General features: G+C 46.3%; 56 protein-coding genes and 1 pseudogene (1 of these 57 only partly in view). 30 read left to right on the forward strand and 27 right to left on the reverse strand.

All coding sequences use genetic code 11. The features are described from left to right. Positions 1–106: 106 nt before the first annotated feature. Positions 107–1,588, reverse strand: a complete 1,482-nt coding sequence (locus tag AACR11_RS00170) for an FAD-binding domain-containing protein (protein WP_029788332.1) — start codon at positions 1,586–1,588, stop codon at positions 107–109. A gap of 109 nt (positions 1,589–1,697) precedes the next feature. Between AACR11_RS00170 and AACR11_RS00175 the strand changes: the two genes are divergently transcribed. Continuing rightward, positions 1,698–2,003 (forward strand): DUF6482 family protein, encoded by a 306-nt coding sequence (locus AACR11_RS00175; RefSeq protein WP_029788331.1) that lies wholly within the window; start codon positions 1,698–1,700, stop codon positions 2,001–2,003. Between the two features lie 57 nt (positions 2,004–2,060). Here AACR11_RS00175 and trhO read toward each other — a convergent pair whose 3' ends face one another. Then, on the reverse strand, positions 2,061–3,041 hold the full coding sequence (trhO, locus tag AACR11_RS00180) for an oxygen-dependent tRNA uridine(34) hydroxylase TrhO (RefSeq protein ID WP_029788330.1): 981 nt from the start codon (positions 3,039–3,041) through the stop codon (positions 2,061–2,063). A 465-nt stretch (positions 3,042–3,506) separates the two neighbouring features. On the opposite strand from trhO, the gene AACR11_RS00185 reads away from it, so the two are divergent. The 4 genes from AACR11_RS00185 (at position 3,507) to AACR11_RS00200 (ending at position 7,738) form a co-directional block, all read left to right on the forward strand. Beyond that, the gene (locus AACR11_RS00185) at positions 3,507–5,765 is read left to right on the forward strand and encodes a ribonucleoside-diphosphate reductase subunit alpha (protein ID WP_029788329.1); all 2,259 of its coding nucleotides are present in this window, start codon (positions 3,507–3,509) and stop codon (positions 5,763–5,765) included. Positions 5,766–5,817: 52 nt separating this feature from the next. Next, entirely contained in the window at positions 5,818–6,750 is a 933-nt protein-coding gene (locus tag AACR11_RS00190) for a ribonucleotide-diphosphate reductase subunit beta (protein WP_005447479.1), read from the forward strand. Between the two features lie 25 nt (positions 6,751–6,775). Further along, a complete protein-coding gene (locus AACR11_RS00195; RefSeq protein WP_029788328.1) occupies positions 6,776–7,018 on the forward strand; it encodes a glutaredoxin family protein in 243 nt (80 codons plus the stop codon). Positions 7,019–7,249: 231 nt separating this feature from the next. After that, positions 7,250–7,738 carry a GNAT family N-acetyltransferase gene (locus AACR11_RS00200; RefSeq protein WP_029788327.1) on the forward strand — a complete coding sequence of 163 codons (489 nt, stop codon included), beginning with the start codon at positions 7,250–7,252 and terminating at the stop codon, positions 7,736–7,738. 100 nt (positions 7,739–7,838) lie between these two features. Here AACR11_RS00200 and AACR11_RS00205 read toward each other — a convergent pair whose 3' ends face one another. Next, positions 7,839–9,134, reverse strand: a complete 1,296-nt coding sequence (locus tag AACR11_RS00205; protein ID WP_079325448.1) for an alpha/beta fold hydrolase — start codon at positions 9,132–9,134, stop codon at positions 7,839–7,841. Between the two features lie 253 nt (positions 9,135–9,387). Here AACR11_RS00205 and AACR11_RS00210 point away from each other — a divergent pair, with 253 nt between their 5' ends. Continuing rightward, positions 9,388–10,554 (forward strand): D-alanyl-D-alanine carboxypeptidase family protein, encoded by a 1,167-nt coding sequence (locus AACR11_RS00210; protein ID WP_017818415.1) that lies wholly within the window; start codon positions 9,388–9,390, stop codon positions 10,552–10,554. A gap of 122 nt (positions 10,555–10,676) precedes the next feature. Here AACR11_RS00210 and AACR11_RS00215 read toward each other — a convergent pair whose 3' ends face one another. Next, positions 10,677–13,334, reverse strand: coding sequence for an alpha-amylase family glycosyl hydrolase (locus AACR11_RS00215; protein ID WP_029788325.1), 2,658 nt, complete (start codon positions 13,332–13,334; stop codon positions 10,677–10,679). 129 nt (positions 13,335–13,463) lie between these two features. Continuing rightward, on the reverse strand, positions 13,464–14,900 hold the full coding sequence (locus AACR11_RS00220) for a helix-turn-helix domain-containing protein (protein ID WP_029788324.1): 1,437 nt from the start codon (positions 14,898–14,900) through the stop codon (positions 13,464–13,466). A 195-nt stretch (positions 14,901–15,095) separates the two neighbouring features. Here AACR11_RS00220 and AACR11_RS00225 point away from each other — a divergent pair, with 195 nt between their 5' ends. Both AACR11_RS00225 and AACR11_RS00230 read left to right on the forward strand, forming a co-directional pair. Next, a complete protein-coding gene (locus AACR11_RS00225; RefSeq protein ID WP_029788323.1) occupies positions 15,096–15,749 on the forward strand; it encodes an oxygen-insensitive NAD(P)H-dependent nitroreductase NfsB in 654 nt (217 codons plus the stop codon). A gap of 5 nt (positions 15,750–15,754) precedes the next feature. Next, complete coding sequence (locus AACR11_RS00230; RefSeq protein ID WP_005436210.1) at positions 15,755–16,045, forward strand: putative quinol monooxygenase; 291 nt, start codon at positions 15,755–15,757, stop codon at positions 16,043–16,045. Here AACR11_RS00230 and AACR11_RS00235 read toward each other — a convergent pair. After that, positions 16,042–16,971 carry a LysR family transcriptional regulator gene (locus AACR11_RS00235; protein WP_029788322.1) on the reverse strand — a complete coding sequence of 310 codons (930 nt, stop codon included), beginning with the start codon at positions 16,969–16,971 and terminating at the stop codon, positions 16,042–16,044. The genes AACR11_RS00230 and AACR11_RS00235 overlap by 4 nt on opposite strands. A gap of 132 nt (positions 16,972–17,103) precedes the next feature. Between AACR11_RS00235 and AACR11_RS00240 the strand changes: the two genes are divergently transcribed. Next, a complete protein-coding gene (locus tag AACR11_RS00240) occupies positions 17,104–17,322 on the forward strand; it encodes a VF530 family protein (protein WP_005436214.1) in 219 nt (72 codons plus the stop codon). A 1,575-nt stretch (positions 17,323–18,897) separates the two neighbouring features. On the opposite strand, the gene AACR11_RS00245 is transcribed toward AACR11_RS00240, so the two are convergent. Then, the gene (locus AACR11_RS00245; protein ID WP_017818419.1) at positions 18,898–19,350 is read right to left on the reverse strand and encodes an acyl-CoA thioesterase; all 453 of its coding nucleotides are present in this window, start codon (positions 19,348–19,350) and stop codon (positions 18,898–18,900) included. A gap of 209 nt (positions 19,351–19,559) precedes the next feature. Here AACR11_RS00245 and AACR11_RS00250 point away from each other — a divergent pair, with 209 nt between their 5' ends. The 3 genes from AACR11_RS00250 to AACR11_RS00260 all read left to right on the forward strand — a co-directional run bounded on the left by AACR11_RS00250 (position 19,560) and on the right by AACR11_RS00260 (position 21,849). Continuing rightward, positions 19,560–20,324 (forward strand): ferredoxin--NADP reductase, encoded by a 765-nt coding sequence (locus AACR11_RS00250; protein ID WP_009697988.1) that lies wholly within the window; start codon positions 19,560–19,562, stop codon positions 20,322–20,324. 118 nt (positions 20,325–20,442) lie between these two features. Continuing rightward, complete coding sequence (locus AACR11_RS00255; RefSeq protein ID WP_009697987.1) at positions 20,443–20,886, forward strand: RDD family protein; 444 nt, start codon at positions 20,443–20,445, stop codon at positions 20,884–20,886. Positions 20,887–21,012: 126 nt separating this feature from the next. After that, the gene (locus AACR11_RS00260; RefSeq protein ID WP_005453224.1) at positions 21,013–21,849 is read left to right on the forward strand and encodes an outer membrane beta-barrel protein; all 837 of its coding nucleotides are present in this window, start codon (positions 21,013–21,015) and stop codon (positions 21,847–21,849) included. A gap of 63 nt (positions 21,850–21,912) precedes the next feature. On the opposite strand, the gene AACR11_RS00265 is transcribed toward AACR11_RS00260, so the two are convergent. From AACR11_RS00265 to AACR11_RS00300, 8 genes and pseudogenes are all read right to left on the reverse strand, one after another. Next, complete coding sequence (locus tag AACR11_RS00265) at positions 21,913–22,584, reverse strand: DUF2057 domain-containing protein (protein WP_005453222.1); 672 nt, start codon at positions 22,582–22,584, stop codon at positions 21,913–21,915. 193 nt (positions 22,585–22,777) lie between these two features. After that, a pseudogene (locus AACR11_RS00270) lies at positions 22,778–23,919 on the reverse strand (AI-2E family transporter). Beyond that, on the reverse strand, positions 23,912–24,598 hold the full coding sequence (locus AACR11_RS00275; RefSeq protein WP_005453218.1) for a potassium channel family protein: 687 nt from the start codon (positions 24,596–24,598) through the stop codon (positions 23,912–23,914). Before AACR11_RS00275 ends, AACR11_RS00270 begins: the two are co-directional and overlap by 8 nt. A gap of 19 nt (positions 24,599–24,617) precedes the next feature. Then, positions 24,618–25,505, reverse strand: coding sequence for an HlyD family secretion protein (locus AACR11_RS00280; RefSeq protein ID WP_029788321.1), 888 nt, complete (start codon positions 25,503–25,505; stop codon positions 24,618–24,620). 12 nt (positions 25,506–25,517) lie between these two features. After that, complete coding sequence (locus AACR11_RS00285) at positions 25,518–25,721, reverse strand: DUF1656 domain-containing protein (RefSeq protein WP_005453214.1); 204 nt, start codon at positions 25,719–25,721, stop codon at positions 25,518–25,520. Next, the gene (locus tag AACR11_RS00290; RefSeq protein WP_029788319.1) at positions 25,721–27,406 is read right to left on the reverse strand and encodes a TolC family protein; all 1,686 of its coding nucleotides are present in this window, start codon (positions 27,404–27,406) and stop codon (positions 25,721–25,723) included. The genes AACR11_RS00285 and AACR11_RS00290 overlap by 1 nt, the downstream gene beginning before the upstream one ends. A 10-nt stretch (positions 27,407–27,416) precedes the next feature. Then, positions 27,417–29,591, reverse strand: coding sequence for an FUSC family protein (locus tag AACR11_RS00295; protein WP_029788318.1), 2,175 nt, complete (start codon positions 29,589–29,591; stop codon positions 27,417–27,419). 392 nt (positions 29,592–29,983) lie between these two features. After that, positions 29,984–30,853, reverse strand: coding sequence for a DMT family transporter (locus tag AACR11_RS00300; RefSeq protein ID WP_029788317.1), 870 nt, complete (start codon positions 30,851–30,853; stop codon positions 29,984–29,986). Between the two features lie 202 nt (positions 30,854–31,055). On the opposite strand from AACR11_RS00300, the gene AACR11_RS00305 reads away from it, so the two are divergent. Together AACR11_RS00305 and AACR11_RS00310 are read left to right on the forward strand one after the other, a co-directional pair. Next, positions 31,056–31,934 carry a 6-carboxytetrahydropterin synthase gene (locus AACR11_RS00305; RefSeq protein WP_005453207.1) on the forward strand — a complete coding sequence of 293 codons (879 nt, stop codon included), beginning with the start codon at positions 31,056–31,058 and terminating at the stop codon, positions 31,932–31,934. A 61-nt stretch (positions 31,935–31,995) separates the two neighbouring features. Then, positions 31,996–32,871 (forward strand): aspartoacylase, encoded by an 876-nt coding sequence (locus tag AACR11_RS00310; RefSeq protein ID WP_029788316.1) that lies wholly within the window; start codon positions 31,996–31,998, stop codon positions 32,869–32,871. Between the two features lie 8 nt (positions 32,872–32,879). Here AACR11_RS00310 and AACR11_RS00315 read toward each other — a convergent pair whose 3' ends face one another. Further along, the gene (locus AACR11_RS00315; protein ID WP_009699284.1) at positions 32,880–33,797 is read right to left on the reverse strand and encodes a LysR family transcriptional regulator; all 918 of its coding nucleotides are present in this window, start codon (positions 33,795–33,797) and stop codon (positions 32,880–32,882) included. A 147-nt stretch (positions 33,798–33,944) separates the two neighbouring features. Here AACR11_RS00315 and AACR11_RS00320 point away from each other — a divergent pair, with 147 nt between their 5' ends. Beyond that, the gene (locus AACR11_RS00320) at positions 33,945–34,835 is read left to right on the forward strand and encodes an alpha/beta hydrolase (protein ID WP_005453194.1); all 891 of its coding nucleotides are present in this window, start codon (positions 33,945–33,947) and stop codon (positions 34,833–34,835) included. Between the two features lie 44 nt (positions 34,836–34,879). Here AACR11_RS00320 and yidZ read toward each other — a convergent pair whose 3' ends face one another. After that, on the reverse strand, positions 34,880–35,851 hold the full coding sequence (gene yidZ, locus AACR11_RS00325; protein WP_029788313.1) for an HTH-type transcriptional regulator YidZ: 972 nt from the start codon (positions 35,849–35,851) through the stop codon (positions 34,880–34,882). Continuing rightward, the gene (locus AACR11_RS00330) at positions 35,826–37,016 is read right to left on the reverse strand and encodes an MFS transporter (RefSeq protein WP_029788312.1); all 1,191 of its coding nucleotides are present in this window, start codon (positions 37,014–37,016) and stop codon (positions 35,826–35,828) included. Before AACR11_RS00330 ends, yidZ begins: the two co-directional genes overlap by 26 nt. A 132-nt stretch (positions 37,017–37,148) precedes the next feature. Here AACR11_RS00330 and AACR11_RS00335 point away from each other — a divergent pair, with 132 nt between their 5' ends. Together AACR11_RS00335 and AACR11_RS00340 are read left to right on the forward strand one after the other, a co-directional pair. Then, a complete protein-coding gene (locus tag AACR11_RS00335; RefSeq protein ID WP_026000275.1) occupies positions 37,149–37,619 on the forward strand; it encodes a GNAT family N-acetyltransferase in 471 nt (156 codons plus the stop codon). Between the two features lie 91 nt (positions 37,620–37,710). Continuing rightward, the gene (locus AACR11_RS00340; protein ID WP_020195349.1) at positions 37,711–38,169 is read left to right on the forward strand and encodes a GNAT family N-acetyltransferase; all 459 of its coding nucleotides are present in this window, start codon (positions 37,711–37,713) and stop codon (positions 38,167–38,169) included. A gap of 34 nt (positions 38,170–38,203) precedes the next feature. Here the strand turns inward: AACR11_RS00340 and AACR11_RS00345 are convergent, their stop codons facing one another. Then, a complete protein-coding gene (locus AACR11_RS00345; RefSeq protein WP_079325450.1) occupies positions 38,204–38,716 on the reverse strand; it encodes a DUF2799 domain-containing protein in 513 nt (170 codons plus the stop codon). A gap of 260 nt (positions 38,717–38,976) precedes the next feature. On the opposite strand from AACR11_RS00345, the gene AACR11_RS00350 reads away from it, so the two are divergent. The 5 genes from AACR11_RS00350 (at position 38,977) to AACR11_RS00370 (ending at position 43,091) form a co-directional block, all read left to right on the forward strand. Further along, the gene (locus AACR11_RS00350; RefSeq protein WP_029788309.1) at positions 38,977–39,687 is read left to right on the forward strand and encodes a response regulator; all 711 of its coding nucleotides are present in this window, start codon (positions 38,977–38,979) and stop codon (positions 39,685–39,687) included. Then, entirely contained in the window at positions 39,687–41,129 is a 1,443-nt protein-coding gene (gene creC, locus AACR11_RS00355; protein WP_029788308.1) for a two-component system sensor histidine kinase CreC, read from the forward strand. The genes AACR11_RS00350 and creC overlap by 1 nt, the downstream gene beginning before the upstream one ends. Before the next feature lie 75 nt (positions 41,130–41,204). After that, positions 41,205–42,545, forward strand: a complete 1,341-nt coding sequence (creD, locus tag AACR11_RS00360; protein WP_079325452.1) for a cell envelope integrity protein CreD — start codon at positions 41,205–41,207, stop codon at positions 42,543–42,545. Then, positions 42,532–42,960, forward strand: coding sequence for a ribosomal maturation YjgA family protein (locus tag AACR11_RS00365; RefSeq protein WP_079325454.1), 429 nt, complete (start codon positions 42,532–42,534; stop codon positions 42,958–42,960). Before creD ends, AACR11_RS00365 begins: the two co-directional genes overlap by 14 nt. After that, the gene (locus AACR11_RS00370; RefSeq protein WP_266099129.1) at positions 42,957–43,091 is read left to right on the forward strand and encodes a hypothetical protein; all 135 of its coding nucleotides are present in this window, start codon (positions 42,957–42,959) and stop codon (positions 43,089–43,091) included. The genes AACR11_RS00365 and AACR11_RS00370 overlap by 4 nt, the downstream gene beginning before the upstream one ends. Before the next feature lie 108 nt (positions 43,092–43,199). On the opposite strand, the gene AACR11_RS00375 is transcribed toward AACR11_RS00370, so the two are convergent. Then, entirely contained in the window at positions 43,200–43,874 is a 675-nt protein-coding gene (locus AACR11_RS00375; RefSeq protein ID WP_027726626.1) for a fructose-6-phosphate aldolase, read from the reverse strand. 256 nt (positions 43,875–44,130) lie between these two features. Here AACR11_RS00375 and AACR11_RS00380 point away from each other — a divergent pair, with 256 nt between their 5' ends. Both AACR11_RS00380 and AACR11_RS00385 read left to right on the forward strand, forming a co-directional pair. Further along, complete coding sequence (locus AACR11_RS00380; protein WP_029788304.1) at positions 44,131–45,072, forward strand: glycyl-radical enzyme activating protein; 942 nt, start codon at positions 44,131–44,133, stop codon at positions 45,070–45,072. 2 nt (positions 45,073–45,074) lie between these two features. Continuing rightward, positions 45,075–47,498 carry a formate C-acetyltransferase/glycerol dehydratase family glycyl radical enzyme gene (locus AACR11_RS00385; RefSeq protein WP_029788303.1) on the forward strand — a complete coding sequence of 808 codons (2,424 nt, stop codon included), beginning with the start codon at positions 45,075–45,077 and terminating at the stop codon, positions 47,496–47,498. Positions 47,499–47,643: 145 nt separating this feature from the next. On the opposite strand, the gene AACR11_RS00390 is transcribed toward AACR11_RS00385, so the two are convergent. After that, positions 47,644–48,549, reverse strand: coding sequence for a helix-turn-helix transcriptional regulator (locus tag AACR11_RS00390; RefSeq protein WP_029788301.1), 906 nt, complete (start codon positions 48,547–48,549; stop codon positions 47,644–47,646). A gap of 191 nt (positions 48,550–48,740) precedes the next feature. Here AACR11_RS00390 and AACR11_RS00395 point away from each other — a divergent pair, with 191 nt between their 5' ends. The 6 genes from AACR11_RS00395 to AACR11_RS00420 all read left to right on the forward strand — a co-directional run bounded on the left by AACR11_RS00395 (position 48,741) and on the right by AACR11_RS00420 (position 52,443). Continuing rightward, positions 48,741–49,715, forward strand: a complete 975-nt coding sequence (locus AACR11_RS00395) for an alpha/beta hydrolase (protein ID WP_029788300.1) — start codon at positions 48,741–48,743, stop codon at positions 49,713–49,715. Positions 49,716–49,726: 11 nt separating this feature from the next. After that, positions 49,727–50,275, forward strand: a complete 549-nt coding sequence (locus AACR11_RS00400) for a nuclear transport factor 2 family protein (protein ID WP_029788299.1) — start codon at positions 49,727–49,729, stop codon at positions 50,273–50,275. Positions 50,276–50,416: 141 nt separating this feature from the next. Then, a complete protein-coding gene (locus AACR11_RS00405; protein WP_029788298.1) occupies positions 50,417–50,746 on the forward strand; it encodes a hypothetical protein in 330 nt (109 codons plus the stop codon). A gap of 30 nt (positions 50,747–50,776) precedes the next feature. Then, a complete protein-coding gene (locus AACR11_RS00410) occupies positions 50,777–51,241 on the forward strand; it encodes an NUDIX domain-containing protein (protein WP_029788297.1) in 465 nt (154 codons plus the stop codon). 144 nt (positions 51,242–51,385) lie between these two features. Next, the gene (locus tag AACR11_RS00415; RefSeq protein ID WP_009697960.1) at positions 51,386–51,853 is read left to right on the forward strand and encodes an Sbal_3080 family lipoprotein; all 468 of its coding nucleotides are present in this window, start codon (positions 51,386–51,388) and stop codon (positions 51,851–51,853) included. Between the two features lie 95 nt (positions 51,854–51,948). Then, on the forward strand, positions 51,949–52,443 hold the full coding sequence (locus AACR11_RS00420; RefSeq protein WP_009697959.1) for a GNAT family N-acetyltransferase: 495 nt from the start codon (positions 51,949–51,951) through the stop codon (positions 52,441–52,443). Between the two features lie 75 nt (positions 52,444–52,518). Here the strand turns inward: AACR11_RS00420 and cydX are convergent, their stop codons facing one another. From cydX to AACR11_RS00450, 6 genes are all read right to left on the reverse strand, one after another. After that, on the reverse strand, positions 52,519–52,626 hold the full coding sequence (cydX, locus tag AACR11_RS00425; protein ID WP_005453120.1) for a cytochrome bd-I oxidase subunit CydX: 108 nt from the start codon (positions 52,624–52,626) through the stop codon (positions 52,519–52,521). A 10-nt stretch (positions 52,627–52,636) separates the two neighbouring features. After that, entirely contained in the window at positions 52,637–53,773 is a 1,137-nt protein-coding gene (gene cydB, locus AACR11_RS00430) for a cytochrome d ubiquinol oxidase subunit II (RefSeq protein WP_029788296.1), read from the reverse strand. A gap of 9 nt (positions 53,774–53,782) precedes the next feature. Next, entirely contained in the window at positions 53,783–55,378 is a 1,596-nt protein-coding gene (locus tag AACR11_RS00435; protein WP_029788295.1) for a cytochrome ubiquinol oxidase subunit I, read from the reverse strand. An 89-nt stretch (positions 55,379–55,467) separates the two neighbouring features. Continuing rightward, complete coding sequence (locus AACR11_RS00440) at positions 55,468–56,067, reverse strand: HvfX family Cu-binding RiPP maturation protein (protein WP_009697956.1); 600 nt, start codon at positions 56,065–56,067, stop codon at positions 55,468–55,470. Then, positions 56,064–56,795, reverse strand: coding sequence for an HvfC/BufC family peptide modification chaperone (locus AACR11_RS00445; RefSeq protein WP_029788294.1), 732 nt, complete (start codon positions 56,793–56,795; stop codon positions 56,064–56,066). The genes AACR11_RS00440 and AACR11_RS00445 overlap by 4 nt, the downstream gene beginning before the upstream one ends. Then, on the reverse strand, positions 56,788–57,426 hold the 3' portion of the coding sequence (locus tag AACR11_RS00450; RefSeq protein ID WP_029788293.1) for a DUF692 domain-containing protein. Its footprint extends 228 nt past the window's final position; 639 of the gene's 867 nt are visible here — the last part of the coding sequence; its start codon lies off the right edge, out of view; it ends in the stop codon at positions 56,788–56,790. Before AACR11_RS00450 ends, AACR11_RS00445 begins: the two co-directional genes overlap by 8 nt.

Here is a 57,426-nt window from a genome sequence, read left to right on the forward strand (position 1 = left end):
CATTTCTAATGGGGAGAAAAGAGGACATTTCTATCGGGGATTGACATTGGGTACCGCTCTCTCCCTGATAAAGTCCCTGTTTGTACGCACGCCCTTTTCTTGGCGATCAACTGGCTTTCTTTTTATTAGAAGAACGGACGTGCTGAGCTAAAATGCGTGTACCTTCCATTTTTACGTCGGTACGTTTTCGCCAAGCCCACAATCGTTCTCTGGCTGCTTTCGCACTCGCTTCTACATCGACTATTGGGGCGAGGTATTTTGAGTCCGGTTCTAACTGGTACATCACGACTTCCATTGCGGTCATTTTCCAAGGCTCAAACAACAGTGGGGTGGGTACCTTAGCGAGCTCCGGAATCCATTTATGAATGAATTCACCATCGGCATCGTGTTCTTGTGCTTGTTTCGTCGGATTGTAGATACGAATGGTATTGGTGCCAGTCACTCCAGCCTGCATTTGAAATTGTGGATAATGGATACCCGGTTCAAAGTCGAGAAATAGCTGCGCTAGGTGAGTTACGCCATCGCGCCAATCCATGTTCATGTGATGCGTTAAAAAGCTTACTAGCATCGCGCGCATTCGAAAGTTGATGTATCCCGTGTGATGAAGGCAGCGCATACAGGCATCGACGAGAGGTATGCCAGTGGTTCCCTCCTTCCAAGCATCTAGTCGGATTGGGTCGATGTTGCTCGCTTGGCGAAGCAAAGGGTCATAGGCTTGGTTCACACAGCGAAATTCCATCTCACATTCAGATTCAAATTTCTGCATAAAATGACAATGCCAATGAAGCCTTGAAGACAACGCAATTAGGCTGCGACGAAACCCCGTCACTTGCCAATGTTGCAAGAGGTATTGATACACTTCTCGAAGCGAAATATTACCCCATGCAAGATAAGGAGAGAGGCGAGTACAGGCTGTTCGAGATGCCGTCGGGTTGGAAATACTGCGGTAATAATCTCGTCCTCGGCGTTGAAAAAAGTCTTCCAATGTTTGCCAAGCGAGTGAGCTCCCGCCAGTTTGCATGCCTTTTACTTTTTCTAACCAAGAAGGGGGAGGAGTAAAGGTGAAACCTAGCGCGTCAATGTCGAGGGTAATAAGAGAAGCGCTTTCAAGTTCAATCTTTTCTATGGGAGCTCGCATAACGGTATCCCAGTGTTTGTCCCAGCCGAATCGGTCTTTTGCGCCTCGCACAACTGCGCCATGTTCAAACTCATGCCATGGAATGCCTTGTGCTTGAAGCCATGCTGATACTTGTTTATCTCGCTCAAACGTACAATTCAATCCAATTTCTTGATGAGAGAAAACGGCATTGATGTTGAATTGGTTTTGAATCGCACTCAAACAATCCCGAGCATTGCCAAACATTACTGAGACCTTTTGATCATGTTGAGCAAGCTGTACGTCCATGTCTTGGAGTGATTGCCAAACAAAGCGCCAATGACGTTCGGAGTAATGTGGGTCATCCAACAGCATGGGCTCAAAAATATAGAGCAGCACTGTTGGATTCTCAGAAGATAGAGCATGCTGCAAAGGGAGGTGATCGGTTAGGCGTAAGTCGCGTTTTAGCCATACTAAGTTGATTGTTTGCATCGGAGCCCTCACTGGTTTTCCGACTTCTACGCATGAGAGAGGCAAATTTCTCACTCGGTGATCGATTTTATTACGGTTGACGTAGAGGCACGGAGCAAGGAGGTGCTTTATGTCTATGCCACTCAGTAAACTGGAAAAATTCTTCTATATCGACAAGCTTGTCATCCACTCTCTCGATCTCGCTTTGTATCAAGTCTCGGTTCTAGTCGACGGAGAGGAGCACTTTGTTACTGACGATAAAGGGAAGTTTTTAAGGGCGCATTCGATATTGGAGTTGCAAAAGCAATGTCGTAACTTGAAAGCGAAAAAACAGGTACTTCGCCAGCAAAGTGCCTACGATGAAATGGTTGGCCAGCCAAGTAGGAGTGGTACTAACGAGCTGGAAGTGTTGCTGAAAGACAACGACCTCTATTGAAATTAGATTAAAAGGGGAGAAAGTGCGAGCTAGGTTTGTTAGCTCGCACCTTACTAATTACGCTTGTTTACGTTGTGCGTCTTTCTTTGCCAGTTTTTCTGCACGTCGTTGCTGACGTTGTTTGGCACTCTCACCACCGACGTGCTGCTCGCCACGAACCGCAGCTAACGACACTTGCTTTTCACGTTCGCGGAAGCGTGCTACCTGTTCTTCGCTGTGTTTACCAAAACATTTTGGGCAGCTGACACCTTGCTCAAACTGCTCTGATTGTTTGTCTTCTTCTGTGATTGGCAATCGGCAAGCGTTACACAAGTCGTAGTCAGCTTTTTCTAGCTGGTGGTTCACCGCAACGCGACCGTCGAATACGTAACAATCGCCTTCCCACAAGCTTTCTTCTTCTGGTACTTCTTCAAGGTATTTCAGAATACCGCCTTCTAGGTGGTACACCTCATCAAAGCCCTGTTCTTTCATGTAAGCGGTCGACTTCTCACAGCGAATACCACCCGTACAGAACATCGCGACTTTTTTGTGTTTCTCTGGGTCCATGTTTTGTTTTACATAGTCAGGAAATTCGCGGAACGTGTCAGTATTTGGGTTAACTGCACCTTTAAATGTTCCGATCTCGATTTCATAGTCATTACGAGTATCAACCACAAATACTTCTGGATCAGCAATCAGATCGTTCCAATCTTGCGGCTTTACGTAGGTGCCAACGACATGGCGAGGATCGATGCCTTCAACGCCCAATGTCACGATCTCTTTCTTTAGCTTTACTTTGGTGCGGTTAAACGGCTGAGTATCTGAGTACGACTCTTTGTAAACAATACCAGTAAGGCGAGGCTCCGCATTTAGCCATGCAAGCAGTGTATCAATACCTTCGCGTTTCGCTGCTACCGTACCGTTAATACCTTCACTCGCCAGTAGCAACGTTCCATGTACACCGTGGGCTTCCATTAGGGCAAGCAATGGCTCGCGTAACTCTTGGTAGTTTTTCAGTTCCACAAACTTATACAGTGCGCAGACAACATACTGACTCATGATTATTCCTTACTTTAAAGGGTCGATGGTTCGACGGATCGATATCTAACAATTTTAGCGGCTCGGAGTATACCTGAGTAATTTAGTCGGAAATACGGACAAACTATGCGGATATTTTTAGTCATGTTGCCCCGGCGATTTTTTCGATAAATCTCAGCGCGTAGCATTGGAAATTAAAGGGTATGAAAATTTGAACTAGATCACATTTGTTGTTCTTTTCTAGAAATGAACTAAGTTAATGAAAATTAAAGCTTTGTGGAAAACTACATCACTTTATCAGGTTAGCGGTGCTTGTCTCTAATTGCAGTTCCTGTCGAGCTTGGTGTCGGTGTCAATATGTTTCCTTACCCTCTCCATCTTCAGTTCTAACTTTTAAAAAACTTTCTTGTAATGATAACTATTATCATCTAGATCTATTGCGTACATATGGTGCTCAACATTTAAACTACACACAAGATATAGATTATGGACGTTATAAAACGAGATGGACGGAAAGAAAAAGCCAGTCTAGATAAGGTGACTCGAAGAGCCGAAGCGCTGGCTGATGGACTAAAAGTTGAACCTATTGCGGTGGCACAACGCGTGGTAAGCGGTTTGTACGACGGCATTAGGGTGACGGAAATCGATGTATTCCTCGCTGAAACGGCAGCAAGCCTTGCGACGGAACACCCTGATTATGCCAAGCTTGCGGCTCGCGTGATGGTGAGTTCTCTGCAAAAAGAAACCAGCGGATACGCAACTGCAACAAGTGAGCTCTCTGAAATCGGTATTCTTTCCGATGCTTACGTCGACTTTGTTGCCAAGAATCAGTTTGCGCTCGAAGAGATGATTGACTACAAACGCGACTACCAGTTTGATTACTTCGGCTACAAAACTCTCGAGCGTTCTTACTTATTGAAAGTAAAAGGTGTGGTGGTTGAACGACCACAAGATATGTTCATGCGTGTGGCAGTCGCTGTCGCGGGTGACGATCTTGAAGAAATTAGAGAGCTATACGATTTGCTCAGTCTTGGCTACTACACCCACGCTACACCAACGCTGTTTAATGCTGGCTGTAAGATGCAGCAACTGTCTTCGTGTTTCCTATTAGCGATGCAAGAAGATTCCATCAACGGCATTTACGACACCCTCAAAGATTGTGCGCTGATTTCTAAATCGGCGGGTGGCATTGGGTTACACATCCACAATATTCGAGCGACGGGTGCGCCAATTATTGGTACTAACGGTGTGTCGAATGGCATCGTGCCAATGCTGAAAGTCTTCAATGAAACGGCTCGCTATGTGGACCAAGGAGGTGGTAAGCGCAAGGGCTCATTTGCGGTTTATCTGGAACCTTGGCATGCGGATATCGAATCCTTCCTCGATTTACGTAAAAACCACGGCAAAGAAGAGTTCCGCGCACGTGACTTATTCCTCGCTTTATGGGTGCCAGACTTGTTCATGGAACGTGTTGAAAACGACGCGGAATGGACTCTATTTAGCCCTCACAATACCATGGGTTTGTCTGATTTATACGGTGCTGAATTTACTCAGAAGTACCAAGAATACGAGCGTATGGGCTTGGGCGTGAAGACCATCAAAGCCCGCCAATTGATGACGCAAATCATTGAGTCGCAAGCCGAGACGGGTACGCCGTACATGCTCTACAAAGATGCGTGTAATGAAAAGTCGAATCAGAAAAACCTCGGCACCATTAAGTCGAGTAACTTGTGCGCAGAGATCATGGAAGTCTCGACGCCAGATGAAACGGCGGCTTGTAACTTGGCGTCTATGGCACTGCCTAAGTTCGTTACAGACACGGGGTTTGATTTCGACAAACTTCACCAAGTCACCAAAGTCGCGATTAAGAACCTCGACCGCGTTATCGATGTGAACTATCACCCAACCGATAAGATTGAAAAATCGAACCACGCGCATCGTCCTGTTGGTTTGGGTATTCAAGGTTTGGCGGATGTGTTCTTCAAAATGCACCTTCCATTCGATAGCGAAGAAGCCTTGCAGCTAAACCGTGACATCGCGGAAACCATGTATCACGCCTCCCTTGAAGCGTCTTGTGAAATCGCGGCGCAAAAAGGGGCGTACTCCAGTTATGACGGCTCACCAATCAGTCATGGTCAGTTCCAATTTGACCTGTGGGATGAACAACCAAGCAGCCGCTGGGATTGGTCACAACTCAAGCGCCAAATCGCAGAGCATGGTGTGCGCAACTCGTTACTGATTGCTCAAATGCCAACTGCGTCGACTGCGCAAATTTTAGGTAACAACGAAGCGTTTGAAGCGCAAACCAGCAATATCTATAAACGCCAAACATTGTCGGGTGAGTTCATCATCATCAACAAACACCTGGTCAGCGATCTGGAACAGCGTGGTCTTTGGACGAGCAAAATCCGTGACGCCATTATTCTCAATAACGGTTCAGTACAAGGCATCGATGCCATTCCAGACGATCTTCAATCCGTGTATCGCACCGTGTGGGAAATCTCTCAGAAGGTGATCATTGATATGTCGGCAGCTCGCGCCCCGTTTGTTTGCCAATCGCAGAGCCTCAACTTATGGCTTGCATCACCAACGTTCGCCCAAATCAATGCGATGCACTTCTACGCGTGGAAACGTGGTCTGAAAACCGGCATGTACTACCTGCGCTCTAAGCCATCAACGAATGCGGTGAAAGTCACCGTTGGTCAGCAAAGTGAAGATGAAGATTGCCTAAACTGCGGCGCATAAACCTATCTCGTCAATTGAAAAGATTCACATCAACCGAAAGTAAGGAAACGGTATGATTGTTAAAAATAAATTTAGCTTGTTCCCCATTCAATACGAAGAGATTTGGCAAGCGTACAAAACGCACGAAGCGGCTTTCTGGACGACAGAAGAACTCGATTTTGCTCAAGATCTTGCTGATCTTGCCAAGCTGACCGAAGGCGAAAAGCACTTCATTCGACATGTGTTGGCGTTCTTTGCTCAGAGCGAAGGGATGATCAACGAGAACTTATTGACTCGATTCTATGGCGAAATTGAAATCGCAGAAGCGCGCTGCTTCCTTGCTTTGCAGGCATTTAATGAGGTTATTCACGCAGAGACTTACGCACTGCAACTCGAAACTTACATTCCCGATGTTGAAGAGCGTGAGCGCTTGTTCAATGCGATTGAAAACGTCCCGACCGTGAAGCGTAAGGCGGAGTGGGTAATGAAGTGGATCTCCTCCGATAAACCATTGGCAATGCGTTTGATCGCCTTTGGCTTGGTGGAAGGCTTGTTCTTCGCTGGCAGCTTCTGTGCCATTTACTACTTCCGTAAACGTGGTTTGCTGGCTGGTTTGGCAGCAAGCAATGACTTGATTGCTCGTGACGAAGGGTTGCACTTTAGCTTCTCTGCGTTGCTATTCAAAACCTTAGGTCAAGGCAAGGTGACACAACAAGAGTTTGAGGAGATTTGCCGAGAAGCCGTTTCAATTGAGAAAGAGTTTGTAACGGAAGCCCTACCGGTGGACTTGATTGGTATGAATGCCGAACTGATGTGCCAATACATTGAGCACACTGCCGATGTCATCGCTGGTTTGTTTGGTTTTAACCCAATCTTTGGTGCTGAAAACCCATTTGATTACATGCGTTTGCTGGACATGGAAGGAAAAACCAACTTCTTCGAAAAACGCGTTACTGAGTACAAACGACCTCAAGATCGCCAGTTGAGTTTTGATGCGGATTTCTAACGACAAGGAATAGCAGAGAAGAGTGATGAAAATAGAAATGTACAGCAAGGAGCAGTGCTCTCAATGTGAAACCGCAGCAATGTGGTTGCAAAATCAGGGCTTTAACGTGGCAACGCTCAAGTTGGATGTGGAGTTTGATCGGGAAACCTTGTTCGAGTTATTCCCAACCGCAAGAAGCTACCCACAGTTTATGCTTGATGGCGAACCGATTGGTGATTTCAGTCGCTTAAAATCCGCACTCGCTTTTGAGCAAAGCGCTACTTTCTAAATTAGGTCTCTAATCCCCTTTTATTGAGAAAAGGGGATTTTTATTTCCACTTAAATTTTGTGGATGTTCAAATTATCAGTAAAAACTCGTAAAACTGTTGAAAACGTACTCGACATAAATGGTCAAAATTTGTACTGTTGATTCGCTTCACATTCCTAAAACTTCTTATCCGATAATCAGTTGAAGCAAAGATCTGTGCTTGATACAGGTCGGTTGGCAAAGGAATTCAACATGCAACAGTTTCATATCAGAAGACTAAGAGAAGAAGACGTCCCACTGTTGAAAACGCTCTTGGTCGAACTCGACACCTCTCATTATAATGCTGAGCCAGATTTCTACCGTTCTCCGGAAGAAATGGCGCAGTTAAGGGAAGATCGCAACATCTTCGATAAATATTTTGATGGCAGCATCACGGCTTTTATCGCGTGTTCTAACCGACAGGTGGTTGGTTTTATCTCTGGCACCGTGCGAGAGGTCAACTCGATTCTCTCTCCAGAAAGACGCGTCGCTTATATCAATGAATTGGTGGTGTCTGAAAGCCATCGTAACTTAGGTATTGGCTTGTCTTTGATGGATAAAATCGAGAGTGATTTGTGCAGCCAAGACATTGAAGAGCTCGGTTTAACCGTGGCGTCATTTAATCACGAAGGCGAAGATTTCTACCATAAGATGGGTTACCGTGTGATCACCAAAATGATGACCAAGCGAGTCAAAGACTAGTGCTAGTTTAAACGTGAATCGAATCAAAAACGCCTCTCTATCTCGTGATAAAGAGGCGTTTTTCTATCTAGGTTTTTAGCGAACCCTGAGCGTTAGCTGCTTATTTTAACGTTGCTGCTGTTTGTTTACCCATCGCAATTAATTTGTCGAGAATGCGTTCACCATCTGCGCGAAGACCGTTGTGTTCGTATTCGTTGGTGATCCACGCTTTTGAGTTTGGTATTGCAGCGAGTGTTTCGCGGCTAATGTCCATTTCTACAAACATATCGTCGGCATAGACGGCACAGCTTACAGGCACCTTATTGTTTGCCAGTTGCTGCGCATCGTATAGCGGCGTCCAATCGACTTTCTCTGCCAGTAAATTCGCCGCTTCTTTCAGTGGCTTTAAGTTCACGTATTGATCGAACATCCAAGGAAAGACCATTTCTCCAGTAAAGTAGAACGGCTTACCTTGTTCGTAATTGAACGCATCATGCTCTTGGCGCACTCGGTGAGCGCTCCATTGAGAAGCAAATCCTTGGCAGTAAATTGATTCGTGCAGAATCGCGTAAATGGGATTGGTCTGGAAGTTTTGCTGCGCCAACATGTCGTTGAGGAATTCATAACGAAGCTGAGGTTTACCGTTCACTTCAATCAAGGCACTTTCTAGCCAGTAGTAAGTTGGCAAGAAGGTATCACTGACACCAAAGTTAATCCCAATTTGTTGGAACTGTTCAACAGTAAAGCGCTGACCATTTGGCAGGAACTCTTCGTGCTCCAATAAGTGATCAGCAATGCTTTGGCACAGTTGCTGCGCTTGTGGGAATTGCTGGAAGAAGGCTTGGTTCTTCTCCATGGTGCGCTTAAAGGTTGCTTGATACACATCATCCGCATGACGAGAAACCGAAGGCACACCACCCGTAATGTAGCTTTGCAGCAAACTGTTCGGGAACAGCGATAGATAAGTTAGTGAGCAGAAACCACCAAAGCTCTGACCCAAAATCGCCCACTTCTCAACACCAAATTGTTCACGGATAAATTCCGCATCGCGAACAATGTTGTCTGCGCGGAAGTGGCTTAAGTAGTCTGCCTGTTGCGTCGGTGTAAGGTGCGCAAGCGTCTGGTGATTAATCACGCTGCTGTTGCCAGTGCCGCGTTGGTCGAGCAGCAGTACACGATACTCACTCAGCGCGCGCTTGATCCAACCGTTGTTTCCGTTTGGACGAGGAGAAGGGAAGCCCGGACCGCCCTGAAAATACACTAACCACGGTTTGACTGAGTCTTCATCGCCGACTAAACAAACGGAGCGAGCGAAGACGTTGATCGTGCCTTTACTTAGATCTTGGTAATCCAGTGGCACGGTGAACGAGTGGGGTGTGTAATGCAGTCCTGCGTCGATAAATGATTGAGCGTTCATTGTTATGGTCTGTCCTTGTTTATAGTCGCTTTACGATATCGAATTCCTTATTAGAAACAATAGATTTGTTGTAAGAACTCGATTTTTGAAGCCTGAAAGGCAAGTAATGGCACTCAAAACAGAAACTCTTCGATCTTTCCGTGTTGGTATGCACTGAGTGAACTATGATCTGATAGGTGCAGTTTAGACATCACTGTCTTACCGTTTTTATGAAACGAGACATTTGGCGGTCATTGACCATGGAGGATGCTTGATGAACACGTCACTTACCCGAATAACGCTCACTTGTTTACTACTACAGACCATCAGTGCCCCTGCATTGGCAGTTGTAACGCCGAATCCGCCTCAGTTGCAGGCAAAAGGCTATGTGTTAATGGACTTTCAGTCCGGTGCCATTATTGCGGAGCAAAACGCACGTGCCGGATTAGCCCCTGCCAGTTTAACTAAGCTGATGACTGCTTACGTCGTAGGGCAAGAAATCAAATCCGGGCGGCTCCAATGGGATGATAAAGTGACGGTGAGTGAGAACGCGTGGTCAGCCAAATTCCCAGACTCCTCAAAAATGTTTATCCAACCCAAAGATGAAATCACCGTTGCCAACCTAATGCGTGGTGTGATCGTTCAATCTGGTAATGATGCTTGTGTGGCGCTCGCCGAACATGTTGCAGGTAGTGAAGGGGCGTTTGTCGCCTTGATGAACGGTTGGGCAGATAAGCTCAGCTTGAACGATACCTACTTCGTTAACTCGCATGGTCTGGATAGCGAGGGCATTCAAACTTCTCCTAATGATATGGCGACTCTGATGCAATCGATCATCAATGACGTGCCTGAAGTCTATGCGCTTTATAGTGAGAAGGTATTTAAGTGGAACAAGATCACCCAATACAACCGCAATAAACTGCTGTGGGATAAATCGATGGATGTCGATGGCGGCAAAACGGGCTACACCAGCAATGCTGGGTACAGTTTGGTCAGTTCTGCTAAGCAAGGAAAGATGCGACTTATCTCGGTAGTGATGGGGACACCAAGCAAACAGTCACGCATTAGCCAGTCTAAGAACCTGCTTAGTTATGGCTTCCGCTTCTATGACACGAAACAAGTAGCAAAACAGGGGGAAGTTCAGGCGAGTGCAAAAGTTTGGAAGGGCGATGTCAGTGAGATTGATTTGGGCTTCGCTCAAGACGCGTACCTGACGCTCCCTCGCTCTCTAACCGCTGGTTTAGACAAGAGCGTGGTCGTGAATGAGCCGCTGATTGCACCGATCGCAAAAGGGGATGTGGTTGGTAAAGTCGTGTGGAAGAGTGACGATAAAACTGTGGCGAGCTATCCGTTGGTAAGTAACCAAGCGGTGGAAGAGGGCTCGTGGATTGGGAAGTTATGGGACAGTTTAGTGCTGTGGGTGAAGTCGCTATTTAACTAGCTCAAGGGCAAGTTTCGCAATAGTGATTTCAGAATTTCAGAAAAAGAAAAGCAGCTCGAAGGTGAGCTGCTTTTTTCTTTTTATAGCTGAGACGACTTTCGCATTTATTGCGGTTTCAGTGATTATTCAGACAAGGTGATGATTGGTAAGTCATCCCAAATCTTGCTCTCATCCGAAGCGCCGCCAGAGAAGTTCCAAGGACCTTTATCTTGTTCCAGTGGACGGTAAGTGGCAGACAATCCATCCAAGTCCCAAGTTGTCACATAGAATCGAATGCCATCCAGTGAATCAGGTCGACCTAGTGCGTCACTCGCGAAGTCCATCGAAATGGTGTTGTTGGCTTTGTCTACCGTGACCATTGGTGCTGGTGTTACGGCTTCGCCCCATGTTGTCTCGTTTGCGCCTTGAGTGTTGTAAATCGAGCTTTGCCAGCCGAAGACCACAGCATTGCGACTCCATGTTCCGCTTGGCATAGAAGCGTTGATCTTAGGCAGTTCCGTCAGGTTGGTTGCCGCTTCTTCCGGTAAATCAATGAAGATGGTGAAGCCAACGTGGTCAAAGCCATTTGGCGGCAACCAAGTATCGGTGATCTTGTCCATGGTTAAGGTCAAGCGCACGTTGCTGCCGACGGTAAATACCTCTGCTTTGTTGATTGCGAGTTGGCTGTTGTCTTTGTCGAACGTTGGATCCGTTGGTAGCGAGTAGTTACCGTTAGGACCGCCCATACCATCTTGTGCATCACCAGCGTCATCAATAGTGTCGTCTGGCGTGTTCGACCAGCTTAAGTCCGACACAAAGTTCACATCTTCAGTACCTGCTTTTTTCTCCGTGGAGTAAATCGCGAAGCGGTGTTGCTGTTCGCCAATCGCAAAGTGACGGGTAGATAAAGTCACGCTGAACTGACCGTCAGCACCCACGGTAATGGCTTGTGCTGTTTCTAGGTTACCGTCGACGACAAGGTTTAATTTCTCGTTTGCGTTAGCAGTACCAGCAATCACGATGTCATCAGTAATGATTTGTCCTTCCCAATCCTGTGCCAGTTGGATGTTGAGGTCTGGTGTATCTACCGATTGGGTGTCGTTAGTTTTCGAGTAAATCACGGCAGATTTGGCTGGTAGTTCAAGGGTGACGTGACCGTTTTCATCGGCGACTAACTGCTCTGGAGCGTCTGCCCAATTCGACATGATTTGTTGTTGGAAGACGGTGCCGCCCGCTTGCTCTACATCGAGTTGGTTCATCAACATTGGGGAATTCGATGTGTTCATTACCACCAAGACTTCGTCGTTATCCAACGTTCGGGTAAAGGCGAACACACCGGCGCCAGCTTTATCGCTGCCAATCACTTTCATTTCGCCGCGAGTTATGACTTTGTTTTCGGTACGTAACTTAGCAAGCTCTTGGATGAACAAGTACATCTCGCTGTTTTGGTCGAATGAATCTACGTAGTCACCGTCTTCACGGTAACCGCCAGCAAACATCGCATCGCGCGCTGCTGACATCGCCTGTTCTGTACCTTGGTAAATCACAGGAATGCCCGGTACCGCCATCATGGTAATCAGCGCTTGCTTCATATCGTTGATACTGCCTTGCGATAGAAAACGTGGCATATCGTGGTTATCAATGAAGTTCGGCATGATGTATGGATTCGGGAACATCTCCATCATTTTCTCAAGGCGGAAGCGTAAGTAATCGGTCGGTTGTCCTGCTGCAAACACGCGCGTCATAGTAGCTTGCAATGGGAAGTTCAGCACCGAGGTTAACTGCTCCGGTGAGCCGCTTTCGCCGATGTAAGTCAGCATCTTCTCTTCGCCTTCTGTGTTGTAAGGCGTAGATGTTTCGAAGACTTCACCAAAGGTCAGGAAGTTATCGCGACCAGTATCAACCGCTTGAGTCATCACACCATCGTCGGCGTGCAGGAAGTCATTCCAGAAATCGTGCTCTACAAACTTCACAGTATCGATACGGAAACCGTCAACGCCAACTTCTCGGATCCATTTTCGGTAGCTCTCTTTTAGATAAGCGCGTACTTCAGGGTCGGATGTATTCAGGTCATCCAGATCTGACAGTTGCCAGGTTTTTTCTTGTACTGGGTCGTTGTGGTCGGTGATGCTTGGCGTCCAGTGGTAAATGCCGGTGCCATCATCTTTACACTCATTCATGTTGAGCGGATAAGGCAGTTCTTGCCCTGCTGGCAGCGCATTTTCAATCAAACGGAAACCTTGGCAAGGTAGGCTAGGATCGTAATTGTATGGGTCATCGTAAGTGAAGAAGTTACCTACGTGGTTGGTCACGATGTCTTGAATCAAGAACATGTTACGAGCGTGCACTTCTCGTGCTAACGCTTGGTAGCTTTCCATGTTACCAAAGTGCTCATCCACTTTTTGGAAATCACGCGCCCAGTAGCCGTGGTAGCCACCGTAGTTTTGTTCGGCATCCCACCATTGGTTTGCCACAGGCGGCGTAATCCAGATAGAGGTAGCGCCTAGGTCTTCGATGTAGCCCAGTTTGTCACTGACACCAACAAGGTCACCACCACTGAATTTTTTGTCTGAGGTAGGATCGTATTCATTCTGACCTTGATCGTTTAGCGTGTTGTCGCCGTCGTTAAAACGGTCGATCATCAAGAAGTAAATGATCTGGTCTTGCCAATCAGGAGATGCCACGTGGCTTCCTGTGTCGGTTGGCGTAGTTTCATCGCTACCACAGCCAGAAAGAGCTAGGGCGATCGCTAGAGGGAGTATTTTTATTTTATTCATAGGGTTAGGTAAGGTTTCAAACACGGTTTTTGTCTCCGTTATGCAGCAATGCGGAAACGATAAAACAAAGGTTTGAAATTGAGAGTGTCATTTCACGCCAAAAAAGACGTGAAATGATGTCACGAAGTGCTGAATTTGAACTGTGCTACATATTTAACTGAGTGGTTGCACAATTGGGTATTGAATCGGGTAATGGTCTTTGGCTAACTCATTACCAGAATGATCATAGAGTCGGAATCGGCACTGTTTAACCGTTTGGGTTAGGGGCAGTTGCAGCGCCCAGCATGTGTAATCTTCTGCATTCTGAGTTTGGCTCATTGCGTGCGGAGCTGGCGCATCACCCACGTAGCAATCGATCTTCGCCACGTCTTTTAATCGACACGCGAGTTCCACAAACAAGGTGTACTGAGTGCCGAGTTGGAGCAGTTGTCTTGTCGGGACTATGTATTCCGTTGCGCCAATTAAAAGCCCCTTAGAAACCACGTAATCACGCTGGTGGTTGTTATCAATGTAGCGCTCACCATCGACTTCATAACACAGTCTAAAGGTCAGTGGATGAGCGACAGGAAGCTCTGTCGTCGCCCATAGTTCGGTGCCATTATTCAAAAAACGCTCGAAGAAGGCTGGGTAGCGACGCCACGTGCCATCACGGTCTCGACACTCAACGGAGACCACTTTTTCAAACGCAATATTATCCACTTCCATCCAGATTTTACCGACGGGTTGGTCAATGTCATTATCGGCTAAAGTATTCGCTTTGGCGTAGTACAAGCGGATGGGTTGGTTATTGAGGTGAGTGCGGTTATCTAAGCACTGCTGGCGATATTGCATTGGCGAAAACGGATACCAACGGCGAAAGGTTCTATGGAAGTTGGAAGGCTCTTCATAACCCAACTGATAAGCGATTTGCTGCGTTGTGAGTTGAGTATCTGCAAGTAGGGCTAATGCGTGCTTTTTCTTGGCGAAGTCGACGCATTGCGAATAGCTCATTTGTTTTTCTTGCAGGCGACGTTGCAAGGTGCGCTTGGATACGCCCAATTGCAGTGCGGCTTGTTCTAATTTCAGTGCGTAATTGCTGTTTTTGACGAACAGAGCATTCAGCACGCTTAGCAATTCTGGCTGTTCAATTGGTTGGTGAGACAGCAGCAAATAAACATGTTTCACCAAGTCGAACACAACCGAGTTCTTATTCGGGTTAGTCTCGTCTTCTAGTTCTAAATGAGCAGAGTAAAGGTCATGGTTGTGAAGCTGAATGCGCACAGATTCACTCAAACCTAACTGTTCCAATTGCATCAGCAGCAAGTCATAAACCGATTCTGCCCAGCTTGGCATTTCGGTAGCTCTGCACTCTAGCCGCATCTGAACCTGGTTATCACTGTGTTCGAAAACAATGTACAAGCGACGGTCGAATAGCGAAACACTTTTGCTCCACCACAGCAAACCTTCACGTAGCGTCGGTGCCTCTTGCAACATCATACATTGCAAGGCAACCAGCTTTTCAATGTGCCAATATTCGCCAGCAATTCTTAGGTGATTATGCCCAAGTTTTTTGCAGAGAAAGGGCGTGATGATGTTGTCTTGAGGCAGCATGAAAGTGGTTCGGTAACAGAGCAAAGGCGACATTATTGCTTAAACCAGGTGTTGCTTCAGTGAGAGTGCTCAAAGCTTGTTACATCGGCGATTTTCAAATTTATTTTGAAGATGTTTTTAACTGAAATCGGTTTTTCCCTGTAACTCATAAGGTTAAAGTGATAACCAGCATAAACTACTCGACTGGAGACCCCGATGGACATCGTTCAAGCTGCTAAATCTCGCTACTCAACCAAAGTCTTTGACCCTACTCGTAAGCTACCACAAGAAAAGATCGACGCAGTCAAAGAGCTGATTCGTTTTAGTCCATCGAGTGTGAACTCTCAGCCGTGGCACTTCATTCTGGCAAGCACAGAAGAGGGCAAGCAACGTATAGCAAAAGCAGCGCAAGATAACTACGCGTTCAATGCTGCCAAGATCTTGAATGCGTCACACGTGTTGGTGTTCTGTGCCAAAACGGGCATCGATAACGACTACATTGAAGCACTATTGGCGCAGGAAGAAAAAGACGGTCGATTCCCAACCGAAGAGGCAAAAGCAGCGGTACGTGGCGGTCGTAGTTACTTTGTGAACATGCACCGTTTTGACCTGAAAGACGCTAATCATTGGATGGAGAAACAGGTCTACCTCAACGTCGGTACATTATTACTGGGCGCTTCAACGCTAGAAATTGATGCGGTGCCAATCGAAGGTTTTGACCCGAAAGTGCTGGATGAAGAATTTGGTCTACGTGAAAAAGGCTACACTGGCGTTGTGATTGTGCCGCTTGGCTACCACGCGGAAGATGACTTTAATGCCAAGACGCCTAAGTCACGCTGGGAAGAAAGCTCTGTGTTTACTGAGATTTAATAAAGATGATTCATTTAGTTGCAGAAATTAAAGCCTACCCAGATAGTATCGACAACGTAACCAACTTACTTTCTGGTCTACTAGAACCTTCTCGTGAAGAAGAGGGTTGTTGCCAATACGAACTGTATTTGGATCAAAAGATCGAAGGCTTGTTTATGTTCCAAGAAATTTGGGCATCGCAAGAAGCGTTAGATAAGCACCTACAAAGCCCACATATCGCACAGTTTATCTCGACGCTAGAAGATAACGATTGGGTTGAATACTCTCAGATTCGCCCAATGACGTTTGTCGGCTAAGCTTCCGAGCAGAATGTTGCCAGCACTTTCTTACGTTGCTGGCAGCATTTTTCATGAATGAATTCACGGAAGGTGCGAATGGTTGGCGTCAGCAAACGACGATCGGCGCACACCATGTATAGCGGTACCGGACCACAATCCCACTCAGGTAATACTCTTACTAATCTTCCCTCAATCAAATCTTGGCTGATGTCCATCAGTGATTTGTTGGCGATGCCTTTGCCTTTGATTGCTAAGCGATGGGATAAGTCACTGTCGTTGCTAAGTAGCTTGCCACTCACGACAACCTGTTCAGTTTCGTCTCCGCGAGTCAGCGTCCATTTGTTGTAAACCGAATCCGCCACCATGTAACACAAACAGTTGTGTTGGTTGAGATCTTCCGGTTTGGTCAGCACAGGATTATTTGCAACGTATTCTGGAGATGCGCACAGGATTCGCTCATTTGCGCCACACAATGCCAATACGACGAGATTAGAGTCAGCAGGTTCGCCGTAACGAATCGCGATATCGACGGGCTTGGTGTACATATCGGTTAAGCTGTCAGACAGCTCTAACTTGATAGAGACGTTTGGGTAAACATCAATAAACTCATCAACCCAATCAAGCAGCATGTTGCGACCAAAATCAGATGGCGCAGTGATGTGCAGCTGACCTGATAACTCGCCACGCGCGCTTGAGATCTGATCTAACCCCTCTTGCAGTGTTGCGAGCGCTTGAGTGGTTTTGTCTAGGAACAGCTCACCTTCCGAGGTTAAGCGAAGGCTGCGAGTGGAACGTACAAACAGAGGAAAGCCAATTTGTCCCTCAAGACGTTTGATCGATGCACTGATGGCTGCTGGTGTCATGTCCATGCTGTTGGCGGCTTTCGAAAAACTGCCTTGGCGTGCGGTTTCGACAAAGATATTCAGATCGTTGAGGGCTTTCATAATGAAAAGGGCTTTTAAGAAGTTTGGGCTACTATAGGGGAGAGTCGCAGGGCAATTCAAGGTTAAAACATTAGGTTGCACGGCGAGTTTGAGTTAGATTAGCGCGCAACTTCACTTTACCGGATCAATAGCATGAGCCAACAGCAGCCGAATAACCCACTTCACGGGTTGAGTTTAGAGAAAATCCTTACCCGTTTAGTTGAGCACTTTGGGTGGAACGGAATGCATGAGCGCGTTCGTGTGAACTGTTTTAAGAAAGATCCTTCAATCAAATCGTCGTTGAAGTTCCTGCGTAAGACGCAGTGGGCAAGAGATAAAGTGGAAGCGCTGTACATCGAAACGTTCTGCTAATCGGATTTGGTGCAAGTCTAAAAGAGAGATTCCGGATGGCTCGTTCGGGCTCGTCCGGAATGACATCTGTGATCGTATTGTAGGGTTGAACACCCAAGCGAGAACCGTCATTCTGAACAGCGAGGAACGAGCGTGATTCAGAATCTACTCTCAGAATATATTGAGTTTATTCATTGCTTTATGGCTTGAAGCAAGCGGTAAGTAGATTCTTAGTCTCGCCTTGGCTCGCTAGAATGACGCAACTTTTTACCGTGTAGGCTGGAAGGACACAGCTTTGCTCATCGCATAGGCTGGAATAGTTCCTCTGCCTTATTCCCGATAGCGACGAAGGAGCGCAGTCGGGGATCTCTGTTGTGATGTTTAAAGCGAGATTCCAGATGGCTCGCTTAGTCCCGTCCGAAATGACGTCTGAGCTCGTATTGTAGGGTAGAGCACCCAAGTGAGAACCGTCATTCTGAACAGCGAGGAACGAGCGTGATTCAGAATCTACTCTCAGATTATATTGAGTTTATTCATTGCTTTATGGTCTTCAGCAAGCGGTAAGTAGATTCTTAGTCTCGCCTTGGCTCGCTAGAATGACACAGCTTTTCTTATCGCATAGGCTGGAAGAGCTCCTCTGCGTCATTCCCGATAGCGACGAAGGATCGCAGTCGGGGAGCTCTGTTGTGATGTTGACAGATGGCTCGCTTAATCCCGTCCGAAATGACGCCGGAGCTCGTATTGTAGGGCAGAGCACCCAAGTGAGAACCGTCATTCTGAACAGCGAGGGACGAGCGTGATTCAGAATCTACTTTCAGAATATATTGAGTTTATTCATTGCGTTATGGTCTGCAGCAAGCGGTAAGTAGATTCTTAGTCTCGCCTTGGCTCGCTAGAATGGACACAACTTTTCTCATCGCATAGGCTGGAAGAGTTCCTCCGCGTCATTCCCGATAGCGACGAAGGATCGCAGTCGGGGAGCTCTGTTGTGATGCTGACAGATGGCTCGCTTAGTCCCGTCCGGAGTGACGTCTGAGCTCGTATTGTAGGGTAGAACACCCAAGTGAGAACCGTCATTCTGAACAGCGAGGAACGAGCGTGATTCAGAATCTACTCTCAGATTATATTGAGTTTATTCATTGCTTTATGGTCTTCAGCAAGCGGTAAGTAGATTCTTAGTCTCGCCTTGGCTCGCTAGAATGACACAGCTTTTCTTATCGCATAGGCTGGAAGAGCTCCTCTGTGTCATTCCCGATAGCGACGAAGGAGCGCAGTCGGGGAGCTCTGTTGTGATGTTTAAAGCGAGATTCCAGATGGCTCGCTTAGGCTCGTCCGGAATGACGTCTGAGCTTGTATTGTAAGGTGAACACCCAAGCGAGAACCGTCATTCTGAACAGCGAGGAACGAGCGTGTAATTCATCGCTCTATGGTTTGCAGCAAGCGGTAAGTAGATTCTTAGTCTCGCCTTGGCCCGCTAGAATGACACAACTTTTCTTATCGCATAGGCTGGAATAGTTCCTCTGCGCCATTCCCGATAGCGACGAAGGAGCACAGTCGGGAATGTCGATTCTAATCTCTCGCTTCTTGCCTCTTTTCTCACTCCAAATGATGCGTACTGCCCACGGTGCCTTCCAAGTCTAAAATCGACTGGCGGACGTGGTCTGGAATTGCAGCTTTCACGTTGTTCTTAAAATCAAACATCACACCAGTAGCGGTCGCGATGGTCGCAATCTTGCCCCACTTCTTACTCAGCACTTGGTATTCCATCGTGATGCGATCTTCTTGCATGTCGATTACGCGTGAGCCAATCAAAAGCGTATCTGGAAACGTAACGGGTAGCTTATAGCGACATTGGGTTTCACTTAGAACCGGACCGATGTTAGACGTCTGCAAATCTACCAACAGATTAATCTTGTTGAAGTAGTCCAAACGCGCAGTTTCAAAGTAACGAAAATACACCGCATTATTGACGTGTTGCAGGGCATCCATCTCTCCCCAAGCGACTTTGATTTCCGTAATCACTGGGAATTCTTTTAATAACGTATCCATTACTCATGTTCCTTTTTCATCGACGTTGCCGCAATTTGCCAAGCGACTTATCACTTTGAGTATTTATTCTAGATGGAACTGATTAAAATGTAATAAAATTGTATGTAAAATGTGAAATGAATTAGATGCTTATTTTTGTAAACTAAAAACTTTACATAGTCAGTTGTGAGGCGTAGGTTTAAGTAAGCGTAACCAAAAGGAGATGTCCAATGACAGAACTGAAAGGTTTCAATCTTGCCAAAGTAGAAAAACGAATCGACTGGACAGGTGAGCTGTTCAGTTTACGAGTTTCCGGTGCGCCTCTCTCCTTCAAAGCCGGACAATTTACCAAACTCGCCTTGCTCGACGAACAAGGCAATCCCATTAGCCGTGCATACTCGGTGGTGAATGCGCCCAGTGAGCAGTTCGAATGGCTCGAATTCTTAGTCGTCGCGAACCCAGAAGGGCAACTGACCCCAAGGTTGCAACAGCTTCAAACTGGCGATAGTATTTATGTTGGTGAAACGGCTCATGGCGATCTTATCCACGATACCATTCCCAAACACGCAAACGATCTATGGCTGCTTTCAACGGGGACAGGCATTGGTCCATTTCTCTCTTTGTTAGACGACATCAATCTACTTCCACACAGCGACCACATTGTGCTGGTGCATGGTGTGCGTTACGAAAGAGATTTAGTTTACAAATACCTGATTGAGCAGCTCCAACAGCGATATGAAGGTCGTCTGCGTTATGTGCCGATTGTCAGCCGTGAGAGTATTCCGGGTAAGCTTCAAGGTCGCATTCCAGAGTTGATTGCGTCGGGAGAGCTTGTTAATCGTGCTGACTTGCCGTTTTCTAAACAAAGCAGTTTTGTGATGATGTGTGGTAACCCAGAGATGATCAAAGATACCTCTCCAGTACTGCAAGGTTTAGGCCTAGAGAAGTATCGTGCCCGAACAGGTGGCAATATCATTTACGAGAGATATTGGTAAGGTTTGATTGATATTTGACCATCTCAGTTCTGAGAGAGGGTCACAAATATGGCTTCTCACAATTGAGCGCCTTACAACCCATCCCTAGAATGCATCAGCTTGCATTTCAGGGGGAAGTATGTGGTGCTCAATTGCCGATAGAAGGCGAAGATTTATTGGTGGTTTCATCGATCTGATGATCGTGACTGGTTTAGTGCTTACAATCGCTTTGACCATCAATTCTGTTGTAAATGGCTTCGAACTTTCTTTGAGTGAAAACCTTCAATTAGTTAAGGACACAAAAGCAAGCTACGTGCTAACCATTCCTATGTTGATGATGGCGAATTGGAATTTTCTCCGTGAGGGACAAACTGTTGGGATGCGTTTGGTTAGGATCAAAGTGGTGATGAAGAACGGTCACGACACGACGAAAGTGACCACGTCTTTACGATTGTGTATGAGCTATTTGATTGAAATGCTTATCCCGTTTACACCATTGGTCAACCTTGCTCTATTTTTATTTCACCCTGAGCGTCGTTTGTTACACGATTTGCTTTCAGGTACCAAAGTGGTGAATTGCTAACTCAACTGCTGATTTGACGTTGAATGATCAGTTTCATGCAGAGTTGCGATCGAATCGTCTTTCCATATCTCTCTTCCTACGACTACACTTACTTCAAACATAAATTCAATCGCTTAGGACTCAAGGATGATGAACAAAGCTGGTTGGACAGTGTGCCTCGCTACTCTCATTTCTTCCGGCGTCGTTGCTGGAGAGTGGGAGATTGAAGCGGGGGGATTTTTCTCTCGCACTGACACCAAACTTAACGCCTACGACCCTTACCTCGACCAAATACGTACCATTGATTTCGAATCTGATCTCGATTTGAAAGAGTTTACCGTGCTGCCTTATGTTGAGGTGGAGTATTACTTCAATAAAAAACATAGCGTGTATCTTGATTGGCGTAGTTTGCACCGTGAGGCAACCCGCACAGCGGTAACCAAACCTTTTGAAATTACCGTTGATGGCACCACTTATGCGGTTCAAGCTGGCTCTAAACTGACCACAGAACTGAACATTGATATTGCACGCCTAGGTTACGGTTATCAGTTTTACACCAGTGATAAATGGGCGGTGGATGTATTGGCGGGGCTGCACGTGATGTGGCTGTCATTAGGTTTAGATGGCAAGCTTGGCGCAAAAGTGAGTGGGGTGGATGAAATTCCAGTAATGTTTGTTGATGATGCGGTTTTAAATGATGTTACTGCCCCTTTGCCTGATTTGGGGATTCGAGCAGAGTATTCACTGACGCAAGACTGGATTTTAAAAAGCCACGCACAGGTGTTCTATTTAGCTGTGGATGATATAGAAGGCTATTTGTTTGAAGTGGACATTGGCGCTAAGTACTTCTTTACCGACCAATTCAGCATGACGGGTTCATTTAACTATTACGAAGTAGGGGTTGATTACGAAAGCGACAATTCTGCGCTCGATGTTACCTACCGATTCTATGGTCCAATGCTGACCATGGCGTACAAATTCTGAATTAAAAAAGCCACACAGGAGTGTGGCTTTTTGTATTGAATATTTCGTCTACCAGACAACGAGCTATTGCTTGTTGATGTAGTCTTTAAAGCGCGCTTGTGTCTCAGCGTCTGCTTTTTGGTACCAGAAGTGCAGCATTTCTTCAGCCGTTGAATCTGCTTTCATTGTCGCAGGCTTAGTTTGCTTCATGTCTGATGGAATTGCTGCTGGAAGCGTTACAGGCTGAACGACCGCTGCAGTTGCAACGCCGATTGCCGCTACACCGCCTGCTTTATTGTAGTCTTCCACTTCGCGAACGTAGTCACGACCAATTTGCATACCTGGTTTGATTAGCTTGTCTTGCTCTACCGCAATTGCATTGCCTGAAGCATCAACCAGTTTCCAATCTAGGTCTTTGATTCTTTCTTCTGCTTGGCGAAGATCACGGTATTCAGGAAGCTGGAACGCTAGCTCAGCATCGGTTGCGTCGAAACGAGCTACGATAACGTCACTCTCAACACTTAGGCGATCATTGCCTTGGCTGAAGTAAGGTGCGTAGCGGAAAACAACTTGGTTTACACCGTCAGGCAGAGTGAATGATCTTTCAGAAGCAAAAAAGCCACCAGATAGTTTTACTTTTTCACCGTTAGCCGCATAGATTGAAACGTCGTCAGGAACGGTTACCGTCACATCCGCGAATGCCATGCCACTCATTGCCAAAGCAAGCGCGCAAGTTAAAGGCTTGATCAATTTCATTGTTTTTATCCTAAGCACTGTCATTAGTGGTCATCGAGATTGCATTGTTCATTGTCTGATTGCAACTCTCGAATGTTAGAAGATTGAAAATTTAACAAGAACGTCATTTTAATCTGATTCCAAGCGATGAAACTGTGAGCTAAATAGCTCAAACCGCTGCAAAGACAGCGGTTTGTTTCAAATGCTTGCAAGGTTAGATACCAGCGCCGTGACCAGATTCCGCTTGCGACGCTTCTTTCTCTTCGATGACCGCTTCTTCTTGCTGTTGTGCTTTCTCTATGCTCAACCACCATACGAATAGCTCATACCAAATCGCTAGGATAACGGCACCTAAGAACAGACCAACGATGCCGTAGAAGAGCATGCCGCCAATGGCACCAAGAAGAATCACAGGCATCGGTACATCAACACCGCGTCCCATTAGCATCGGTTTGAACAGGTTCTCTGACAATGCCGCAACCACAACCCACACAGTGAACATAGTCGCAGTGCTGGTGTCTTGGGTCATGTACATGTAGCCAATTACAGGCAGTACGGCAAGCAGTGCTGGAAGCTGTGCTATACATAGGATCATCAGAATAAGTGTGAGTAGACCTGCAGCAGGTACGCCGAAGATGAAGAAACCTGCACCAATCAATAGCGCTTGAATCGCAGCGACACCAACCACGCCAAGCAACACACTCTTAATGGTTGCGGCGATAAGTGTTGTCCAGCTCTTGGCGTTGTCGCCAGCGGTGCGAACGGCAATGGTGCTAAGACCTGATGCCAAGGACTCTGAGTAAGTCATAAAGCCAGCAGCAATCGCAAGCGATAGGATAGAAAGAAGCAGACTACCCAAAGCACCGCCTACCATGCCAAGTAGAGACGTTAAGCCTGACTTGATTTGTGGCATAAAGGTTTGAATTGCTTTCTCTAAGTTTGTCGCGAACAGCGTCCATACTTCGTAAAGCTTGTCACCGACAAGTGGCCAATCAGCAACAGAAGGTTTTGGACCAGGGATTTTGATGTCGCCATTTTGCAATACTTCTAGTGCGTTGCGCCATCAACAATGGAGCCTGATACCATCACTAGAGGCGTGACCAGTAGGGCGATACCCAACAACGCAATTGTCGTTGCAGCGAGACCTCGTTTACCACCGTACACTCTTTCTAGTTTTTTACAGATTGGCATCAATGCAACCGCGATGATCGCACCCCAAATCACAGGAAGAATGAAAGGTTTGATAATGTCATACGTAAACATCAGCAAGACTAAGATCAAGCCGATACGTATCGCAGATTCCACCATATTACTGATGAAAATCTTACTCTCTGTTTTTTCCGATTGTTTATCCATTTTTGTTTACCTGATGTTCAATGTTGGAACTGACGAGACTTGAAACAACAATCGCCATATAAAACACGCCTACAATGGCCTCTAAATACACAACGACTTGTGCCAATGGTGTTAGAGGGCTGATGTCGCCGTAACCTAACGTGGTTAAGGTGACGAAACTGAAATACGCTGCATTAGAGAAGTTCTGACCCCAAGAGATGGCTTCCATCCCGGTGAATGAGTTTGGAGAGAACTCAAGAAGGATGAGATAGGCAATTGCCCACATCAGTCCCAGCAGCAAAAATAGGGCAACCGAACCAATGACTTTGTTGGTGTTCACATGCCCAGTGAACAGAATCTGTCTTGCGATGGATTTGAATGTCCCGAAGAAGAAGGCGAAGGTGAGGGCGAGCATCACCACGTCCATTTCTTTGATACCGAGAGCGGCTTTAATACCAATCACCAATACCCAAGTACCGAGCAAGGTATAAAGAAAACGTGACCAGTTTTTGTCAAAGCGTAAGCTCGCCATACAGACGATAAAAGTGATGATGGTGAACCCTTGTAACAGGTGTTCCATCGCTCCTTCTCCTACAACCTGTACAAACGCACCGCCAATTAAGAGCCCGATTAACGCTAGGGTCAGATAAAAGAAGTTGTTTTCTTCATTGATGTTTTTGAGTTTTTTTCCGATAGCCATGGTTATGTCTGTTTAACTCCTATTCTTGCTCTTGTGATGAGTCCTTCATCACCATGATGGAAGCAGAAAGACCAAAGCGTAGGTCGACGCCTTCTGGTAATTCATGCAATGACACGCGAACGGGAATGCGTTGGGCTAAGCGAATCCACTGGAATACAGGGTTCACATTAGGGAGAAGGTTGTAGCCAACGGTGCCGTCTTTAGGGGCGATACCCCAACCGATGGAGTCCACCTTAGCGTCGATAGGTGTGTCTGGGTGAGACATCAAGGTGACACGAGCTTCATTGCCCGGGGCAATTTGAGCCAATTGGTTTTCGCGGAAGAAGCCAAAGACCCAGAAGCTGTTTTTGTCGATAAGTGCCACTAACGGTTGGTTTGCAACCGCCTGTGTACCGTCACGGATATCTAGGTTCGATACAAAGCCATCAACCGATGCGTACACTTTGGTGTAACCAAGGTTCAGGCGCGCAGACTTAAGCTGTTCTTCTGCTGATTTGATTTGCAGTAACGATTCTTCGTAGGTGATTTCACGACGAATGAGATCTTTGTGAGAAACTGCGCCTCGGTCTTTGGCTCGGATGTCTTTTAAACGATCGTATTCGATCTTTTTACCGCGTGAACTGACGATGGCTTTCTCTAACGCCACTTCTGCTTGTGATAGGGCAACGTCGTAAGTGGTTGGATCGATCTCAAACAGCAGATCGCCTTTCTTCACTTCTTGGTTGTCCATCACGGCAACATGAACGATAGGACCAGATACACGAGGTGCAACCTTGATAACGTTCGCACGTACCTGACCATCGCGGGTCCATGGGTTATTAAAATACTCTTGGAATTTCTGATAGCCGAACCACGCCGCGCCACCAAGAATGACAAGGTTGAGTGCAATAACGAGTAGTTTTTTCATCTTGTTGGGCACCTAAAACTGTATATAAAAACTGTCGATGGCCACCACGTAAAACACCATGATGGCAATGAATGTCAGAGACGGAAATGCAATGAAGCGTGACAAGCGTGTCTTGTTCAAGATGATCACCGTTATCCATGTGGCAGTGACGGCAAGAATCAGCACCAGTAACAAGGGAGAAAAGTAAACGTCCCCCCAAGAGAGTTCGTGTGGCATTACTGCACCTCCCCATCTTGCTCGGAACTATTTTTCTGGGTACTTAGTTGCTCGGCACTGTCTGCTTGCGCTTTGTCTGAAGATGGCTCGATGCGAATTGGTGGCAGAACACGTTCTTCTTCATCCAGCAAACCATCCCAATCGCTGCGGTCTTGCATCTGTTTGGCGACGGTTTCAGATAAAAATGGTTTACCTGTTTGAGCCTCCCATCCACCGCCGAGCGCTTTGTAAAGTGCCACAACTTGGTTTGCGACGTTACCTTTGATGGTGGCGTAGCTGTCTTCTGCGCGAGTCATCTTTTCTACTGAATTCAGAAGACGCTCAAAGGAAATCTGACCGTTTTCGTACTGCGTCATCGATATATTGAACGCGCGAATCGACGAATTGACCGATTGCAGACGCAGCGATTTTTGCTCCAAATACAAGTCATAAGCTTCCAGTGCATTAGTCACTTCATTAACCGCTTGCAGCACCTTCTTGTTGTAGTTGGTCAGCGTTTCTTGAAACTTCACATCTTCAAATCGAATGTTGTTTTTCACTCGTCCGTATTGGAAGATATTCCAACTGAACGTTGGACCTACCACCATGGTTAACGAGTCACTGAAACTGAAGCTGCTGCCATCTGGAACCGTGCTATCGATACCTATAGAGCCGAACAGAGAGAAGCTTGGGTACAAGGCTGTTTCGGCAACGCCAATCTGAGCACTCTGAGCACGAGCTTGCATTTCTGATACTTGAAGATCAGGTCGGCGCATCACCAAATTTGCATCCACTTTGTTATCCAGTAGAGGTGGGCGAGGTACGATGGAACGTTCGTCGCTGCCTGATAGTGCGGGTTTTCTGCCTGAGGATTTAAACTGGTTTTCGTAATCCGCCATCCGCTGAGCAAAGCCATCAGATTGCAACAGCTTTTCAACGTCTTCTGGCAGCACACCCAACAGCAATGCTAATGCAGTGCGCGACTGCTTCATTGCAATTTCAAGCGAAGGTTGCGCCGCTTTAGTATTGAAGAGCTGGTTTTTCGCTTGCTGAACGTCGAGCTCGGTTACGTTACCCGAATCAAATTGCACCTGAGTAATATTCACTACGCGCTCTTGGATCTCGATGTTTCGACGAGAGAGTAAAATACGCTCTTGGAACGTGCGGTAGTTGATGTAATTGCGTGCCACTTCCGCAGTGATGGTCACCATGATGTCGTGGTAAGACGCAATCGACGCATAGTAGCCAGCTTCAGCAGATTCAATGCCACGCGCGTATTTGCCCCAGATGTCCATTTCCCACCCTGCATCAAATGACAGCGCGGCGTTATTTACACCTTGGTCGTTCACATAAGCTCTGGCTAAGTTACCGGAGACAGTTTGCACTTGTGGGTATTGCAATCCTGTGGAGATGCCCAATAGCGAACGTGCTTGGACTATGCGCAAACCCGCCGCCTCAAGATCGAGGTTTTGTTGGCTCGCCATCTCAACCAGTTGGTTCAGTGTTGGATCGTTGAACTGCTGCCACCACTGCTGCAGTTTTTGCTCGGATTGCTGTGTGTCTTGCGCCGCTTTTTCTAATGACCAATCACTTGGCAAGGCGGTTTGCTCTGGATGGACGTAATCCGGACCCAAAGTCGTACACGCACTCAATCCGAGTACAGAGAGTATGGCGAGGCTAGGTTTAGTTAGTTTTAGAAGCATCATATCCTCACCTTTAAAACCGCTTCTGACGTAAGTTCACCCAATCGATATCCTCGTAGGTTTGCTTGCATTGGTTTATTGCTTCGAACACGTTCCGTTTTAAATTCAGCAAGATATAAAAACCGGCTATCTCTGAATAAGCGTAGTCAGATAAATCCAACTCACTAAAGAATTCTTCCAGTTTATTTTCAAAGGATTGGTAATCTTGGCTGTATTGTTCGAACACAGAATTGAGCTCATCGGTCGTCTGATGGCTTGCTAGTGCGCCAGCCATCAGAGGTAATATGGAATCGGTATGCTTGCTGCGTAACTGTTTGATAAGTCGGTTACTTAACAGCTTTTGTTCGGCAGCAATCAAAATGTTGACGTGGTTACTTAGGGCATTGCATGACTTGCTGAATGCGCCGATGGCTTCTGGCGGCGTTTTATCAAATAACTTGTGGTTGATCTTTGAGCCCCAAACCATCAGTTTTTTGGAAGAGACGTTTAGTGTCACCAAATGCAAAGAACGTTTCAGCTTTTTAAAAGAGGACTCAGATTGTTGGTGATAGCTAGCAAATAGGTCACCAACATGCCTGAAATACCGCTCTTTCAGCGTTAAGAACAAATGCTCTGGACGTGAACTGAAAGGGAAGTAATGAGCGAAAATGATCATGAACACCACCATGTAGAACAAGGTCATGATCGTCATTAGGATGCCAAAGTGATAGGTCATATTGTTGTCGAGACCGAGCACGAACAAGCCAATCATATAGAAGATGGTCACCGGTCCTTTGAATAGATAGAAACCGATAAAGGTATAGATAAAGATGAACAAGCCCAGTTCGGCACCTAACTCTAAACCCGGCAAAATAAAGACGTACGAAGGCACTGCAAATAGGAAGCCAAACGTAAACAAAATCAGCAACATGAATGGGTGAACAGGTACAAACGACAGCAGTGACATAAAGATGGTTGAGAAGGTAACAAACGAGTAGCCACCTGGCGGGTTGAAATAAATCCAAATTAACCCTGCCACCCAGTAGGTGGTGAAGGTTTTCACTGCGGTTTTGAAGTTCTCAGCATCCCACCAAAGGAACTTACTCTTCTGCTTCGGCAATTCTTGCTTAAACGACACATTGTTGGTCACAGAATCAATACAGCTAATGCTCTCAGCTAAGCGAGACAAGCTTTGGTGCATGAGTTTAAGTAAGTGACCAAGTGTGAGTGCTGAGCCTTTCACAAGGTGAGACGCGTCTGCCAGCGCCGCTTGGTTGTATTCGATGTTTAATTCTTGAGCCCGGTAAGCCGCTCCCTCGTTGGCCCACATCTCTTGACTGATCTTGAACAGTTGTTGGATTTCTTGAGTCGCTTGATCAAAGTTGTTGATACAGCTTCGGTCTTGCTGGTAGCTAAAGTGACTATGTGCAGCCACGCTAAGCTCTTGAGTGATTTGCTTATTGAAGTGGACCGCGAGTTGCCACTCTTTCATATAGGCCGAGACATCACTGCACTCGACACTGACGGTTGCAAAGCGTTGTTCTAGCGCGTTTTGTGCGGCGAATACTTTTTCTAACAACTCATCGATGGTCGGTGACGGTGCTTCATCGTTTTCAGTCGCTTCCGCATTGGTGACCACATCCTGTTGTAGCGCTGTTTTTTGTTCGAAGTTTTGCAAAATGGCATTAAACAACGCTTGTTGAGCTTGATTCAGTTGCTCAATGAGCTGACGCAGATTTTGCTCTGTCTTGGTCGGCCATAGGAATGTGCCCACTAAGGTGTAAAGCACTACACCAAAGATCGTCATGTACGCGCGATCAACGCCATACATGAATGCGCCTTCTGCATCTCCACCATTCGACATCATTAAGACCATTACGCCAGTTAAGGCAAGTAAGGTCGGGTCTTTTTGGTACGCGTTGCGGAAATAGAAAATAAAGGAAACAACGACAGAAACGCTGAGCATATACAGCAAGCGATCTTGGGCAAACGTGCCAACAAGCAACAAACCGATTACTGCACCTACTAAAGTGCCCAGCACACGCAATGTGCCTTTGGCGAGAGACTCACGTCGACTACCGGTAGAAGCGATTAACATGACTGTCGTAGCCGCGGTAGATGCTTGCGGCCAACCCATTGCAAACGGGATCAGATAAGCCAGAGTTAGGCTAAGCGCTACTTTTGTGGCGAATTTGATTTTCTCGTTCATAGTGTCAACGTTAGCTCAGGCTTATGCTTGTAAGTGGATGAATTTACTCAATCAATAATCAGAATTTCGTTCTGAAAAAATTGCGGGCGCGGAATATAGCGATTGAAATGAAGAGGTTTGTAAATCCTTTGTCAAAACCCAATCGGACTGAAAAGCCTAAATCGTTCTTCGAGCCCCGTTGTTCATAGCGTGGGAGGAAAAACGACCAAGAAAACGTTTAACTAGAAAGTCTCATTACTGATACAGTTTTGCAGGAATTATCAAACCAAATTTCTATTCAAGGCTCATCGCCAGCATGTTAGGTCTTGCTCACTTCCAAATTATTGTGAAAACAAATGCCTAACAAAAAGCATAGATGATGAGGAATAAGTTGAGAGGGAAGTTTTTGTTTTTTACTGGCTTGTAGATGTGGTTTTGGATTCTTGGGAGCGAGATAAAAAGACCAATGCAATGCCGCCAAGAATGATAGCACTGGTTATTAACGAATGTAGGGTCAGGGCTTCACCTAACAATATGCTACCTAAAATCAGAGCGATGGCAGGAACAGAAAGCTGGCTAACCGCTGCTTGTAACAGAGATAACTTTTGCATTACCTGATACCAAAGTACATAACCAAAACCTGAGGCGATGGCACCCGATGCAATGGCTAATAATGTACCTTTTAAGGTTACTTGAATTGAATCTAATAACAGTGGGGAAAGTAAGAGTCCTAAGATGGAAGCGGTAATGAACCCCCAAGTAATCCCACTGCTCGGAGTTGGGGCGTGTTTACCTAGAGCGGTGAAGCCTGCCCAGCAAACACCGGAAAGTATCATCAATACAGCAGACCAGACATCTGGTCGAGTTGCCGATGGCAGCATGAGCCAAGCAAACCCCGCTAACGACACCGCAATGCCTAACACTTCGAGCGATTTAAAGCGCTGCCCTTGCCACCAATAAAGGGCGAGTAAGGTCAGCTGTACAGCACCAAAAAGTAACAAGGCTCCGGTTCCAGCTGCTAGTTTTATATAGGCGAAAGAAAACAGGGCGGCATATCCAAATAAGGCTACTCCTGCAAACAGACTGAATTTGGTTGTCGGTAGCTGGCTGCGAAAGTTTCCTCTCAGAAGTAGGATGGCAACTAAGGTGACTGCACCAGAGAGTAAACGGATAAGGGTGAAGCTGCCCGCGTCTATGAGACCTGCTGCTAATGCTAAGCGACACAGCAGTGAATTGGCAGCAAACGCCAACATAGCAATCGCGGTCAGTAAAAATGTCGACATTCCTTATCCTCAATCCTAAGCAAGATACGCAGTGTAGCGCCAAACATAAGAAGCTAATTAGTTGATAAAGTGATTAGTTATAGCTGAAAACGCACACTCATGGTGCATTGAGATATCGAAGTCTTGCCAAATTGAGTGAAAACAGCAATTGTTATAACATAACAATTTGGTTTGGTAATAAATACAGAATGAGGAATTCGGGTTGAATCTATTTGTTAATGATCTCACGGTTATTGATGCATCGTATTTGTGTGAAAAACGAGGCATGGTCGGCGAGAGCTGGATTCTGGATGTCGTAATGCATGGCGATCTCAATGAGATGAGCATGGTGCTGGATTTCTCGAAAGTGAAGAAGCAAATCAAACAATTGGTCGATCAATATGTTGATCACCGTTTGCTTGTTCCCGTAGATAATGACGCGGTGGAAACCACAAGTATTCAATCAGGCTATTCCCAAGTCGACCTTATGCGTGGTGAAAAGGGCATTCATCTACATTGTCCGGATGAAGCCTTTTGCTTTGTTGATGCTAAAGAAATCTCAATAGAGAGCGTGACGAAACACATTCACCATGTTCTACAAGGTCATCTACCGAGTAATGTGGCATCGATTGATGTGACCTTACGTCATGAAAAACTCGATGGCGCTTACTATCACTACACCCACGGTTTAAAAAAACACGATGGTAATTGTCAGCGTATCGCACACGGACATCGTTCACCGATCCAAATCCTAGTGGATGGGCAGCGTGATATCGAACGCGAGCACGCTTTTGCACAGCGTTGGCAAGATATCTATCTCGCCTCCATCGAAGACTTAGTTGAAGTTGAGCATTTAGAGTTGAGTGAACACGCTAATGGCAGCAGTAGCGATACCCACTTTGGCTTTCGTTACACCACGTCTCAAGGGGACTTCCAGTTAGCGATTGCACACAGTGAAACCGAAGTGCTGAACACGGATACAACGGTGGAACTGCTTGCCGTATTTATCGCTAATGAAATTGCTCCTTCATTAAATGAGGGGCAGTCACTGCAAATTATCGCCTATGAAGGTGTGGGAAAAGGAGCGATGGCGTTTCGCTAAGAGGGCGCTGCTCAATCTCAATTAAAACTCACTTTTACTCAATATTTGGAATATCACTTTTATGGACAAACTTAATCGTGTTCTGCTCGTGGCAGGTACGCATGGTAACGAGCTTTCTGGCATTTATCTTCAAAAGCTCATCAAAGATCGCCTCTATGTTGCCGACCGTTCGACGTTCAATACTCAGTGTGTGCTTGGCAACCCTGAAGCGGTAAAGCAAAACGTTCGTTATGTGGAGACCGATCTCAACCGTGAATTTGCCTTGGCGAATCAATCATCGCCTGCGACTCAGCAAGAAACTGAAATCGCGCAGCAATTCACGCAAGTACACGCTCGGCAAGAGAATCAATTGATCATCGATCTGCACAACACCACCAGTAACATGGGTGCGACCTTGATTTTGGTTTCTAATGACGTGTTCTATCGCAAGATGGGGGCGTATGTGAAGCAACGCATGCCTGAAGCCAACATCTTGTTTGAAGACAGAAAAGCGTGGGATGACCAACCTTATTTGTGCACCACCGGGCAGCATGGCGTGATGATCGAAGTTGGAGCTCAATCACATGGCTCGCTAAAGTACGAGACTCTAGAGCTGATGAAAAAGATGCTGACCATGGTATTGGATTACCTTGAACAGCATAACCTTGATCGTGTTGGTGAGTTGAACGACTACGACGCGTATTTTTACACCGAAGAAGTCATGATCCCTGTCGACCACGATGGTATGCGTGTCGCGACAGTACATCCTATGATCTGTGGACGAGATTTCGAGGTAGTCAAACCGGGCGAACCACTACTCGCGACCTTCTTTGGTTACGATATTTTCTGGGAAGGCAAACAGGATATCTATCCGCATTTCATCAACGAGAGTGCGTACAGCAAAGCCAATATCGCTATGGTACTTGCTGAGAAAAAATGCGTTCGCACGAGTGATTGAAACCGAGCTTAGCTTGAATGTTCGCCCTCAATTCTGAACTGTTTATAGTGTTCTTCGAATCGGTCGCTTATCCAGTCCATAAGCATTTTGACTCTTGGTAGTTGATATTTGACTGGCGGACAGACGAGCGAAAGTAAGGTTTTTTCTGACCATTCCGGGAGCACCTCGATAAGTCTTCCGGATGCCAAATCAGCATGGCAGTACACATCGGTTAGTCGCGTTACCCCTAGTCCAGAAACCGCCGCGTGCCGCATGGTCCTGCCAGTAGCCGCTTTAATACCTTGCCCTACATTGATAATGCGCTGTTCTTTATGATTCTTCATGATCCAATGATCAACACTGCCATGAATCAAAGGCAAGGCTTTAAGATCTTCTGGGACGAGGATGTTCGGGTGTCGTTCCAGAAAATCTGGACTTGCGACATAGTGCGTGCGAAGTGTGGTGAGTCGGCGCGCGATGAGAGTGGAGTCTGGCATTTCGCCGACACGGAGGACTAAGTCGTAGCTATCTTCAATAAGATCAACGCGATGTTTTGAGAAATCGAGCTCTACTTCTACGTTCGGGTAGGCGGATTGAAAACTCATCACCAATGGTGCAATGAGCTCTTCGCCAATCGGTCCTCCGACAGAATTCATGTGGATCCGACCCTTAATTTCGCTGGTGGTTTGCTGTGCCCACTCTGCGGCGGCATCCAGTTGTAGCATTGCTTCTTTGCACTTGCGAAAGTAGCCATCGCCAATTTCAGTAAGGCGAAGCTGACGTGTGGTTCTATAAAGCAATTGAACACCTAGCGAGGACTCTAATTCACTCACGAGCTGACTCACGTTTGCCTTTGATGCGCCCATCGCTTCGGCTGCGGAGGTAAAGCTTCCACATTCCGCCACATAAATAAACGCTCGAATACCTCGCCAAGATAGATTGTTCATGTAAACCTAACAGTGTTTTATAATGCCTATATATATCTGAATAATAGCGCTCCTTATACTGGTTTAAAAGAGAGGAGCAGAGTACAAATGTTTGTGAATGCTCGTCTCTATCGTCTAAAAAACCGTTAACTATAGAGAGTGAATCGAGTGACAGTAACAAGATATGAAGCTTCATTTTTCAGCAATGGCAACCGACTTGCAGCGGAAATTCATCGTCCATCCGTAGTGGAGAATCCTTTACCCGCGGTTTTGATTGCAGCGCCACAGGCGGGTGTGAAAGAGCAGACGGTAAGAATCTACGCCGAGAAAATTGCTGCCAAGGGATTTGTGGTATTAACGTTTGACCATGCCAGTTTTGGCGCGAGTGAAGGTGCACCAAGATTTCATGAGAACCCATACAGTAAAGCGGAGGATTGCCGCAATGGGGTCACTTATTTACGTTCTTTAACGTATGTGAACAACGAGCAAATCCATGGGTTAGGTGTTTGTTCTGGCGGCGGGTATTTAGCTCACGCCGTTGCGACAGATAGACGCGTAAAATCACTTGCGACTGTGAGTGCTTACTTTGATCACCGAGGTTTTTATCACAACGTAATTGGTCGAGAGGGTTTGTTAGATTTACTGCTTAAAGGTAATGAAGCGAGAGAACGTTATCTTGCTACTGGGCAGATTGATTTTCTGCCTCATGCACCAACTGAAGACAGTGAGGAAATGCCACGTCTGTTTAGAGAGTTCTACCAGTACTACATGACAGAGCGCGGAGCAAAAGGCTTATACGAAAGCAAGTTTTTGCCTTGGTCTTATGAGACGTTGGCTAACTTTTCTGCGTTGGATATTGCTGCAAACCTGACACCGACACCACTGCTGATGATTGTCGGTACAGAAGCGGATTCCGCATACGAAAGTGAGCAAATGTTTGATGCAGCTTCGCAGCCTAAACAATTGATTAGAATTGAAGGTGCGAATCACATTGGGCTCTATGACGAAGACGAATACGTTGATCAAGCTGTTGAGCAAATCATTGAGTTTTTTAGCTAATCACACCATTAGAAGAAAAAGGGGCGAGAATATCGCCCCTTTTGCTATTTATCGATGTCACTGGAACAACCATAAAGTGACTGAATGGTATTTCGTAACCACACCAGTTTTGGGTTGTACGCATTACGTTTGTGCCAAATCATGGTGAACGGGATCAGCAGTTTATCTTGTTGAGTTTGTTCCAATGGAATGGGTAGACACACCAAATCTGGGTGTAGCTTCTTGGTGTAACTTTCACAGTATTGCGGTGCGGTGGTCAGCATATTGTGGTGTGGCTGTGCGGCCATAAATAGAGACTGCTCAAAGCTCGACATGGTTAAGCCAATAGAGCGCTGTAAGCCCAGTTCACTCAATACTTCATCCAATGCCCATGTTTCACTCTTTTCCCAAACAATATTGATGTGTTGATAGCTCAAAAAGGTCTCAAGATTCCATTCCTGCTTCAAAGCAGGGTGATCTTTGTGCAGGTACACCATAGGTAGGTCTGAGAACAGCACTTCAAAATCGAGGAAGTAAGGGAGCAGGTCGAGTGACTCTTTCGAGCGGGGATGGCTCTCTCTTCCTGTAAAGCCGATGTCTGCTTCTCCACGCACAATCGCATCGAGTGAATCATAATCCCAATTACTGGTTTTGACTTTAGCATCCGGGTAACGCTGGTGGATTGCGATAAGAAGATCATCAAGAATCGTCAGCACTAACGGGGATTCAATGGTCAAATCAAAGCGTACGCCTTTTGGTGCTATATCGCTGCGTTTTTCCGCAATTTGGCTGCCAATTTGTAGCCATTCCGCCAGATCTTGCTCCATGCTTTGTGCTAACGGAGTCGGCGCTAATCCTTTCGGTGTTTTGACAAACAGAGGATCATCAAACCAGTCACGAAGCTTATTGAGCGATTTACTTACCGTTGACGGCGTAACGTTTAATTTCTTCGACGCTTTGGAAACACTCTGCTCTTGCAGCAGCAATTGCAGAGTGAACAATAAGTTGAGATCAAGACGGGCTAGTGATTTCTTCATAGTGGCTTTCATGAGCAGGCTTAGGAATAAATAGTATTAGAGCCAAGCTGATTACGCCACCTATTGCTAAGATAAACACCAACATATTCAGCGCATTAACGCCAATCAATCCCATGAACCAGATGTAGATCGCAGAGCAACACACTTGAGCGATGCCCAGCAATGAGCTTGCTACACCTGCACGTTGAGAGAATGGGCTGAGCGCTTGACTCATGGCCACGCCAAAGCCAATCGAGAAGCCAGCGCAAATCAGCCCAAATCCGAATAAGTAAAATGGGATTCCCCATTGGTCTAGATGCGCAAAACCAATCACCATCGCAGCACTGACAAGCACGGTTTGCGACGTCAGCATCAGTGTACGTTGTTTAAAATAAGACAAAGCCAATGGCGCAGAAAAAGAGGTGAGCATACTGACGAGTGCCGTGCCTGCCATGACAGAAGAATAGCCACCACGATCAAAACCAAGTTCGCCCATCACCAGCATTGGAGAGACATTCACGTAGGTAAGAATGGTGGTCACGCCAATGGCAGTAATGATGAGTCGGCTAATAAAAAAGCACTCACAGAAGGTTTCTTGGTTAGAAGCTGAAGCGGCGCTTTGTTGTGGTATTACGTTAGGTTTTGATTCTTTGAGCACCAAGGTTGAAAGCAAACAAACCACCACACCCATGCCTGCCATTGTGGTGAACAGGCTTGGCCAAGGGAATTTGAGCATAATGAGATGGCCAACAACGGGGGCGATGACAGGAATGATGCAGGTAATGCCGTTGAGCATAGATAGTACCTTCGCGCGACGTTTGTCATCCAACGTGTCGCGAAGAATGGCAAAAGCAACCACATAGCAAGAGCCAGCTCCAATACCTTGTGCAAAACGTGCGATTAAAAACGTGTTGGATTGTTCTGCCATTCCGCCAAGCAATGATGCTGCAATAAAAATGGCTGCACCTACCATCGCTACGGGTTTACGGCCAACGGAGTCGGCGATCTTTCCTGCAAACAACATAGTCGTTGCCATACCGGCAAGGTAGATAGAGAACGCAATGTGTAACTGTGATTCACTGGCGTTTAAATCCGCGGCAATTTGAGGCAAACCTACAAGGTAAAGATCAATCGCGGTAGGATAGAGTAATACAAGGGAAAAACTACAAAGCAAAAAACGGAACATGGCAACCTCACTAACAATTGGTGAGGATCATAATGTGTGAAACGTTTGCCAGCGAGTGGGAATTGCGACCGTAGGTATTTCCATTTACGACATACCCTGTATAAATCGAACGTAAATTCAACAAGGATGACCATGATTACTATTGAAAAGTATACGCCATGTCGACACGCGCAAACCATTGAGCTGCAAGTCTTGGAAGATCAAGCTCAGTTTACGGTTGAGAATATTGGTCAGCGATTGGAAAGTCTTAAACCGACAGAGCTGCCTCATTTGATCCTTGAAGATGATCGTGTGGTCGGGTTCTTTTTATTTGATGCTGCGTACAGTGAAGATTATGACTTTTGCCCTCAAAGAAGTTTAGGTGTTCGCTCATTACTGGTGGATCATCGCCATCAAGGCAAAGGTATTGCGAAGCAAGCCATTGGTTTGTTTAGGGACTTTGTTAAGTTGCACTATCCAACATTTGAATTTCTCTACCTAACGGTTAATTGTCGAAACGTCCCCGCCTATCAGTGTTACCTAAAGGCGGGTTTTGAAGATACTAATGAGCTTTATCATGGTGGACCAGTTGGACCTCAGCACATCATGCGACAGGAATTGTAAAGAAGAACAAAGCAATAGATTGTACCTACTAAAATTTTGCAATAAATTTGATGCAACTGAATGAATAACCACGAACTCTCAAGGACGATATGTGAAAATTGAAGTCGACAATTTAGAAAGAACAGCCGTAATCGCATTACTAGAAGAACATTTGCAAGACATGTACGCCACGTCGCCACCAGAGAGCGTGCATGCGTTAGATTTAGATAAGCTCAAAGCGCCAGAAGTGACATTTTGGACCGGATGGAAGGGTGAACAACTGCTTGGGTGTGCCGCGATTAAAGAATTGGATGGCCAACACGCGGAGCTGAAATCCATGCGCACCACGCCAGCGGCAAGAAACCAAGGTGTGGCGTCTCAATTATTGATTCATGTGATTGAGCAAGCGAAGCAAAAAGGCTTGCAGCGCTTGAGTTTAGAAACGGGCTCGATGGAATTTTTTAAACCTGCGCGCCTGTTGTATGAAAAGCATGGCTTTGTGTACTGCGAGCCGTTTGGTGACTATGAACTCGATCCAAACAGCCAATTCATGACCCTAGAACTGAGCTAGGGCCATTAATTTTTAGAAGCTAAATCCAATCGATTTAGAAATTCAGATTCAAGTTGATGGTTGGCGACAAGAGGTCTGAGCGCTCGTCAGCCAATCGCTTTCTCTTCTCTTTCAGACGCTTAGCATTGTCTTTGTCTGGGTTGCCATCAAGTTGATTATCGATGACCGAGATTTCAGTATCGATCTCTTGGATGCGTTGCTGGCGCTGATATTCTTGATGACCTAACTGGTAGTTTTCAATGAATTCTTTGCTGCTGCACACACCGTAATATTCTTTGCCTTCGATACCGACAGTGTAACCATTGTCTGGTGAGCAATATTGGATAGTACCTTTATCAAAACCTTCTTTCCATTTCGCTCGGTCTGGTGTCACGCCCGCTTCACCACAGTCTTCAGCGTAGCTGTTAATGATGCTCGGATTGTTACCTTCCTGCCCATCTTTGTAGCCTACTCTATACCAGTCTGCTGTCTTACACTCATCTGGAGACATGCTGGCGCAACCAGAGAGCAAAGTGAGTAAAGCTAGGGGGATTAGCGCTCTTTTCATCAGTTACTGTCCTTTAAACAAAATCGAATTGATAACTCGAGTGTAAAATGAACACTGTTCATATCAATGGTTGAAATCATTGTATTCACAATTGTAGTGACTCATCAGTATGAGTGATAAGTTCACCACGCTGAATGAGAGGGTGTTTGATTAATATTATTCACGGATTTTGCCTTTGTGGTATCAATCCGATAGCCTTTGCGCCAAAGTAAGTGAACAAGATGTGCATCTAAACAAGTATCGTCAGTGAGGTTAGAACATTGAGCGACCAATTAACCGTCGTCATTATTGAGGATGAATCTGCCATCGCAGAGAACCTGATTCATGTATTAGAGATGGATGGCTACCACGCAGAGTGGTTTGCAACGGCAGGAGAAGGTTTCGCTTTTTTGCAGCACAATACCGCGGCTTTGCTTGTATTGGATGTTGGCTTGCCAGACGGCAACGGCTTTGAGCTTTGCAAAGCTATCCGTGAGTTTTCTGATATTCCAATTATCTTTCTCACCGCAAGAAGCGATGAAATTGACCGAGTGGTAGGCTTGGAGATTGGCGCGGATGATTACGTGACGAAGCCATTTAGTCCGCGTGAAATGTTGGCTCGCATTAAACTTCGAATCAAAGCTAAAGCGCCAATGATGGAGCACAAACCGGAGCCTGCAGCTGTTCCAGAACAACCTCATTTGAACCAGGATTTAGTTGCGCAGAACTTCGATTATGGTGTTGGCGGGCAAATGCTTGGGTTAACTGCGGTGGAGTTCAAGATCCTCGATAAACTGATTTCTGTCTCTTCCAATGTATTGAGCCGAGAGCAGCTCATGGTCGCTGCTGACATGGCGCCGGAAGCTGCGTACGAGCGCAATATCGATACCCACATCAAAGCTATTCGCCATAAGTTGAAGCCGTTTGAGATGTCTGAACGCATCTGTACCAAGCGTGGCTTTGGTTACTTTTACTGCATTAAAGGTGAATGATGAACCGCTGGCCGAAGATCCCGCTTGGACTCAGACTGTTTTTTCTCTACTTCATCTTAGTCGGAATGACGGCTTACATGGTGAGCAAAACCGTTGTCCAAGAACTTAAGCCAACCGTGCGTCAAACCACCGAAGAGACGCTGGTGGATATGGCGAACTTGCTCGCGGTATTGGCAGAAGAGGACGTTGCAAACGGAAAGTTGTCTGAGAGTCGCTTCTCCAAACTGCTAGCGGCTTATGGGCAGCGAGAACCTCAAGCGCGCATTTGGGAAATTGGCAAAAAAGCGATTAATCATCGAATTTACATCACCGATAAACAAGGGATTGTGATTGCGGATTCTTGGCAGCAAGACGTTGGCAAAGACTACTCGCAATGGAATGATGTGTATCTCACGTTGCGTGGTCAATACGGCGCGCGCAGTACCATCGAAGACCCGAAAGATCCGCTTTCAACCGTCATGCACGTGGCTGCGCCCATCTACCACAAAGGCGAAATCATTGGCAGCGTGACGGTGGCAAAATCTAATCGCTCAGTACAACCCTTCATCGATCTTTCTAAACGCAATGTATTGTTTTGGATGGTGTGGATGAGTGGTTTAGTGCTATTGGCAGGGGCATTGTTTGCTTGGCGAATTCACTCGGCACTGAACAAGCTAGAAGACTACGCGACCAAAATGGGTGAGGGTGAAAAGGTCTCTAAGCCAACATTTCGTATCTTCTATGAGTACGGCACGCTAAGCGACGCATTAGAGAAAATGCGCAACCAGCTCGATGGCAAACAGTATGTGGAAGAGTACGTACAGACGCTGACTCATGAGCTGAAAAGTCCGTTATCAGCGATTAAAGGCGCGAGTGAAATATTGCAAATGCCGTTGCCTGAAGAAAAGGTCACGCGCTTTGCTGGCAACATTGAGCGAGAAAGCGATCGCATGCAGTCATTGATTGATAAGTTGCTCGAACTGGCTCGTCTTGAAAAGCGCCCCGAGTTAGAACAAGTCGAAGCTATCTCGCTAAAACAAATGGTCAATGAGGTGGTTGAATCGGCGGATGCGCGTTTGAGTGCAAAGTCGGTCACTGCCAACATCCAAATTGATGATCATCTTGTTGTGCTTGGTGATGCCTTCTTACTGAAACAAGCCGTTTTTAACTTGATGGACAATGCGCTGGATTTTGTTGATTCAGAGGGATGCATTGAATGGAAAGCGGAGGTCACAAAAGAGAAGGTGTGCTTGTCGATTTTCAATTCAGGTCCTCACATTCCCGACTACGCGATGTCGCGTTTGACCGAGCGCTTCTATTCTCTCGCTCGGGAAAATGGTGTTAAGAGCACTGGGCTCGGGCTGAATTTTGTTGAGCAAGTGATCAAGCTGCACAAAGGTCAGTTGCAAGTCGAAAACGTCGATTCTGGCGTGAAAGTGACTCTGATTTTACCAACTCCATAGAAACTCCACATTAGCTCCATTCGTTCTCCAAATTGCTGATTTAGATTACTCCCATCAGCAAATGGAGAATGAAACATGAAAAAGATCCTCAATAACCAACTCGGCACGAAGTTCGCCTTCGTGCTGTTTTTGTTTGTCTTACTGCAAATCCCGCTTTCAATGGTCACAGGGCTGATCTCAGAACGCTCATATCGCCAAGATGAAGTCAGAAACGACATCGCACGCAGCAGCAGCGGCGAACAGCGCATCATTGGTCCATTCATCATGGTTAACTACACCGAAACCAGTTACCGAGATGACAAAGTACAGATTAAAGAGCATCGTAAATTCCTCCTACCTAGCACTTTTGATATGAGCGCGAACCTGGACAGTTTTGAAAAGTACCGAGGTATTTACCGCGCGCGTTTATACAAAGCACAAGTGGCACTGAAAGGCACTTTTGATGCAGACGATCTCGCGGCGTTGCAGGGGCTTGATATTGAAAACATGAGCCTAGTGGTTGGCATTGAAGACAGCCGTGGATTGATTCGTTTGGATGACATGACCATGGTGAGCTCTGATATCGAAGTCGCACCGGGAACGGGGTTAAATCAGTTACCACAAGGCTTCCATAGTGATCTGACACTTGCAGACCTAAACCCAGCACAACCTTTGGCTTTCGATCTTAACTTCTTGCTGCAAGGGATGGGTCAGCTTCAAGTCACACCAATCGGCAGTCAAACAACGGTTGAACTCTCTTCAACTTGGGCACATCCGAGCTTTATTGGTGATTACTTACCGGTGTCATCAGAAGTATCTGAAGATGGATTTAACGCGCAATGGGCGAGCAACAACTTCTCAACCAATATCGCGCAGCTGTTCCAAAGCTGTTTGTCATCGAATCACGCTTGTCACGAGCTTGAACAGCGACAAATGGGCGTAGATTTGATTGACCCCGTGGACCACTATTTGAAGTCTCACCGAGCCGTTAACTATTCACTGTTGGTTATCACATTAGTATTTGCGAGTTTCTTCTTACTGGAGCTGCTCCAAGCGTGTCCGGTGCACCCAGTGCAATACGGCTTTATTGGTCTGGCTTTAGCACTTTTCTATCTGTTGCTGATTTCGATGAGTGAACATCTGGGCTTTAACTGGGCGTATGTGGTGTCAGCAGTCGCATCGGCGGGGCTTTTAAGTGTGTACGTGAGCGGTATGTTGAGCAACACCAAGCACGGCGCGATATTCGGAGCGTGTTTGCTCACTCTCTACGGATTACTGTTTGGCTTGCTACAAGCAGAAAGCTACGCATTGGTTATGGGGACATTGCTGTGTTTCGCGATTTTGAGCTTCACTATGGTCATTACACGCAACATCGACTGGTACGCACGAAATAAGAAAGCGGAAGAAAGCGCAAAGGCGAATCATGAAGATGTTTAAACGAGCAATTCTCACTGGGCAGCCAAGCAATATGGTGGAAGAAACGTCCGCTATCCACCTGCGATTTTCTGCAACAAATGGACTCAAAAGCTTGGTGTGTTTTATCGCATTGGTCGTTATCGCACTCTATGTTCGAGACAGCTTTATTCGTCCGACATTTGGTGATGTTCTCGTTGTGGTTTGGCTCTACTACTTTCTTGCAAGTATGTTCTCTATGCCCGTTAACTGGCTGGTTTCATTGGTGGTGTTGATTGCGTTTGCCGTAGAGTTGGGGCAATTGCTTCAGGTCGCAGCTTGGCTTGGTATCGAATCTTCATCGCCTTTGGCTGTAATTTGGGGCGCCACATTTGATTGGAAAGATCTGCTGGCTTACTGCATCGGAGGTCTACTGTGTTGGTGGATGGAAAAGAAATGAAAACCGAGATGAGAGCCATTGTGCTACCAAACCGACTCCGCCATTCCAAACGAGGTATTCGTAAGAGGCTCAAAATCAGTTTACTCAAACGCGTGTACCTTTGGTCACTGACCAATAGAGAACTGCTGTAAACCTCGCCTCTTTATATGAAATACAAAAAGGGAATCTTAACTCACCGGCGCACAGGGTGAGTTAAGATTCCCTTATTATTGACTAAGATATTGAGTTCTTACTTTTAATTAGCTTTCAAATGAAAGTTTCTCGCCGAACGTCTCTTTCCAGTCTTTATCGAACTGCTCAACCGCCGGTTTTACTGCTGGATGTGCGAACATTTGTGCCGCCACATCGGTTGGCAATGTAATGGCTTCGATGCCCAGTTTCATCACTTCCATCGCTTGTTGAGTGTTCTTGAAGCTGGCTGCCAAAATCTTCGCTGGTAGTTGGTTTTGATCGAGCAACAATTGAAGATCCGCGACCACTTCAACACCGTTGCCGTTCATCGCATCAATGCGGTTTACGTAAGGTGCTAGGTAGTCTGCACCGCACAGTGCCGCTAGGAAACCTTGTTGAGCTGAATAGATAGCAGTAGCAAGAACCTGAATTCCCTCTTTTTTCATTAGCTTAATTGCTGCCAAGCCGGTTTCTGTGGCTGGCACTTTTACCACCATATCGTAAGGCAATTCATTCAGTTGGCGTGCTTCTGCCACCATGCCTTCGACGGTTGAACTCACGACTTGAGCGTGAAAGCGAGGTGTACCGCCAAGTGCTTCTTGCATGCCTGCTAGGGTTTCATTCAGTCCCTGTTTTGATTTCGCCAAAATGCTTGGGTTTGTCGTCACGCCTTTTAGCGGTAGGCACTGGTTAAAGCGTTTTACTTCTGCCACATCAGCAGTATCTAAATAAAGTTCAATCATGGTTTCTACCTTAAACAAAATCTTCGTTTTGATGATGGGATCACTATAGATCTGACAATCGAACGAGATCTTGATTTTGATCAATTGAAATTTCATTTGAAACTATAATAATTTCATTAAATGAAAGTTAAGTGAAACTTGTAAAGGCTCAAATGAAGCTTTCAGTTAGAAAACAGAAAAGCTGTTCATAAGACTCAACGAGCAAAAGAAACGAATTAGGTACACAGCGGTAGCACAGACCAAGAGGCAAGCAGAGATGTATTTCAATATCCAACGATTCTCTACCCATGATGGCGATGGCATTCGTTCCATTCTTTTTCTTAAAGGATGCAGCTTGTCTTGCCCTTGGTGTCAAAACCCAGAAAGCCGCAGCGAAAAGCATTCACTGCTTTTTGATCAGCGAAGCTGCATGGAAGATTGCCAGCTGTGCGTTTCTGCTTATCAAGCTACAACTCAAACCACGGCGGGTAGTGAAACGGTGAGCGATGGTATTCAACGTATCGACAACCAGATCATCATTAATCGCAAAGCCATCAAAGAAGACCAACTGATCGCGCTGCGAAACGTATGTCCTACGCAAGCACTGACCGTCTGCGGTGAAGAAGCGAAATCAGACATGCTGTTCGACACCTTAATGAAAGACAAACCTTTCTACGACCAAAGCCAAGGTGGCGTGACCTTCTCCGGTGGTGAGCCTCTCATGCAAGCGGATTTGGTGGCAGAACTCGCACAGCGTCTGCATGACAACCAAGTCTCGACTGCGATTGAATCGTGTATGCATGTGCCGTGGAAGAACGTCGAAAAAGCCGCGCCGCATATTGATTGCTGGTTGGCGGATTTAAAACACACCGACGAAGAAAAGTTTCTTAGCTGGGCGAAAGGTTCACTAAAACGCATCAAAGACAATTTCCGAAAACTGGCACCTATCGCGAAACGCATTGTGATTCGCGTTCCCGTTGTGCCGGGGTTCAATGACACCATCGAAGAGTTGAAAGACATCATCGATTTTGCGGCTTCACTAGAAAGCTGCCAAGAACTTCACTTGCTGCCGTACCACACGCTCGGCATCAATAAATACCGTTTGCTCGATATGCCTTACGAGTGTTCTGACAAGCCACTAAACAAACCAGAACTGCTAGAAAGCGCCATGCAATACGCAAGCGAAAACACCCAACTTAACGTGATTGTAAGAGGTTAACTATGGACCTGAATTACCTTCCTGAGCGTATCAAAGCGCACAAATCGGCACTGGTAAATATCGTAACGCCACCTGTCTGTACCGAGCGCGCAGAGGCATACACTCGTGCTTATCAAGCAAACGAAGACAAACCTGTGATTGTTCAACGTGCGCTAGCACTGCAAGAGCACTTACGCACTCGTACTATTTGGATTAAACACGATGAGCTAATCGTCGGTAACCAAGCGAGCAAAGTACGGGCTGCGCCTATTTTCCCAGAATACACAGTGCGTTGGATTGAAGCGGAAATTGATGAGCTAGCCGACCGTCCTGGTGCAGGCTTTGCGGTCACTGAAGAAGATAAGCAAAGCATCCACAGCATCACACCGTATTGGCGCGGTAAAACTGTTCAAGACCGTTGTTATGGTTTGTTTACTGATGAGCAGCAAGAAATTTTAGCCAGCACCATCATTAAAGCCGAAGGCAACATGACTTCGGGTGACGCGCACCTTGCGGTGGATAACGAGAAAATCTTGAAGCTAGGCATGAACGGTTTGCTAGAGGATGTTCGTCAGCACCGTGCTAACAATGATGTTTCGACCTTTGAAGGCTTGAAGAAAGAGCAGTTCTACAAATCAGTCGAAATCGTGCTGCTTGCGATTCAAGATCACATGCTGAGCTATGCTGAATTGGCGGCAAAAATGGCGCTAGAAGAGACGCGCCCCCTACGCAAAGCTGAATTAGAAAGCATTGCTGCAAACTGTCGTCATGTAGCAAGCCACGCACCAGAAAACTTCTGGCAAGCACTGCAATTGAGCTACTTTGTTCAGTTGATGCTACAAATCGAATCGAATGGTCACTCGGTTTCTTTCGGTCGTATGGACCAATTCCTAAACGAATTTTATGTTCGCGATATCGAAAACGGCGCGATTGAAAAAGACTTTGCACTAGAGCTTTTACAAAGCTGCTGGTTGAAGTTGCTTGAAGTAAACAAGATTCGCTCTGGTGCACACTCAAAAGCATCGGCAGGTTCTCCGCTGTATCAAAACGTGTGTATCGGCGGTCAGAAGTTGAATGAAAAGGGTGAGCCTGAAGATGCAGTGAATCCACTTTCTTGGGCGATTCTGGAATCTTGTGGTCAGTTACGTTCGACGCAACCTAACTTGAGTGTGCGTTACCATGAAGGTTTAAACCAAGAGTTCTTAATGGGCTGTATTGAAGTGATTAAATGCGGCTTCGGTATGCCAGCGTTCAACAACGATGAGATTGTTATTCCTGAATTCATCAAGCTTGGTGTAGAGAAAGAAGACGCTTACAACTACGCATCTATCGGCTGTATCGAGACCGCAGTTCCGGGCAAATGGGGTTACCGTTGTACGGGCATGAGCTTCATTAACTTCGCTCGTATCTTGCTAGCTTCATTGAACGAAGGTGTGGATGCAACAACGGGTAAAGCTTTCTTGCCACACGATAAGTCATTAGCAAAAGGTAACTTTGAGAACTTTGAGCAAGTGACAGCTTCTTGGGCAGAGCAAATCCGCTACTACACCCGTAAATCGATTGAGATTGATACGGTAGTGGACAGCGTGCTTGAACAGCAGGCACAAGACATCTTCTGTTCAACGCTAGTGGATGACTGTTTGGCTCGCGGTAAAACCGTGAAAGAAGGCGGCGCGAAATACGATTGGGTATCTGGTTTGCAAGTCGGTATCGCAAACTTGGGTAACAGCCTAGCTGCCATCAAGCACCTTGTTTTCGATGACGCGCAAATCACCCAACCAGAGTTGGCAAAAGCATTGGCAGAAGATTTCGACGGCATGGAGAACGAACAGCTTCGCCAACGTCTTATCAACTTTGCACCAAAATACGGTAACGATGATGACGCAGTAGACCAACTACTGGCAGACGCTTACCAAGTGTACATTGATGAGCTAGAACAGTTCGTTAATACGCGTCATGGGCGTGGTCCAATTGGCGGCGGTTACTACGCAGGTACATCAAGTATCTCGGCAAACGTCCCATTCGGCGCTTCAACCATGGCAACGCCGGACGGTCGTAAAGCGAAAACGCCATTGGCAGAAGGTGCAAGCCCGTCATCTGGCTCAGACCGTTTAGGTCCAACAGCGGTATACAACTCGGTCGGTAAGATCCAAGCGAATAAGATCCTTGGTGGCGTGCTGCTTAACCAGAAGTTAAGCCCGGCGGCGGTTGAGTCTGAAGGGGATAAGCTCAAGCTTTCTATGTTGATTCGTACCTTCTTCAACCACCACAAAGGTTGGCACGTGCAATATAACATCGTCTCTCGTGAGACCTTGCTAGCTGCGAAGAAGAACCCTGAACAATATCGTGATCTTGTTGTGCGAGTTGCAGGCTACTCAGCCTTCTTCACCGCGCTATCACCAGATGCGCAAGATGACATCATCGCACGTACTGAGCACGAACTGTAAGTACACTGACTAAGTAAAACAAAAGGCACCGATTGGTGCCTTTTTGCGGTTTGGTCTGAGTTTATTTACCCATATACTTGTGGCGCATTTTACCGCAAGATCTACTACACCCTTTACAGTGGAAGAAAGCTAACCAGTCTTAAGATTAGCTTTCTTGTTGTTTGACGAATTGTCCCGGCGTCATGCCGAAATGGTTTTTGAAGGCACGAGTAAAGTGGGATTGGTCATTAAAGCCAAGCTCGTGCGCCGTTGAAGCGATATTGACTGAACCAGAAGAGAGTGCCACTCGTGCTTGCTCCAAGCGCTTGTTCATCAGGTACTGATAAGGTGTTACGCCGATAAGCTTTTTGAATTCCCTCAAAAAGTAAAACTTACTGCAACTGAGCAAGTCTGCGAGGTCATCGACCGCGATGTTGTCGCCGATGTTTTCTTCGATGTATTGGTCAATCTTATCGACTTGGTGTTGGTCTAACTTAGAGGCAGCAAGCTGGTTGTTCTTAAGGTCAAAGTAGTTGGAGTAGTTTTGGATATAGTGGGTTGCCAGCAGTGAAACCAAGTTATTGAGGTAGATTTTGCCATTTCGCCCTTTGGCTTTTGCTTCCAACATAAACAGCTCAATGATGCCTTTGATGGTCTCATCCAACACGTTGTAGTTGTTCAAAAATTGCAGCTCAATTCCCTCTAAATTAAGCGGGCAGTGTGAGAAAAACTCTTGTTCTTCAATCGCTAAAATCACGAAATAACAAGGCTCTGCCACGTCATGGGTAAACGGGGTTTTCGGTGGGTTAATCCAAATGTTGCCCGGGCTGGTTTTTAGATCGGCGAACGTGCCATCTTTTTCAACACTCCAATTCAAATCTTTTTCTAGTGCCAATGCAAAGTAGAAGTATGGGGTGTGGACATTCTTCGGATAGAAATAAGGGGACGTGCCTTTTTCTACCAATACGCCCGACCAATCTAATCCATGGTTTGAAAACTCAATATCCAGCACGTCGCCACAGCTTGATAGCGCATTAGATTCAGAGTCATAAAACTTTAGCTCGGACTTCATTTTCTTTCCTTTGTTCTCTTCCACTTGCTAGCTGAAATTAGCCGAGTTTTGCACATTTCGTCAACTCATTGAGGGGGCAATAAAGTACAAAAACTTGGGCAGGAATGTTCAATCTTCTCTCGCGGTGCAGCGCTAATCTATACCCAAGTTAGCCGGACAGCATAGGCAAAACATAAGACAGAGAGGATGCCATGTTTAAGAAATCGCTTTTACTACTATTAGGTAGTTTGCCGTTTACCACCTTAGCTCACTCAGTTTCTGCAAATGACAATAACACTAACCTAGCTTTAGAGGACACCACCATGAAACACATCGAACTCAATACTCAAGTTGGTCAACTAGCTGCAAACCTGTACTTACCAAAAGGTGCAAAGAATGCCCCAGTTGTTATCGTGACGGGTGCGTGGACAACGGTGAAAGAGCAGATGCCGGCGGTTTATGCTCAAGCATTGGCAGAGCGAGGTTACGCTGCATTGACGTTTGATTTCCGTGGTTGGGGTGAAAGCAAAGACCATGTGATGTACTTAGAAGATCCTGCACGTAAAACCGCAGACATTCGCGCGGTGATTGAAGCGGTGAGTCAACTCGATGGCGTTGATGCATCACGCATCGGTGGTTTGGGTATCTGTGCATCGGCGGGCTACATGCTAGATTCGGTTGCCGGTAATGACAAAGTAAAAGCAGTGGCAGTGGTTGCTCCTTGGCTGCACGATAAAGCGATGGCGACTGAAATTTATGGTGGCGAAGAAAGCGCGAAAAACTTACTCGCAGCTGCGGAAGAGGCAGCACATTCAGCGACTCCGGTTTACATCGAAGCGGCAAGCACAACCAATGAAAACGCGTTGATGTTCCAAGCGCCTTACTACACAGAGACTGACCGTGGTTTGATTCCTGAATATGACAACCAATACAACGTTGCATCATGGACTGGTTGGTTGAACTACGACGCTCAAGCAAGCGCAGCAACACAAGATAAACCAGTGCTAATGGTGGCATCTGAAGCCATGGCTCTGCCTGCTGGTGCGCATCGTTACATCGAGAATGCTGGTAGCAACGTTAACGCAGTATGGTTATACGACATCAATCAATTCGATTTCTATGACCAACCAGAAGCGGTAAAACTGGCTGTCGATGAAGTTGTAGATCACTTCGAAGCGAACCTATAAGGAATCACGTGATGAAGCTTAAACAACTGTGGTTTATGTTTATCGGAGTGATTGCCATGAATGTGAATGCTCAAACCATGTCCTTGGACGAAGCGAAAATTCGTAGCAACATTAACAGCTTCTCGGCTTTGGCAGACCAAGGCGCATTTGAATACTTAGGTCGACTGTTCGCTCCAGAATTAACGGTGGATTACACTTCGCTGTTTGGCGGTGAAGCTCAACAAGTTAAACGCCAAGATTTAATGCAGCAGTGGGCGGGATTCCTGCCTGGGTTTGATGCGACATTCCATGACTTGAGCAATCTACGCGTCTCTATTGATGGCGATAAGGCGAGTGCGATAGTGGATTTCATCGCAAGTCATTGGCTCGGTGCAGAAGGTTTCTGGGCGGTTTCGGGTGAATACGAGTTTGGTTTGCAACGAGCAGGTGATAACTGGCAAATCACCTCAGTGAAACTGAATCGAAAAGCAGAGCAAGGCAACCGAGATGTCTTGGCAGAAGCGCCTAAGCATGCGGCGCAGAACCTGAAAGCGCGCGAAGCACTGAAAGTGACGTACTAATAAGCGCGTCAGAGCGTCACAAAGGCACCAATTGGTGCCTTTTTCTATTTGAGCTGTATCGTGTTTAGTTGCATAACTGATTGATTAATTGAGTGGTTTAAATAGGGTGGGAGAAAATTAAAAAGAAGGGTAGAAGAACGGATGTTTTTACTCATCGCAATACTTGCAGGGGTAGCGGCGTTAATTTGGTTTTATCGAGAAGGGCAAGTCATTGGCTTGAACCGGCTCCTCGGCATACTTTATTTTATTACTTACGCTGTGGTGTATTTGTACATTCCACCATTTCTCGAAATGGGGCATCAATACATTGGCAAAACTTACGAGTTGATCCCCATTGCCTGCCTTTATGGCATTTTGCACCCAGATCCTGAGGAAGCAACGACTGAACAGAAGGCGATAAGCTTTTTTTCATGGTGTGGCTTGATCTTTATCAGCTGTTTCTTGTTGTATTTCAAAATGAATGTCTGGTGAGAAACTAAACACTAAGTTCAAGGAAGATAAATGAGTGCCAGTCACTACCTAAAAGAGCTACGCAGCAAAGTTGGTAATCAAGTATTAATGATCCCAGGTGTTGCTGTGGTGATCCTCAATCAAAACAACCAACTTCTGTTGCAAAAGAAATCTGATGGCAGTTGGAGCTTACCAGCAGGCATGATTGAACCAGGTGAGTCACCTTCGCAAGCTGTGATTCGAGAAGTAAGAGAAGAAACCGGACTCGCGGTTGAAGTTGAACGTGTGCTCGGTGTTTTCGGTGGAGAGGGATTTGGTTTTGCTTATCCAAACGGAGACCAAGTTGAATACACAGTGATCATGTTTAAGTGTCAACAAACAGGACAGTTTGCAGAAGACTTAGATGAGGAGACGATCGAGCTGGCTTGGTTCTCGAGATCAGATATGCCGACACTTGCTTTGCCTTATCCTCTTGAGTGCTTATTTGCAGAAAACATCGAGCCATTAGTTTCGTAATAATCATCGAACTAGAATGTATTTATCCTGTTGATTTTGTGAGAAAGATTATTGAGGCATTGAATGAAAACTGTCAGTATCCAACATTCGATGCTGATTATTCATTTGGCGTCATTGGTTGTTATTTATAAGCAGAGAAAAAATATGTTTAAAAAAGCTCTAGTTCTAGCTCTTCCTGTTGTATTAGCAGGTTGTTCCGCACCTAAATATACGGCTGAGCCGATTGCGCAGTCGAATCAAAGCAAAGAAATCACCATCGTAAAAGATAATGCGACAAGAGCAGTGTTCTTAGATTCTTTGCAAGAATGGTGCTTAGACACTGCGCGTAAATGTACAGTGGTCAGTGATGGCACTGCACCTAAGGCAGATGAACTGACGCTAACCTATGTGTCTCGCTGGAGTTGGGACTTTAGAACCTTTATTGCGGATGCAAAGATTAACGCTTATAAAAATGACCAGAAAGTTGGTCAAGTTGAATTTAAAGCGCCAAACAATGGTAATTTGGACAAATTTGGTACAGATACCAAGCGTATCGAGTCGATGATTAAGATCTTATTTGGAGAGCAGACAATTAGCGATGCTCAACAGAAAATCAAATCTGGTGAAATCTAAATACACAGCTTAAGAACATAATGAAAGCTCAAAAGTAATGTCCTTCTTTTGAGCTTTATTTTTTGTGATATTTAAGCCTGAAAAGATGGTGCTATATGGAAATAGTTAAAGCCAATCTCAGCCATTTTGAAGCGTTTGAGCAGTATGTTGAAAAGTGTGCTCTGGCGGGAATGGAAATGTACATCATCGCCCAAAGCGACAGTGAAGCGTTGCTGAAAAAACGAATTGGATACGCGAAAGGCGAAGGCTTGCCGGAAGGTTGGACGCCGTCTTCGACATACTTCTGTATAGAGGAAGGGGTGATACTTGGTTCGATTCGGGTTCGTGATGGTAATAACGACTATCTTGAAAATGTGATAGGGCATATTGGTTACGAAACCGCGCCAGATGCTCAAGGCAAAGGCATCGCCACATTCATGTTGAATTGGGTGAAAGCCGAGGTTATAGAAGACAGCGCTATCGTTACTTGTGATGTGAACAATACCGCATCAAGGCGCGTGATCGAAAAGGCGGGTGGCGAGTTTCTCAATACATTTTATTCAGAACAAGACCAATACGAAGTGCGCCGCTATCGATTGTCGGCAGAGTAAATTCATTGAGATGAACAAACGCCCTCGTGAATGAGGGCGTTTGTTATTGAGAATGTTCCATTATGAAGTGAGAAATTAGAACTCATCCTCTTCAAAGCGTCCTGCGTTCTCTAGCCATAAACCATTAATGACGCCAAAGGCGCAGGCGAGTAACACGCCAAGTACCCAACACATGTACCACATACATGCCTCCTTAATAGAGTGATGAACTGTTGCTGCGGATGTAGTTGTTATCCAAACGTCCGAACATTTTGTAGTAACACCATGCGGTGTAGCCCAGAATCACAGGCACAACGATGATGGCAACGATAGAGATAATGCCAAGCGTTTTCTCACTCGATGTGGCATCCCATAACGTTAAGCTGTGCGATGGGTTGATGCTTGACGGCATGATCATCGGAAACAAGGTGACGCCTGCCGTTAAGATGATGCAAGCAATCGCAATGCTCGACATAGTAAACGCCACCCCAGCACGACGAGAGACGGTTGCCCAAAAGCACACGAGTAAGCTGGTTACCGCAGTGAAGGGAATCAGCCAAAGTTGTGGCATTTCGCTGAAGTTATGCAATAAATCACCAGCAATACTCACCACTTGTTTGTTGAGTGGGTTTGAAATGCCATCTTTTAGCATCGCGCCGATGATGATGTAACCGGATTGCGATGCCGCAAACAAACCACCGAACATAAATAACATCATGGTTGCACCCGCACCCCACAACGTGATGTTTTGTGCTCGTGCACGTAGATCATGTTTTGTCTTCATTTGAAGGAAAGCAGCACCTTGCGTCACCACCATGGTCAAACTCACCAAGCCACACAGAATTGGGAATGGAGTGAGCAAGTCAAAGAACCCACCTTGATAATCGAGCATCAGCAAGTTGTTTAACTCGAACGGTACGCCAACCAACAAATTACCGAAGCCAACCCCAAAGATAATTGGTGGAATAACACCGCTGATGAACAAGGCGACATCACACACATTGCGCCATTGCGGATTATCGATTTTAGCTCGGTAATCCATACCAATAGGACGCAACCAAAGGGATGCGAGCACCAACAGCATGGCAATATAGAATCCGGAGAACGCTGCGGCGTATACCAAGGGCCATATCGCGAAGATGGCACCGCCAGCGGTAATCAGCCAAACTTGGTTGCCGTCCCAGTGCGGCGCGATAGCGTTAAGCATTACGCGGCGCTCTAGGTTCTTTTTCCCCATAACAGGGAGCAGCGCGGCTACCCCCATATCGAATCCGTCGGTGATGGTAAAACCAATCAACAGCACACCAACGATCGCCCAAGTAAATAGGCGTAGGTTTTCGTAATCAAACATAGTGCCTCCTTAGTGCTGATCAATCAGTTTGAATGTGTCGGATTGTTTGTCTTTTTTGTTGTTTTCTTCGTGGTGATAGCGACCCGTTTTAAGCACGCTTGGTCCACGTTTGGCAAACTTCACCATCAAGAACATTTCTACAATCAAGAACGCTGTGTAGAGTACATAAACAAAGCCGAGCGAAATCCAAATGTCACTTGGTGCGAGGTTAGATACCGCCATATTGACCGGAAGTACCTCACCAATTGCCCATGGTTGACGTCCGTATTCGGCAACGAACCAACCCGCTTCACAAGCAATGAAAGGCAATGGAATCGCCCATAGTGCCGCTCTCAATAACCAAGGGCTCGAACCCAATTTTCTGCGGCAGACTTGGACGAAAGACAAACCGATAATCGCGAACATTAATACCCCACACGCCACCATGATTCGGAAGCTCCAGAATAGTGGTGCCACTTGAGGAATCGTGTCTTGCGCCGCTTGCTTGATTTGGCTTTCAGTCGCATCGGTGACGTTCTCGGTGTATTTCTTCAATAGCAGACCGTAGCCGAGATCTTTCTTCATCTCATCGAATTGAGCGATGTTTTCAGGGCTGTCGTTACCTGCGCGAAGTTCCTCTAGCATGCCGTAAGCTTGGATACCATCGCGGATACGATCTTCGTTCTGCGCCATCAGATCGCGTAAGCCCATCACTGGCTCATCCAGCGAGCGAGTCGCGATGATCCCCATTAGATATGGAATTTTAATGGCGTAGTCGGTTTCCATGGTTTCTTGGTTTGGTAAGCCAAATAGCGTGAACGAGGCGGGTGCTTCTTCGGTGTGCCATTCGGACTCAATTGCCGCGAGTTTTACCTGTTGCACGTCACCAAGCTCGTAACCCGATTCATCACCCAGCATCAATGTCGACACAATTGCAGCCATGCCAAATGCAGATGCCACCGCAAACGAACGGCGAGCGAAAGAGATATCTCTGCCTTTGAGTAAGTAGTAAGCACTGATGCCCATTACAAACAAAGCACCTGTGGTGTAACCGGCAGCCACGGTATGAACAAACTTCACTTGCGTGACGGGGTTAAACACCACATCAGCAAAGTTGATCATCTCCATTCGCATGGTTTGGTAATTGAATTCTGCGCCGACTGGGTTTTGCATCCAGCCATTCGCCATCAAAATCCACAACCCAGAGAAGTTAGAACCTAGCGCTGTCAGCCAAGTGACCGACAAGTGTTGGCGTTTTGACAATCGATCCCAACCGAAGAAGAACATGCCGACTAAGGTGGATTCGAGGAAGAAGGCAATCAAGGCTTCGATGGCAAGTGGCGCCCCGAAAATATCGCCCACATAGTGAGAGTAATACGCCCAGTTGGTACCAAATTGAAACTCCATGGTAAGACCGGTCGCCACGCCCACGGCGAAGTTAATCCCGAATAACTTACCCCAGAACTTGGTCATGTCCTTGTAGATGGTTTTCCCCGTCATGACGTACAAAGACTCCATAACGGCCAGCAAGAAAGACAAACCTATGGTCAGTGGGACGAATATAAAGTGATAGAGTGCGGTACTAGCGAACTGAAACCGCGACAGATCAACGACATCTGCAAACATAAGGACTCCTTCCCGCTACCAGAGTAGCGGGTTAGATAAGGTTATTATTAGTCTGTTTAATTAAGCGTTAAAGCTTGGGTGCACTTGAATTACGCCTTTGCTGGTATGCGAGAGAAAGGTTTTCTCAACCAGTAATCCAAGCTTACATAGCGACCACCGCCGTAGAAGAACAGCACCAGCAACATCACAAAGTAGGTGGCTGCGAACTCCATACCGTTGTTGAGCATTACTGGGTCGCCCAATTCGGTGATGTAGTTGTATCGACCTGGGAAGTTGGTCGCTAACCATTCAATAAAGCCGTTCAAACGCACCGTTGCTTCCATGCCGCTGGTGGCGATGGCATCCCAACCGTGTTTCCAGTGCACCATCGCGCTCGCAACACTCATCAAGAAAATCATCGGAATCGACATCACTCGGGTAAACAAACCCAAAGCGATACAAATACAGCCAAGCACTTCCGTACCTGCGGCAAGAAACGCTAACAACTCGGGAAATGGTAAGTTCAAACCACCATCTGCGGTGGACGCGCCAAACCACGCGACGGTGCCAGAGAAGCCCAGCACCTTAGAGCGAGCGCCAACGAAAATGACCGGAATGAGGTAGAGACGAATCGCAAGCAACGCTAAGTAATCGTATCTTTTGCATTTCTCGACGAGACCGTCGAACCAATTGAGGGCTGACTTAATCATAATTTTTCTCCTGAAGGGCGGACGCTGACGAGTCCTAGTTCACTGAAGTGTTGAGCCCACTCCATGAAACTGAATCTGGCGAGTTGCTGAGCAATCATTTGTTGTAGTTGCGCCAGAGTCAGGTTTGGTTGCTGTTGTAATAGCTGAATCAATGCGACATCCACTTCTCTGAGCTTTTGCGATATCACATGATGTTGTGAGTTCCGAAACACGCCATAAAACACAGGGTGACGCCTGTCAGTTAGGAAAGTCACGGAGTCTTGATGCAGCAAGAAAGGCACTTCGACCAGCTTTAATGTTGGGTTGAGTTGCAGCACTTGATTCTCTTCGAATATCGGATTCGAGGGTGAATTGAATGCCGCGACTAAGGTGTCAATTTCTACATTGAACGCCACCCATTCATATTCCAATAACGCCTTCTGATCGGCAGAGATGGAGCTGGAATCTTGATGCGCTTTCTGCTGCAAAAACTGAACAAACTCGGTGGCAATATGATGAAACTCAGGCTCGGATGCGCCATGCATCACCACAAAGTCATCCACCATGCGCTCAAGTTGTTCATCAGCGAACTGCGAAGAAAATAGAGGGAACGTATTCGCAACGACACCCAAGATGTTGTCGCGGATAAATTCGCTATATCGACACAGCGCATGCTGATTCATAGGTGTGCGAATCAGAGCCGTTAGGGACTCAGTTTGCGCGCGCATTTTGTTCGGAGGATTAAGCATTGAGCACCTCCTTACACAACACTTCGAGTGTTTGGCTGAAATCCAAGATCTCACCATGAATGCTGCGAAGCTCTTCGGCCAGAACAAGCAGCGACGGCACATTGTGGTCGCGCTCAAGAAGCAAAGGCTTGCTGCCATGCACCGAGTAGGTGTAACGAGCCAGATCAATCACTTCATCAGGCACTGGTTTACCATGGGTATCGAGCAAGAAGTCATCACGCTCTTTCAAGTGACCCGCAATGTGGTAATAACGAATCGCGTCGCTTGGTAAAGTACTCAGCATGTCGTAAGGGCAGAAATGATGATTTCGGCTGTTGACGAACACATTGTTGATGTCGATAAGCAGCTCACATCCACTGCGGTCACTCACTTCAGCGATAAACTCGCCCTCTGGCATTTCATGTCCGTAATCGTGGTAGTAAGAGATATTCTCTAACGCCAATGGACGGTGAATAATGTCTTGCACGCGTTGAATGCGTTCGACCAAATACGGAATGTTCTCTTTATGTCGAGGGATCGGAAGCAGTTCATACAAATAGCCCTGATTGTCTCTAGAGAAACTCAGATGTTCGCTATAGATGTCGATATTAAATTCATCGAGAAAGCGTGCGACGTCTCGTACAAAAGACTC

It is taken from the genome of Vibrio sp. L85, assembly GCF_963871815.1.
Taxonomy (GTDB): domain Bacteria; phylum Pseudomonadota; class Gammaproteobacteria; order Enterobacterales; family Vibrionaceae; genus Vibrio; species Vibrio harveyi.

Coding starts and splice junctions, on each gene's coding strand:
- AACR11_RS00190 (WP_005447479.1), top strand. CDS start 5,818: ATGATTGTTAAAAATAAATTTAGCTTGTTCCCCATTCAATACGAAGAG.
- AACR11_RS00235 (WP_029788322.1), bottom strand. CDS start 16,971: ATGAAAGCCCTCAACGATCTGAATATCTTTGTCGAAACCGCACGCCAA.
- creC (WP_029788308.1), top strand. CDS start 39,687: ATGAACCGCTGGCCGAAGATCCCGCTTGGACTCAGACTGTTTTTTCTC.
- AACR11_RS00265 (WP_005453222.1), bottom strand. CDS start 22,584: ATGAAATTGATCAAGCCTTTAACTTGCGCGCTTGCTTTGGCAATGAGT.
- AACR11_RS00395 (WP_029788300.1), top strand. CDS start 48,741: ATGTTTAAGAAATCGCTTTTACTACTATTAGGTAGTTTGCCGTTTACC.
- AACR11_RS00420 (WP_009697959.1), top strand. CDS start 51,949: ATGGAAATAGTTAAAGCCAATCTCAGCCATTTTGAAGCGTTTGAGCAG.
- AACR11_RS00230 (WP_005436210.1), top strand. CDS start 15,755: ATGATTCATTTAGTTGCAGAAATTAAAGCCTACCCAGATAGTATCGAC.
- AACR11_RS00250 (WP_009697988.1), top strand. CDS start 19,560: ATGACAGAACTGAAAGGTTTCAATCTTGCCAAAGTAGAAAAACGAATC.
- AACR11_RS00435 (WP_029788295.1), bottom strand. CDS start 55,378: ATGTTTGCAGATGTCGTTGATCTGTCGCGGTTTCAGTTCGCTAGTACC.
- AACR11_RS00370 (WP_266099129.1), top strand. CDS start 42,957: ATGAAAACCGAGATGAGAGCCATTGTGCTACCAAACCGACTCCGCCAT.
- AACR11_RS00210 (WP_017818415.1), top strand. CDS start 9,388: ATGAACACGTCACTTACCCGAATAACGCTCACTTGTTTACTACTACAG.
- AACR11_RS00300 (WP_029788317.1), bottom strand. CDS start 30,853: ATGTCGACATTTTTACTGACCGCGATTGCTATGTTGGCGTTTGCTGCC.
- AACR11_RS00280 (WP_029788321.1), bottom strand. CDS start 25,505: ATGAAAAAACTACTCGTTATTGCACTCAACCTTGTCATTCTTGGTGGC.
- AACR11_RS00410 (WP_029788297.1), top strand. CDS start 50,777: ATGAGTGCCAGTCACTACCTAAAAGAGCTACGCAGCAAAGTTGGTAAT.
- AACR11_RS00295 (WP_029788318.1), bottom strand. CDS start 29,591: ATGAACGAGAAAATCAAATTCGCCACAAAAGTAGCGCTTAGCCTAACT.
- AACR11_RS00385 (WP_029788303.1), top strand. CDS start 45,075: ATGGACCTGAATTACCTTCCTGAGCGTATCAAAGCGCACAAATCGGCA.
- AACR11_RS00285 (WP_005453214.1), bottom strand. CDS start 25,721: ATGCCACACGAACTCTCTTGGGGGGACGTTTACTTTTCTCCCTTGTTA.
- AACR11_RS00400 (WP_029788299.1), top strand. CDS start 49,727: ATGAAGCTTAAACAACTGTGGTTTATGTTTATCGGAGTGATTGCCATG.
- AACR11_RS00275 (WP_005453218.1), bottom strand. CDS start 24,598: ATGGCTATCGGAAAAAAACTCAAAAACATCAATGAAGAAAACAACTTC.
- cydX (WP_005453120.1), bottom strand. CDS start 52,626: ATGTGGTACATGTGTTGGGTACTTGGCGTGTTACTCGCCTGCGCCTTT.
- AACR11_RS00290 (WP_029788319.1), bottom strand. CDS start 27,406: ATGATGCTTCTAAAACTAACTAAACCTAGCCTCGCCATACTCTCTGTA.
- AACR11_RS00195 (WP_029788328.1), top strand. CDS start 6,776: ATGAAAATAGAAATGTACAGCAAGGAGCAGTGCTCTCAATGTGAAACC.
- AACR11_RS00255 (WP_009697987.1), top strand. CDS start 20,443: ATGTGGTGCTCAATTGCCGATAGAAGGCGAAGATTTATTGGTGGTTTC.
- AACR11_RS00445 (WP_029788294.1), bottom strand. CDS start 56,795: ATGCTTAATCCTCCGAACAAAATGCGCGCGCAAACTGAGTCCCTAACG.
- AACR11_RS00260 (WP_005453224.1), top strand. CDS start 21,013: ATGATGAACAAAGCTGGTTGGACAGTGTGCCTCGCTACTCTCATTTCT.
- AACR11_RS00315 (WP_009699284.1), bottom strand. CDS start 33,797: ATGAACAATCTATCTTGGCGAGGTATTCGAGCGTTTATTTATGTGGCG.
- AACR11_RS00335 (WP_026000275.1), top strand. CDS start 37,149: ATGATTACTATTGAAAAGTATACGCCATGTCGACACGCGCAAACCATT.
- AACR11_RS00185 (WP_029788329.1), top strand. CDS start 3,507: ATGGACGTTATAAAACGAGATGGACGGAAAGAAAAAGCCAGTCTAGAT.
- trhO (WP_029788330.1), bottom strand. CDS start 3,041: ATGAGTCAGTATGTTGTCTGCGCACTGTATAAGTTTGTGGAACTGAAA.
- cydB (WP_029788296.1), bottom strand. CDS start 53,773: ATGTTTGATTACGAAAACCTACGCCTATTTACTTGGGCGATCGTTGGT.
- AACR11_RS00240 (WP_005436214.1), top strand. CDS start 17,104: ATGAGCCAACAGCAGCCGAATAACCCACTTCACGGGTTGAGTTTAGAG.
- AACR11_RS00170 (WP_029788332.1), bottom strand. CDS start 1,588: ATGCAAACAATCAACTTAGTATGGCTAAAACGCGACTTACGCCTAACC.
- AACR11_RS00440 (WP_009697956.1), bottom strand. CDS start 56,067: ATGATTAAGTCAGCCCTCAATTGGTTCGACGGTCTCGTCGAGAAATGC.
- AACR11_RS00205 (WP_079325448.1), bottom strand. CDS start 9,134: ATGAACGCTCAATCATTTATCGACGCAGGACTGCATTACACACCCCAC.
- AACR11_RS00345 (WP_079325450.1), bottom strand. CDS start 38,716: ATGAAAAGAGCGCTAATCCCCCTAGCTTTACTCACTTTGCTCTCTGGT.
- AACR11_RS00220 (WP_029788324.1), bottom strand. CDS start 14,900: ATGCTGCCTCAAGACAACATCATCACGCCCTTTCTCTGCAAAAAACTT.
- AACR11_RS00200 (WP_029788327.1), top strand. CDS start 7,250: ATGCAACAGTTTCATATCAGAAGACTAAGAGAAGAAGACGTCCCACTG.
- AACR11_RS00390 (WP_029788301.1), bottom strand. CDS start 48,549: ATGAAGTCCGAGCTAAAGTTTTATGACTCTGAATCTAATGCGCTATCA.
- AACR11_RS00310 (WP_029788316.1), top strand. CDS start 31,996: ATGGACAAACTTAATCGTGTTCTGCTCGTGGCAGGTACGCATGGTAAC.
- AACR11_RS00380 (WP_029788304.1), top strand. CDS start 44,131: ATGTATTTCAATATCCAACGATTCTCTACCCATGATGGCGATGGCATT.
- AACR11_RS00405 (WP_029788298.1), top strand. CDS start 50,417: ATGTTTTTACTCATCGCAATACTTGCAGGGGTAGCGGCGTTAATTTGG.
- AACR11_RS00375 (WP_027726626.1), bottom strand. CDS start 43,874: ATGATTGAACTTTATTTAGATACTGCTGATGTGGCAGAAGTAAAACGC.
- AACR11_RS00245 (WP_017818419.1), bottom strand. CDS start 19,350: ATGGATACGTTATTAAAAGAATTCCCAGTGATTACGGAAATCAAAGTC.
- AACR11_RS00365 (WP_079325454.1), top strand. CDS start 42,532: ATGAAGATGTTTAAACGAGCAATTCTCACTGGGCAGCCAAGCAATATG.
- AACR11_RS00175 (WP_029788331.1), top strand. CDS start 1,698: ATGTCTATGCCACTCAGTAAACTGGAAAAATTCTTCTATATCGACAAG.
- AACR11_RS00330 (WP_029788312.1), bottom strand. CDS start 37,016: ATGTTCCGTTTTTTGCTTTGTAGTTTTTCCCTTGTATTACTCTATCCT.
- yidZ (WP_029788313.1), bottom strand. CDS start 35,851: ATGAAGAAATCACTAGCCCGTCTTGATCTCAACTTATTGTTCACTCTG.
- AACR11_RS00225 (WP_029788323.1), top strand. CDS start 15,096: ATGGACATCGTTCAAGCTGCTAAATCTCGCTACTCAACCAAAGTCTTT.
- creD (WP_079325452.1), top strand. CDS start 41,205: ATGAAAAAGATCCTCAATAACCAACTCGGCACGAAGTTCGCCTTCGTG.
- AACR11_RS00415 (WP_009697960.1), top strand. CDS start 51,386: ATGTTTAAAAAAGCTCTAGTTCTAGCTCTTCCTGTTGTATTAGCAGGT.